We start from the raw sequence: 45,653 nt of genomic DNA on the forward strand, positions 1-45,653 counted from the left end.
CGGAATACCTGTTCACCTGGATCAGGTATATTCCGATTCATACTGTATGCACATTGATTCTGATGTTTGCATTTAAACTGTACCGGAGCATGTGGCGGTTCGCAAGCTTTGATGAACTGTCGAGGACCACAATTGTATGCGCGATTTCCATGGCACTTCATATTGTGGGGACTACCGTGATTTTTCAGAGAATGCCGATTTCGTATTATGTAATGGGGGGAATTCTTCAGTATTTTCTGATTACAGGCATCCGTTTCTCTTACCGGATTTACCGGATGTTTGTCACAAGGACTTCAGCAGCGGCTGTAGAAGCCAGAGATGTGAAAAATACGATGATCATCGGTGCCGGAGAGGCCGGCAGGGCAATCATCAGTGAATTTAATAAAAGCGGAGACAAGATGCACACAAGAATCCGCTGTATTATTGACGATAACAAAAACAAAAAGAACCGTTATATCGACGGAATTCCGATTGTCGGAACAAGAGAAGATATTCCTGAGATGGTAAAAAAATATCAGATTCAGAAAATTATCTTTGCAATTCCTGCGATTTCGGCTTCTGAAAAGAAAAATATTCTCGAGATCTGCAAGGAGACGGGATGTGAAATGCAGATCGTTCCGGCTGTCTATCAGCTGGTTAACGGCGAAGTAAAAGTAAGTTCGATCCGTCCGGTAGAGATCGAAGAGCTTCTCGGACGGGAAAGCATCCGGATGGACCTTGCAGAGATTTCCGGATATGTAAAAGACAAAGTCGTACTTGTCACAGGAGGCGGCGGTTCCATCGGAAGCGAGCTCTGCCGGCAGATTGCGGCATACGGTGCAAAACAGCTGATTATATTTGACATTTACGAAAATAATGCCTATGATATTGAACAGGAGCTGAGAAGGAAATATCCGTCATTAAATCTGGTCGCATTGATCGGATCTGTGCGGGATACCGGATGTCTGGAAAAGGTATTCTCCACGTATCATCCACAGCTCGTTTTCCATGCGGCAGCACACAAACATGTACCGCTGATGGAGACAAGCCCGAATGAGGCAATCAAAAATAATGTATTCGGAACCTACAATACTGCAAAACTCGCCAACGAGTACGGTGTAGAAAGATTTGTCCTGATTTCGACGGACAAGGCGGTCAATCCGACCAATATCATGGGTGCCAGCAAGAGAATGTGCGAGATGGTCATTCAGATGATGTCACGCCATTCCAAAGGAACCACCTTTGCGGCAGTACGTTTCGGAAACGTACTGGGAAGCAACGGAAGCGTAATTCCGCTGTTTAAAAAGCAGATCGCAGAGGGCGGACCGGTTACCGTCACACATCCGGATATCATCCGGTACTTCATGACGATTCCGGAGGCAGTATCCCTTGTGCTGACTGCAGGTTCCTACGCAGAAGGCGGCGAGATCTTCGTTCTCGATATGGGAGAACCGGTCAAGATCCTCGACCTTGCCACCAACCTGATTAAACTTTCCGGACTGAAACCGGGAGTGGATATCGAAATTAAATTTACTGGCCTCCGACCTGGAGAAAAGCTTTACGAAGAGCTTTTAATGGCAGAGGAAGGTCTGCACAAAACAGATAACAATCTGATTTTCATTGGAGAACCGATCGATATGGATGATGATAAATTCCTGATGGAGCTTGCAGAACTGAAAGATGCATGCTACAAGGAAGTATCGGATGTCAAAGAACGGGTATCCAGAATCGTACCTACTTATCAGTATAAGAAAAAAGAAAAATAACAAAGTCGTTTTGGACTTGAAAATATCTTAACCAAATCAAATCGTCGCTTTGTCGCGTTTGAATGGGAAAGTGGTCATTATGGAATATCGTGATTCACCCGGAAAAGCGTCCGGGTGAAATGGCGAAGCATACCCTTTTTACTTTCATGATTTGGAAGTGAAAAGAGTATGCTTTTTTCATGCAGAATATTTCAAAAAAGCGACTTCCCTCACAATTTAATGAAATGAAATACGACAAGGCCTCATTTGAAGAAAGAGGACTTCTATGTGGTATGTAGTACAGGTACGCACAGGTACCGAGGAAGAGATCATCACACAATGTGAAAAAACGATCGATCACGGGATTTTAAAGCGCTGCTTTATCCCTTACTATGAATCAATGAAGAAGTACAAAGGAGAATGGCATCTGGAGCAGAAAATTCTGTTTCCAGGATACGTTTTCATGATTACAGACGAAATGGAACAACTGTATCTTGGCCTGAAAAATGTGATCGGCCTTACAAAGCTGATCGGGACAGGACGGGAAATCATTCCGCTAAAACAGGAGGAAGTAGACTTCCTGACCGAATTTGGAAAAGAAAAACAGGTTGTTGAGATGTCAACCGGGATCATTGAAAACGGCCGGATCCGGATCACCGATGGCCCATTGAAAGGACGCGAAGCCATGATCCGCAAAATCGACCGGCATAAGCGAAAAGCAAGCCTTGAGATCCCGATGTTCGGGAGAATCCTGGAGACCCAGGCAGGTCTGGAAATTATAGAAAAAATTGAAAAATAAAGGAAAAACAGTCTGGAAAAACTTCCGGGCTTTTTTTAGTGGAAAAAAAGAGGAGTGAGGGAAGATGAGTAAGAAGATGGAACCATTTTCATCAAAGGTATGGCTTTCCAGTCCGACCATGCACGGCCCGGAACTGGAGTATGTAAAAGAAGCATATGAAACCAACTGGATGTCAACCGTTGGGGAAAATATTAATGAGACAGAACGGCTTGCCTGTGAAAAAGTCGGCTGTAAGTATGCGGTGGCATTATCAGCCGGAACAGCAGCACTTCATATGGCGGTGAAGCTGGCAGGAGTAAAGCCGGGAGATAAGGTGTTATGCTCAGATATGACATTTGATGCCACGGTGAATCCGGTTGTTTATGAAGGCGGTGTTCCGGTATTTATCGATACAGAGTACGACACCTGGAATATGGATCCGGTGTCCTTGGAAAAAGCGTTTGAACTCTATCCGGAAGTAAAAGTTGTTGTTGTAGCACATCTTTATGGAACACCGGGAAAAATCGATGAAATCCGGGAAATTTGTGACCGACATGGCGCAGTTATTATTGAAGATGCCGCAGAATCTCTCGGAGCAACCTATAAAGGTGTCCAGACTGGAACTTTTGGAACGTATAACTGCATTTCCTTTAATGGAAACAAGATTATCACAGGATCATCCGGAGGAATGCTTCTGACAGATGATGAAGAAGCAGCAAAGAAAGTGCGGAAATGGTCTACTCAGTCCAGAGAAAACGCACCGTGGTACCAGCATGAGGAACTGGGATACAACTACCGGATGAGTAACGTGATTGCAGGAGTGGTCAGAGGACAGTTCCCATACCTGGAGGAACATATCGCACAGAAGAAAGCAATTTATGAGAGATATAAAGAAGGCTTCAAAGACCTTCCAGTGAAAATGAATCCATATGATGAAGAAAACAGTGAGCCGAACTTCTGGCTGAGCTGTATAGTAATCGATCCGGAAGCTATGTGCAAGCAGGTACGGGGAGAACAGGAAGCACTGTATATCAGTGAGCCGGGAAAGAGCTGTCCGACAGAGATCCTGGAAACACTGGCATCCTATAACGCAGAAGGACGTCCGGTATGGAAACCGATGCACATGCAGCCGATTTACAGGATGAACGGATTTGTCACAAGAGAAGGAAATGGACGGGCAAAGACCAATGCCTATATTGCAGGGGGAACCGTAGGACAGGATGGAAGACCGCTGGATGTGGGAATGGATATCTTTCAGAGGGGACTGTGTCTGCCGAGTGATAATAAAATGACGGTGGAAGAGCAGGAGAAAGTGATCGAGATTGTGAAGGGATGTTTTGAGTAGGTGTCTGATATGAGAAGAAGAAAAGGATTTTATGAGGCGTGCATAAAAAGACCACTGGATTTTGTATGTGCGTTAGGTGGAATTATTGTATTAAGTCCGGTGTTGTTGATCACAGCAGGACTTGTAAAAATCAAGCTTGGAAGTCCGGTGATTTTCAAGCAGGAACGGCCTGGAAAAGGAGAAAAAATTTTTGAACTTTACAAGTTTCGCACCATGACAGATGAAAGAGATATAAATGGCGATTTACTTTCCAATGAAGAAAGAATGACAGTATTTGGAGAGAAATTAAGGCGTACAAGTTTAGATGAACTTCCGGAGTTGTTTAATATATTGAAAGGTGATATGAGTATTATCGGGCCGCGTCCATTACTTACAAAATATTTGCCCTTATATAATAGTGAACAAAGGAAACGTCATTTAGTTAGACCTGGTTTAACAGGTCTTGCCCAAGTAAATGGCAGAAATCATTTGTCCTGGGAAGAAAAATTTAAATTAGATACATTATATGTAAAAAAGTTATCTTTTAGAATGGATGTTCAAATTTTTCTAAAAACAATTGCAACTGTTTTAAAAAGAGAAGGAATTACTAGTGAAACGTCTGTGACAATGGAACCATTTGAAGGAAACAACAATCAGTAGTTAATGTGATCCTTTGGATGGCATTTACTATATATTTTCACAAAAAGGAAAGGAAGTAAAGAAATGAGTAATTTAGAAAAGTATCAGAAAATTTTTATGGATTTATTTCAGGTAGAAAAAGAGGAATTAAATGAGTCCTTTTCATTTGCAGGAGAGGAAAGATGGGATTCAGTGACACACTTATCATTAATTGCAGAATTAGAAGATACATTTGGAATTATGTTTGAGACAGATGACATTCTGAATTATGGGTCGTATTTAAATGGAATCAATATCTTAAAAAAATATGGAGTTGAGTTTTAAGGAGAAAATAAATGAAAACATTATTAGAAGGAAAAGTGGGAATTGTTACTGGATCAGCAAGAGGTATCGGGGCGATGATTTCCCAATTTTTTGTTGAATGTGGAGCAACTGTTTATGCAAATGATCGAAATATCGAAAAAATGCATGAGTGGATCGAAACATTAGATAAAGATCTTCAGAAAAATGTAAAACCGATTGAATTTGATATTACAAATTCAGATGAGGTACGGAAAGAAATAATGAAGATAAAACAAGAAAGTGGGAAAATAGACTTCTTGGTTAATAACGCAGGGATTGAGTTTAATGAATTAATAGGAATGATTTCAAAATCAAATATGGAAAAAATGTTTCAAGTTAATGTATTTGGAACAATAGAAATGTTGCAGACCGTAAGCAGAATTATGGGACGTCAGGAAAATGGTGGTAGCATTGTAAATATTTCTTCTATGGTTGGGCTTAGAGGGAATAAAGGTCAACTGGTATATTCTGCTACCAAGGGAGCAGTTATTGCCTTGACTAAATCAGCAGCGAAAGAATTGGCACCTAAAAAAATCCGTGTAAATTCTATTGCTCCAGGTTTAACCAAGACTGACATGATGGATGCTGCGGATTTGGAAAAACTGCAAAATAGAATTAATAATATTTGTATGGGAAGAATTGCAGTTCCAAAAGATATTGCAAAAGCCTGTGCTTTTTTTGTTTCCGATTTGTCAGAATATGTATCGGGTCAGGTATTGGCAGTCGATGGCTGTACAATTATGTAGGAGGGAAATAAGATGTTTTTAGATATTGATAAAAAAGATCCGAAAAGAATTGCAGCAGTAGAAGATACAGGGAAGCAAATTACATATGGAGAGCTATGTGATTTAAGTAATGAAATAGTCGAAGCCATTCCGGAACGAAGTATTATATTCTGTTTATGTGAAAACACAATTGGAGCTTTGTCAGGATATATTGGTTGTTTGTCTCATAAAATTGTTCCTCTTTTACTTGCAGCAAATACAGATCAAGAATTACTTGTTAAATTAATCGAGACATATGAACCCCAGTTTTTTTGGTGCCCAGAAGAGAAAGAATTACCATTACAAACTGAGATGATAATTCAGAAAGCGGGATATAAGCTTGTAAAAACAGAATATAAACAGTATGAAATTAATGAAAAACTTTCTCTTCTATTAACGACTTCTGGATCTACAGGAAGTCCAAAGTTGGTTCGATATAAATATGGAAATCTGGAAGCAAATGCAAAAAATGTTGCGAAAGTATTTGGATGGACAGAAATGGAAAGACCAGTCATCGATCTTCCTATGCAGTATACGATGGGGCTTAATGTTATCAATACCCATTTATATGTTGGAGCCACATTGATTATGACAACTCAGAATTTGGTTAGTAGAGATTTTTGGAACTATATTGAAGAGCAGAAAGCAACAAATTTTACAGGTGTACCTTTTAGCTATGAAGTATTTTTCAAGTTGAGATTTAATAAGAAGGAATTTCCAACCTTAACTACGTTAGCAGAAGGGGGAGGAAAGCTTACAGATACTATGTTTATGGATCTGGTTGAATATTCCCAAAAATATAACAAGAGATTTTGTGCGACATTCGGAACTACAGAAACATCAGCGCGACTTGCTTATCTTGATCCAGATAGAGCAAAAGAAAAATGTGGAAGTATTGGTAAAGCCATTCCGGAAGGTGAACTTTTTCTAATAGATAAGAACGGACAGGAAATCCAAGAGATGGAAGCGGAAGGAGAAATGGGATATCGAGGACCTAACGTAACAATGGGGTATGGTATTTGTAAAGAAGATCTAAAGTTAGGAGATGTTTGGAAAGGGGAGTATAGAACAGGAGATATTGCAAGAAGAGACTCTGAAGGATTTTATTACATTATAGGAAGAATTTCTAGATTTTTAAAAATTTATGGTCATAGAATTAGTCTTGACCAGTGTGAAAAATTGATCAAGACGAAATTTGCAATTGACTGTGCATGTACAGGTAATGATAAATGCTTGAAAATTTTTATTACAGAAGAGCAGTATTCTAAAGATATATTAAAATATTTAAGTGAAAAACTTCATCTCATGCAGAATGTAATGAAGATATCTGTAATAGAAGCAATTCCTAGAAATGAGTCTGGAAAGATTAAATACGCGGTTTTGAACAAAATGGAGTTATAATGGCAAATCAAGATACAACAAAGAAAAAGGTGATTTCCTCTTTAATATGGAAATTTTTTGAAAGAATAGGATATCAGGGAGTTAATTTTATTGTTCAAATTGTTCTGGCTAGGCTTCTTTTGCCGGAAGACTATGGCATTATTTCGTTACTGATTGTTTTTGTAAATATTGCAAATGCAATGATACAAAATGGATTTAATACAGCACTGATTCAAAAAAAAGAAGTAGATGAGATCGACATTTCATCTGCTTTTTTTGTAACATTAGTTTTATCTATTTTTTTGTATGTTGTACTGTATTTATCAGCACCAGCTATTAGTGATTTTTATAGAATGCCTAAGATGATTCCGGTGTTAAGAGTATTGGCTTTGTTACTTCCGCTTGGAGCAGTAAACTCGATTCAGATTGCTATTTTGTCTAGAAATCTTCAGTTTTATAAACTTTTGATCAGCAATATGAGTGCAGTTATTTGTTCAGGAACGAGTGGAATCATTTTAGCCTATATGGGGGCAGGCGTCTGGGCATTAGTTGTACAGCAGCTCTTTTTCAATCTAATCAGTTGTATTGTACTCTGGTTTGTTGTCAAATGGAGACCAAGTTTACGATTTTCTATCCAGAGTATTAAAACTTTATTTTCATTTGGATGGAAAATGTTAGTATCAAGATTAATTAATTTGATCTACGGAGATATATACAGTCTGGTAATTGGAAGAGTATTTAGTGCGAATGCGCTTGGATATTATAACCGTGGCAAACAGTTCTCATACACAATTATTATGAGTATTGATGGTGCCATTCAATCGGTAATGCTTCCTGCTTATTCCAGGGAACAAGAGAATAAAAAAATTTTAAAAAGTATGACCAGAAGATCTATTGTAACAAGTTCGTATGTTGTATTTCCGGTAATGATGGGACTTGGTGTAGTTGCAGGACCACTTGTATCGTTGCTTTTGACGGATAAATGGTTAGGATGTGTTCCGTTTTTGCAGATTAACTGTTTTATTTATGCATTATACCCTATTCATTCGGCAAATTTGCAGGTGATCTGTGCTATGGGGAAAAGCGAAGTTTATTTAAAACTGGAAGTTATAAAAAAGATACTTGGGGTTGCAATTATGATTTGTACACTTCCTTTTGGAATATATTGGTTTACTTTTGGTGGTGTGATTACTGGGCTTCTTTCAACAGTTATCAATGCGTTCCCTAATATAGAATATTTAGATTATTCTATAGCAGAACAATGGAAAGATATATTTCCATCCTTCATTCTTTCAATTGTAATGGGAGCGATTGTATATCCGATTCAATTTCTTCCTATTAATAATCTATTTATTTTATTTATCCAGATTATAGTAGGGGTCATTATTTATGTAGGAGCATCAGCCGTATTTCGATTTGAATGTTTTTATTATTTAAAAAATACAATATTAGACATGATAAGAGGTAAAAAGAAAATATGAAAGATATTATAATAGTTGGAGCCGGAAGTGCTGCAAGAGATGTGCTTCAGGTTTTAAAAGAGATTAATAAAGTAGAAAAAAAATGGAATATCAAGGGATTTATAGCGGATTACGGAGTAGATATAAAAGCACTGACCAGTGATGAATACGAGATTATCGGAACAATAGAAGATTGGCAGCCGAATGAAAATGAAGAATTTGTATGTGCAGTAGCGGATCCTGATATTAAAAGAAAATTGATAGGAAAGTTAGAAACGAAGGGAGCCAAGTTTGCCCAAGTTATTCATCCGAATGTAGAGATAAATGATTACTGCAAAATAGGAAAAGGGGTGATTTTATATCACGATGCTATTTTAGGACCTAACTGTGAGGTCGGAGACTATGTACATACGAACTCTAAAATAGGGCATGACTGCAAGATTGGAGATTATAGTACTGTAAGTATTATGTGTGCGGTTATGGGACATGTCACTATGGGACAGGGAGTTTTTGTAGGAGGAGGCGCGACGATTATTCCTGGCGTAACAATAGGGGATCATGTTTACGTAGGTGCAGGAAGCGTAGTTATCAAAGATATTGAGGAAAACAAAAGAGTTTTTGGAAATCCAGCAAGAGAAATGAGATAGTGAGGTAAAGGAAAATGATTAATGTTACAAGATCTTCAATGCCTGAATTTGAAGAATATACGGAAGAAATTAAGAAATTATGGGATACTAAATGGTTAACAAACAGAGGAGCGATTCACAGAGAATTAGAAGAAAAGTTAAAAAATTATCTTGGTGTTGAAAATATTTCTTTGTTTACCAATGGCCACTTGGCTTTAGAGACAATTTTAGATGGTTTAGATTTGAAAGGAGAGGTGATTACCACTCCTTTTACTTTTGCATCAACAACGCAGGCTATTGTACGCTGTGGATTAACACCAGTGTTCTGTGACATCAATGAAGACGATTTTACAATAGATATTAATAAAATTGAGTCATTGATTACAGATAAAACCTGTGCAATACTTCCTGTTCATGTGTATGGAAATATCTGTAATATTGAGGAGATTCAAAAAATTGCAGATAAATATGGTTTAAAAGTAGTATATGATGCAGCACATGCATTTGGAATAAAATATCGTGGAAAAGGTATTGGGAATTTTGGAGAGGCATCTATGTTCAGCTTTCATGCGACAAAAGTTTTCAATACAATTGAAGGCGGCGCAGTATGCTATCACGATAAGAATTTGGGAATAAAAATGGAAAGATTAAAAAATTTCGGAATTGTTGATGAAGATCATATTGACGAAATTGGTGGCAATGCAAAAATGAATGAATTTCAGGCAGCAATGGGTGTGTGTAATTTGCGACATGTGGATAATGAGATTGAGAAGAGGAAGCATGTCGTACAAAGATATAGAGAACGTCTGGAGAACCAAAAAGGAATTAAATTATCTCCAGTACAGGCGGATGTGATTCCAAATTATTCATATTTCCCAGTATTATTTGATGAAGAAGTTTTGGGATATACTAGGGATAATATCAGAGATGCTTTAAAAGAACAGGGAATTAATGCAAGAAAGTATTTTTATCCATTAACAAATGAAATTCCAAATTATAGCGAACATTTTAAAATTCAAGATACTCCTATTGCTTATAAAATTTCACGTCAGGTATTAACATTACCACTATATGCGGATCTTTCATTGAAAGATGTTGATAGAATATGTGATATTATTCTTTCCTATCACAATTAAGGGAGTGAAAAATTGGGAAAAAAATTAAAAATAAAAAAGCAGAATATAAGAAATTACTGTTTGATTTTATTTCTATGTATTGATGTAGTTTACTGGGTGATTCAGAAAATACTTAGTGTTCTTCAACTTCAAGATTTTTATTGGATCATTACAATAGCAGTAATTTATATTCCGTTGATTATTTATTTTTGTATAACTTCAGTCAAAGAGTTTCCGGTGGATTTTCTAATAATTGTTTTAGGAATTATCTTACTTTATGCAGTAACAGCTTTTTTTCATCCTGAATATCAGGAATGGTTTCATCATCCAGTTTATGGAGTATGGAAAAGAATCCTGCGTCCGGATAGAGGTCTTTTTTTATATCTTTTTTTGAGAATTCAAGATGATCCGGATGAAATCCTGAATTGTATGAAGATAGCTGGATATATTATGTTTTTTTATTGCGCCAGAACTTTTGTAATCTCTACAATTCGAGGTTACTGGTTAGTTTATTCTGCACAAACGCTGACGAATGTAGAAGCGTCCTATAGTATGGACTTTGGTTATGACCTTCTGCTTACAATTATGATCTTTAGTTATCTGGCGTTGTATGAAAAGAAGATTCGGTATTATCTTGTAGCAGGTATTAGTTTTGCTATGTGCCTGATAGCAGGATCCAGAGGACCGCTTCTTTGCATTGGTATTTTTGGAATTTTGATTTTGATTGAGTTTATGAGAAACAATATAAAGCGACTGATGATAGTTTTAGGAAGTATCAGTATAGCATTTGCTTTGATTTGGTTTAATTTTTCACGAATTATAGAAATAATTCAGTCAGTACTTTCCTCGTTTGGTATATCTTCCAGAAGTATCCAAATGATCTTAGAAGGGAATGTTACTGATAATAATGGAAGAACACAAATATATGAGATGGCATGGAGTTTGATTCAAGAAAATCCGATAACTGGATGGGGATTATATGGGGATAGATATGTAATTGGAAGAAGGTTTGCATGGGGATATTCTCATAATATTTTTCTGGAACTTATGGTCACTTTTGGAGTTGTTATTGCGGTAATATTATCGTTGATTTTCTTCATAAATGCCACTAGACTGATTATTTTTTCCAAAAACAGGAGTGTCAGAATACTATTTATTATTTGTTTGTCTATTTCTGCAAAATTATTAATTTCTATGTCATTTTGGTATGAACCATATTTCTGGGGAGCAATTGCGATTTTTGTGAACTGGGAAAAAAGGAAAGGGAAATTTCGTGTGAATCGCGGAGGACTTATTGGAAAGAGAGTAGGTAAATAAAATGATTGTTCATATTATGAATGCATCTCCAATTGTCAATGAATATGTGACATTAGTGAATAAATATTGTAATAAAAAAGAGCATGTTTTTGTGATAGGACCAAATGGGAAAACTTGTAAAAAAGTAATAGAAGCAGAAAATATTATAAGAGTCAGAAAATGGTATAGTGTTAAAGGCATTGTGGATATGATCCGCTATATGAATAAAGCGGATCATATTATTGCACATGGACTGTTTTCAGGGAAAACAGTTGCATTTTTCTATTTTCAGCCATGGCTTTTAAGAAAAACGAACTGGCTGATCTGGGGAGGAGACGTCTATGGAAGAAGAGATAAAAAACAGACATTCTATACTAGATTAGTTGATTCCATGAAAAAAGCAATTGCATCACAGTTTCCATTTATTACAACACTGGTAGATGGAGACTATGAGATGGCTAAAAAGGCCTACAATATTAGGGGGCAACATTTAAGAGTAGTATATCCTTCTCCGCTTCTTATGAGAGCACCGAAGAATATAGAAAATGATGCTGTAGAGTCTTTACATGGTACAATTAAGATCTTGCTTGGAAATTCTGCTACAGAATCAAATCAGCATAAAGAAGCATTTAAATTGTTGGAAAAGTATAAAGACAAAAATATAAAAATATATGTACCTTTATCATATGGGCCAGAGAAATATGCGGACGAAATCGAGCAGATGGGAGCGCATATTTTTGGAAAAAAATTCATACCTATGCGGTCATTTATGAATAAAGATCAATATACAGAATTCTTAAAAACGATTCATGTAGGAATTTTTAATAATAATCGACAACAGGCAATGGGAAACATTAATCAATTGCTATTATTAATGAAAAAGGTGTATATAAGAGATGATACTACCATGTGGGAGTATTATGTCAAAGACCTAAAATGCAAGATGCATAGAGTGAATGAAATTTGTCAAGAGTCCTTTGAAACCTTTATCACGGTTAATAAGGAAGAAGCACTTTGGAACAAGAAGTGCATTAAAGAGAGTCGTGATGAAGATCATGTTTTAGAATTGTGGAAAGAAGTGTTTTACCAGATGACAAAAGGAGATAATAAATGAGAAGGGCAGTAAAGCCAGTCTTGGCGTTTTTGTTTTTAAATTGTCTTGTGACTGGAATTCATGCGAATGCTTTGGCAAATGATACTAAAATAGATTCAACTATTCAGGCAGAGATTACCCAAGGATTCATTAATAAAAATGGAAATGTTTATTACCAGTATGAAGACGGCACGTTCGCAAAGGGGCTAAAGGAAATAAGTGGTCATACATACTATTTTAATTCTGCTGGAGTAATGCAAACGGGAATCACTATTATTGATGGAAAGCGTTACTATTTTAATTTAGATAATGGACAGCAGGAATGGGGATTGATCGACGCAGATAATGGTTATACATATTATTTTTTGCAGGATGGAGATGTGCTAAAAGGGCTAGTTCGACTTCAGGGAGAAATTTACTTTTTTAATGAGACAAGTGGAGCAGCTTATTCAGGATGGAAAATTATTGATAATCAAAAATATTTTTTTGATTCAGTGACAAAGAAAGCGTACATTGGACGACATGAGGTTGACGGAAAATGGTATTACTTTAATCAGGATGGAATTGCTCAAAAAAATACATTTATTGAAATCGATGGGAAAAAGTATTACTATCAATCGGACGGTAGTGAAGCAAGAGGACTAAAAATTCTTGATAATAAAAGATATTATTTTGACCCAGAATCGGGAGAAATGAAATCCGGTTTAATTAATCCGGGAAATGGATACATATACTATTTTCTTCCAGAAGGAGATGTCTTAAAGGGATTGCAAAAAATTGAGGGAGAAGTATATTTTTTCAATACGGATACTGGATCAGCTATGTCTGATTGGAGAGTAGTAGATGGAAAGAAGTACTATTTTGATCCTGTTACAAAAAGAGCTCTCACGGGGAAAAGCGAAGTAGACGGAGACATTTACTTGTTTGATCACGAAGGTGTTCTGCAATCGTATACGTTTTATGATGAGAACGGCAGTAGTTATTATTTTGGATGGGATGGAAAACTTGTAAAGGGATTAAAAACTATCTCTGGTAAAAAATATTATTTTAATTTAGAAACGGGAGCTGCAGAAACAGGATTAATTAGTCCAGGTAACAGAGAAACCTACTACTTTGAAGGAAAAGATGGGGCATATAGTGGATGGAAAATCATTAATGATAAAGAATACTATTTTTACCCAGAAAGTTCAGAAATGGCAAGAGGTCTGACAAATATTTCAGGAAAAAGATATTATTTTTCCATGGACACGGGAGAAAAGATTAATGGATTAATACAACTTGGATCAGGGTACTACATTTATATCTTGGAAAATGGCGGATTTAAAACTGGACTTCAGAGGATAAATGAAGAAGTATATTTTTTTAACGCACTGACTGGTGTGTCGATGACTGGATGGCAAGAGATAAATGGACAAAAATACTATTTTTCTCCAGAAACAAAAAAAGCCGTGACGGGAGAACAACAAATTAATAATAAGTTGTATTTTTTTAATTCATTAGGGATTATGCAGACAGGCCTTCAAGATATAGAAGGAAAGAAAAAAGCGTTTGATCAGGATGGAAGTATGGTCACTGGATTTTGGAGTGATTCGGAAAACACCTATTATTTCGAGGATAATACAGGAGAAGCATATGTTGGATTTTTAGAAAAGAATGGTAATAAGTATTATTTTGATCAAGACGGAAAAATGGTGGTAGGGTTGCAAGAAATAGAAGGGAATCTTTATTTGTTTGATAGTAAAGGAATTATGAAAACAGGAATATATAAACAAGGAGATACAACTTACTATTTTGATACTGCAACTGGAGAAGCAATTACGGGATTTGTGACATCAGAATTTGGATTTACGTATTATTTTGATGGAACGGATGGAGCAAGAAAAGGGTACCAGATAATTGACGACAAATTGTATTATTTTAATACAAACGGAGTTATGTTTACTGGATTTAAACGAGATAATCCAAATCGGGCTTACTATTTTGATCCGGTTGATGGGGCAGCAGTTACTGGATTTGTACCGATTAATAATTTGACATACTACTTTTATGGAAAAGATGGGACAAAATCAGGTTTGCAGACAATCGAAGGAGATAAATATTATTTGAGTAGCAGTGGTACATTGATGTCGGGATTTAAAAGAGTAAACAATATTGCTTACTATTTTGATGAAAAAAACAAAAAAGCATCGGTTGGTTTCATCTCGCCAGGAAATGGATATACATACTATTTTGATGGGAATAATGGTGCTTTAAAAGGACTGCAAAAAATAGGGGAAAATTGGTATGCATTTGATGAAACATCAGGTACTTTACAAAAAGGTGTTTGGAGACAAATATCCAGTGGTAAATTGTATTATCTTGATCCCGATTCTGGAATTGCGGTCAGAAACTTTGTTGATTATAAAGGATTTCGATTTTTCTTTGATGGTGAAAACGGAGCTTTGTCAGGATGGCAAGAAATTGGAGGGAAAAAATATAATTTCCGAGAAACAGGTTCAATGAGACTTGGTTTTTATCCAGAAGGAACGAAAAGATTTTATTTAGATCCTATTACGGGAGAAGTACTTGAAGGAATATATTCATCTGGAGAATATGAATACTATTTTAAGTTAGATGGTAATGTGCTAAAGGGCTTAAGAACAGTAAATGGAACAACATATTATTTCCATGAGAAATCTGGAACAATCCAATATGGTTATGCAATTATCAATGGAAAAAGATATTATTTTGATAAATCCACCGGAGAAATGGTTAAAGGCTTAAAAGACATTAATGGAAATAAATTTTATTTCCTTCCTAAAGGAGGTACAGCAGAAAATAGAGCCGAACTGGAGAAGGCCTTGGAAGAGGCACTCACTTCTCAAAATGGATTTTTTCGTTTAGAAGGGTGCACATATTATATCAAAAACAACGCTTTATTAAAAGGAATTCAAAAAATAGGAGAAAGTTACTATTATTTTGACTTTGATAATGGAGTTATGCTGACTGGATTAAGAAAAGTAGGGGATCATCTGTACTATTTTGATAAGTCAAGTGGAAAGAGACTTTACGGTAAACTGGAAATTGAAGATCAAAGATGGTATTTTAATCCTCAAACAGGAATAAATGAATATGGCTTGATTCAGAAACTAGAAGGTATCTATTATTATGAGCCAAATGGTGGAAATCATAAGGGATGGCTTTTTGAAAATGGATCCGTTTACTATTTTGATCAGAATGGTCGAGCTTTAACTGGAATACAAATGATAGATGGTAGTAATTATGTATTTGATGTATCTGGAAAGCTTTGTAAGGGATTTGTTTCTATAAATGGAGTAAATCATGGCTTTAATATGCAGACTGGAAAAGAGATGAAAGGACTTCAATATATTAATGGAGAACTTTTTTATTTTGATCCAGAATCTGGGATTATGCAGACCGGATTAAAAGAGATTGGAGATAAATTATATTTCTTTAATCTAGAGACAGGAGCTGCATATAATGGATTTTTAAATATAAATGGGAATATTTATTATTTTGGAGAAACAAAAATAGCAATAGGTGGCTTTACGATTATTGATAATAAGTCTTATTATTTTGATGAACAAAGTATGGTTATGAAACAAGGCTTTTTTTCTGTCAACGGAAAAACTTATTTTGGTGATCTGAAAGGAGTGCGAAAAGGCTTACAGAAAATAGGGACAGAGTACTATTTGTTTGATGAAAAGACTGGCATAATGTTAAAAGGTATTCGGCAGATAGATGGAAAAGAGTACTTTTTTAATGAAGCTTCAGGAAAACGTGAAACTGGTTTTCAGACTATCGATGGGAAACTGTACTATTTTAGTCCTCAGACTGGAGAACGATTAGAGGGACTTCAGGATATTGAGGGAAAAACCTACTATTTCCAGGCATCTACAGGTGCCGCATATAAAGGGTTTATTGAAATCGGAGATCGTGAGTATTATTTCGATCCTGAAAATTTTGAAAGAAGACTGGGATTTGTAGACACAGAGTTATATACGTACTATCTCACTGAGTGGGGAAGAGCCGAAGGATTACAAGAAATTAATGGTAAAAAATATTATTTTTATCCATCTAATGGGATTATGCATAAGGGTTATATTTCCATTGATAATAATAAATTTTATTTCGATGATTCTTCTGGAGAGAATATGATAGGGGTATTTCAGGTACAAACAGGACAAACTTTCTTTTTTAATGGAGATGGAGATATTCTATATGGATTACAAAAATATAATGGGAAACAGCTATATTTTGATGAAACTACAGGAAATTTGTATAGAGGTTTAAGATCCTTTGGAAAGAAATTGTATTACTTTGATGGCATAGAAGGAATGGTTGTTAATGGAACTAGATTAATTGAAGGTGTGCAGTATACTTTTGATGAAACTGGAGAAGGAAAAGTTGTAGTAAAAAGTGATAACCTAACTTCTGTCATGATTAATGAAGCAATGAAATATTTGGGAGAACCTTACGCATATGATCCAACACAGGGAATGGATTGCAGTCAATTAATTTCCAACATACTCAATTCTGTAGGAATAGAATTGGAGGCATGGGCGGAAAAGCAAGCTGAATACTTTAGACAAACGGGAGAATTTCCTGTTTATACAGATATTTCCAATCTTCAAGCAGGCGATCTTTTATATTATACGCAACCATTATGTGGTGATGACAACTGTGAGTTTACAAATGAAATACATCACGTTGCTTTTTATATGGGGGATGGAATTGTTGTAGAAGCATCCATAAAAGAAGGAATTGTTGTACATCAAATGGAATTATCCGATATGAAAATTATTAATATGGTCGTACGAATTGCTGATTCTTTTGAGTGATTAACTAGAAATAGAGAGCAAGGCTTCTAAATAGGAGATTCCAAAAGTTTGACCTGAAAATATAGATCCCGTAACATTTCACATATCCTGCAATACGTGAAATGTACGGGATCATTTTTTGGGCATCTTTCTGCCACTCCAAAACTTCTTGGCAATATGGTGATAGTGTCAAGATTGCCACCAATTCCACATCATTTTTCTTTATACTCATCCACAAGTTCTTCTGCCAGATACTCATCACTCATACAGTGCAGGTCAGATACTCCTTCGCTGATTAATCGGTAAATCTTTGAGTGGTAAAACAAGCATAGGGCATCATCTAAAGAAAGTTTTTCTTTTTCATCAAAACACTCGATAATTCTTGTGTATTTTTTTTGTAGTAAAACAGGATTTGCCGTCAAATTTGTTCACTCCCTTCAAAGCGCAAATAAGATTCCAAGGCTTTCTGGGTCCGGAAACAAAGCTGCAAGTTAGGTTTTTCGAAACGTAATCTTCGTATCGCTTCTTCTTTATCAATCAGACGATCGAAGTAAAGCTCAATGGTATTGAAGTTTGAATTTCTCACACCATTTTACGGCCTGTTCGTAAATAGGAGTCAGATAAAAACCGCATCCAAAATCAACATTCTTTCTGGAATGCTCTAAATCCGGAGATTTAATTTCCAGATAGGAACCGTGATATAAAATCATACTTTAATACCCCTTTCCCGCATTAAGCTGATAATATCATCAACAATGTAGTCTTTGCTCTGTGTATGCAGTATTTCATATTCTGGTATGATGTAGCTGGACAGGATATTGCTTTCTTCGGTTAGCATTTTATATATTTCTTCAGCGTTTTTTCAAGCCTGATTGCAATGTTTTCAATACAAAATACAGCAAATTCCAGCTGGTTTGTATTCGTGATTTTCGCCTCTTCTAACATGGTGCTGCCCCTCCATTATTCATATTAAAAATGGGAACTGTCATCGTCTGATCCCGATGTCTATCTTCCCTTCAAAAATTTCTCGACAAATTCATCCACCGATTCCACCTTGGCTGCACCTTTATTCCAGATTTTCAGGGTGTCCAGATTCTTTTCAGATAGAATCTGTTCCCTAATCTCAGAAGAGACCGGGCCCAGATCTTCCAGCACATCTAAAATGGACTCCGATCTTCCGGCCAGTAATCCAGCCGCCCGCCCTTCGGCCAATCCAGTAGCACGTCCCTCAGCATGTCCTTCAGCACGTCCTTCAGCCCGTCCTTCGGCTAATCCAGTAGCCCGTCCTTCAGCAAGGCCTTCCGCCATTCCGAGCTCACGTGCTTTCTTTCGTTCAGCCTGTACGTCATATGCTTCAAAATTTTCAAACAACATCGTAAAATCCCTCCGCTCAATCTGATCCGTGAACTCGCCAATTTCATCCTGCGGAACATTCAGGCGATGTAGAAACGCCGCAATAATTTTGGAAATCAGCTTTAAGAGTGATTCTGGAGAATTCTGGCTTATGTTGTCCAGATATTCTTCAGGAATTTCTTTCAGCTTATGAAATTCGGCAGAGCTGCGCAGTTTATCAATCAGCATGATCAAAGACAGTTCGTCCTGCTTGTCAATGAGCTCCTGATTTGAGAACTCGGAAAGAGGAACAACAATGTACTGAAAGCTTGGAATATGCATTCCAAGGAGATCGGAGAGAGCGGTCCGATCCTTAAAATCAAGAGAAGCCGTCCAGCGTTCAGTTCCATCATAAAATACAATGGGCAGTACAGGCGGATATCGGAACGCTTTGGTGGATGTGATGCCCTCATGGATCTTTTCCATTTCAGACGCATAATCCGTCAAAATGTAGACGATATAGCGCAGAATGCGAAAAGACATATCAAAATCTACTTTCGTTTGATGTTCAATCAGGGCAATCACATACAGCGTATCGATATCGGAATTGCCTTTCAGATGAATTTTTTTGACGGAATCAGAGTCCCGCGCCTCCTGCAGGAGGGGAAGGAACTGCTCTGTGATATCTTCAATATCTTCCGGCTGTACATCTTTCAGCAATTCAATATCCGTGTAACCTCGTAGAAACTGAGCGCAGAGGACAGGATCTCTGAATATCAGTTTTGCTCCGCTGTCCTTGATCTTGGTGTTTTTTACTGCGTCACGTGAAGTCGTATTTTTAGTAGTCTCTGTTCTGTCTGTTTTTTGCATAAAAGCACTCCTTTCGACTGGAAGGAGACCTGAAAAACAGACAGGAATCTTAAGAATATTGTAGCAATGAGCTGGGAGAAATTCAACATTTTCCGAACAGTTCTTCAGAATCTCCTGTGAAAAATAAACAATGAAAACGGTTGGCCGAACGGCCGGATTATTCCATCTAGGCAGAAGAGAAAACTTCCGCGAATAAATGTGAGGATAGTATAGGACATTTGAGTGTAAAATGCAAGAGAGGGAGGACAGTTTATCTAAAATCCCTTGAAAAATTCTCTGTTGTTTATAAAAAATGCTTTTGACGAATCGTTGTAATGTGTTAGACTTACATAAAACAGATGTCTTGCATATGGATATCAGATAACCAAAGAAACGAGGCGATTTTACAGATGGAAGAAATAGAATATGACTTGGAAGAATATGAAAAACAATACGAAAGAATCAGGAAAGACAATGAAGAACTTCTGGCTGTCTTTCGAGAGGATTTATCGAATTTAAAACCAGCAACCATTCGACGGCATCTTAGCAACGTGGACTTTTATATTAATGAATATCTGTTATACGAAGAACCGTTGTCATTTGATGAGGGAATTTATAGAATAGATGATTTTCTTGGCTGGTTCTTTATCCGCAAATGCATGTGGTCTACACCTGCGTCAATCAAAAGTACAGCTGCAAGTATTAAGAAATTTTACAAGAGTATGAAAGATCATGGGAAAATCGCTTCAGAAGCCTACGACTTTCTGTGCGATGAAATCAAAAATCATATGCCGGAATGGCAGGCGCTCTGTGAACAGTATAATGATTCGGAAGCAGAGAATCCGTTTTTCCTTTTTTAATCAAAAGAATGTACGGTAGGAGAAGAAATATGAATTGGAAAGAATTGTTCAGCTCCCGGATTTTGGACAGGGGCTTTGATTACTATCTGTGTAATGCGGTAAGTCATCTGGAGGTTTCAGAGGACTGTGTGACTGCCAAGGTGGCAGGCACAGAAAATTATCAGGTGGAAATCTATTTTGACTATGATGAGATCGTAGATATGTATTGTTCCTGTCCATATGCGGAAGATGGAAATTACTGTAAACATATGGCGGCCGTTTTGTACGAGTGGACGGAAGGGGAGAATCAGGGGTTATATCCGGACCACACAAAGCAGGCTGGAAAGAAATCCGAAGAAAAGGAAGCGGTCCGGACATTGATCCGGGAAACAGATCCGGAGATCGTAACGGATTTTCTGGCAGATATTCTGATGAAGGACGAACATCTGCTTCTAAGTTTTCGGCGGACTGCAGGAGAGAACATATCGGAAACGGATATGCAGAGGTATTTGAGACAGGTTGATGAGATTGCGTACCGCTATTCGGGAAGAGGAGGCTTCATCAGCTACTATGATGCGGACGGATTTATTTCAGAGCTGGAGCGGATGCTTGCGGATGATGTCAATGACATGCTGGATCAGAACAATTATATGTGTGCGTTCCGTCTGATGAACCATATTTTCGAAACCCTTGGTGAAGTTGATATGGACGATTCCGCCGGTGGAACGGCCATGCTGGCAGAAGAGATTCATGATAACTGGATGAGACTTTTGGACCATGTCAGCAAACAGGAAAAGAAAGAGATGTTTGACTGGTTTGCTGCTCACTTAAACGGCTCTATGATCGACTATCTGGAAGAGTATATTTATCAGATCTTCGTGAATGAATTTAAAGAGAAGGAATATCAGCATCTGAAAATTGAGTTTATGGAACAGAAAATTCAAAAAGCTTCTTCTCAGGAGAAATCATGGGACAGAGATTATGAATTGGGACGCTGGGTGATTCCTTATCTGAATCTGCTAAAGAATCAAAAAGGTGGAAAAGAGAAGAGAGAATCCTTCTTCCGGCAATATTGGGACAATTCTTCGGTGAGACGTTATTATATTGATCAGTGCATGAGAAAAAGAAAGTATGAAGAGGCACTTAAGGCGCTGGATGACAGTATTCGTTTAGATCAGAATTATCGGGGGCTGGTCAGCGATTACGAATATATGAAGAAAAATATTTATCGTATTCAGGGGAGGAAGCAGGAGTATGAAGCGCAGCTTTGGAAACTGGCGACAGAGATTTCGCCGGGGAATCTGGAACTGTTTAAAGAGGTAAAAAAGCTGTATTCGGAAGAAGAATGGATTTCAAAACGGGAAGAATTATTCAAAAAACTTCCTTCTTACGCACACATAGAACGGCTCTACAAGGAAGAAAAGCTCTACGACAGGCTTTTGAATTATGTGAAGAAGAGTGAGGGAATGTATGCGCTGCAGGAATATGGCAGAATTCTTCAGAAAGAATATCCCGAAGAGATTTTGCAAAAGTATCGTACAGAAGTAGAGAAAATGGCAGTACGGACGAGTGACAGGAAAACATATCAATATCTTGTAAGTCTGCTCCGTTCGATGAAAAAAATAAAAGGCGGTTCGAAGATGGTGGAAGAGATCGTTGATGACTGGCGCAGACGTTACGGAAAAAGGCCGGCGATGATGGACGAGTTGCGGAAGCTTTGAAATAGAAAACGATACTAGATGGCGGGAGTCAGCTCTAGGCAAACAACCTCCAACGGTCAAAAGCAGTCTGCTTTCTGGCCATTGGAGGCTGTCTTTTTAATTCATCATATCATTTCCGTACTCTTAATTACTTCAGCGTCATTGTGCGGTCTTTTGTTTCCGCTGTGACCGGAACAATTGCATTGACAGAAGTATTATCGATTTCAATCGAATATGTCTTGTGGATCAGGCAGTTGACCGGATCTTCGGTTGCGATGACAAGGGCAAGGCTGTGTCCCGGCTGTATGGTATATCTTGTTGCGCAAAGATATACATGATAGTCGTGATATTCGCCTTTTTTCAGCTCAATGCTGTTGGCAGCGGTTTCCGGTTCATAACCTGCTTCCGGATTGCAAAGATCTGCGAAGGCACGTGTGATGACACGGTATTTCTTATGTACAGTCGAGAATTCGGCTTCGTTAAATGCCGGAAGATCGCCGCCGTTGATAATTCCGCCTTCTTTTACAGTTTCTACCGGGATAATGTTTCTTTCCGGATCTACAGTCTGAATACTGTCGAATTCTTCATCGCAGACATCACAGAGAAGAACGGCAATTTCCACGTCATCCATTCTGCCGGAAACTTTGGAAGAACCAAGTTTCATCGTAAGTGTATCGGCGTCGTTTGGATTTTCCGGATGGAAGTCTGCATCGGCGTCTCCGTCTTTTAAAGAAGCGCGCAGATTCAGGCGGACCGTGCCCTGGATCGTGACAGCCTCCTCGAACGGATCTGTCACATAGCGCTGACCCATATTGGTGGATTTTACTCCCATCACATCGTCGAAGTTTTCAGCGCTGATTCCTGCAGCTTTCCAGTCTGTATCGATGACAGATGTGCCGGTTCCGGCGCTTTCCAGTTTCATGCTGTAATCGGTATCCCAGGAATCGGATGTTTCCCATTTTTTCTGATCGTAGTTTGTCTGTACGAGAACTTCCGGCCTTGACTCGGCGCCGTTTTCCACGCCGTACAGATAATGGGAAATCCATTCATTTACAATGTCATCATAGAATTTTCCGTCAATCAGGATTCCGTAGTTTTTGTTCGGCATGGTAGGTGTGATGTGAGGACCCTGATGAAGGATTGTCTTAAAGGTCTGTCCGGATTTCTGGAAGGCTTTTACCATCATGTCAAATTGTTTGGTGGAGACGTTTTCATCGTTTAATCCCTGGACAATCAGTGCGCTGCACTTGATCCTGTCAGCATGCAGACGGTAGTTTCCGCTTCCCCAGAATTCCTCATCATAATCAAATCCGCACTTCAGCTGCTGCAGACTCAGCTCATGGTGGAATGCTGCAATGTCATCTTTTTGTTTTTCAGACAGTGTTTCATCATGATAACGGCTTGAGCAGTAGTAGGCAAGGAAGCTGTTTAACATCTCTTTTGGCCAGTAACGCTGTGCGCCCTGCATGTTCTGCTGGCTGTACCAGTCGGAAATTCCGGCAACAGGAACGATGGTTTTCAGTCCTTCTACGCCTGTTGTAGCCACTGCGAACGGCATGGTTCCGGCGTAGGATCTTCCTGTCATGGCAACGTTTCCGTTGGACCAGTCGGCTTTTGTAATGATAGTGCCGGTGCGGTCTGCGTAGGCAACACGGTCGCCGTGCAGCCATTCTACCACGGCTTTAAATGCGTCCCGTTCGTAATCAGATCCTACATAGTTAAATCCATCGGAGCCAAGCGCTCCGAGTCCCGCACTTGTGATCACCGCAAAGCCGCGGACAAGATAATAATTGAAGTTGTCAAGGTTTTCGTAAACCATACTGTCTGTGCTTCCCTTGTCCTTGTAATACCAGTCGGAGGGGTCTGATTTCAATGCAAGATCCATGGCGCTGATTTCACCTGTAGGAACACGCGGAGCAACTTCCTTTTTCAGATCGTTGAAATCGAATTTGCGGTATTCTTTTTCTGCAACCTCTTTCATATGATCGTAACCGTCTTCCTGAACACCGGCACAGTACGGGCGTGCCTCAAACAAAGAAGCGGCTTTGTAATTGCCTTCTACTGCACTGCGCGGAACCTGCACGAGAGTTTTAATCAGATCCCGCTTTCCATCTCCATCCATATCAAAATCAGATTCTACATACACACAATATCTGACAATATCGGATGTGGCAGGATCATAGTTTTCTCCTGTTTTTCCATCTGTAAACGGGAAAACAGGCTGTGCCAGTCCGTTTTCAAATACCGGCACTTTACTGTAAGAATTGTCTTTCATGATTGTCCTCCTCTTTTGCAGCAACATACCAAACGATGTTGTTATTTTTTCTCTACTAAATAGTATAATTTTTCTGTGAAACTTAGTCAATATTATGTTATGTGATAAATGCGAAAGAAGGGGCAACATTTCCTTCACAAACATTTAAGGAAATTTTCTTTCTTTTGTCCTTGATTCCTTTGGGGGATCGGTATATCATTAGTAAATATCATATGGCGCTGATTTTATATTGAGAAGACAGTGCCGGAGAAAGAGGGGATAAAAGTGTGGGAACTGTTTCAGAGTTTGTTTGAAAAAGCGGTATGGTTTTTAAAGCTGTACGTGATCGAGTACCGCTATCTGGTTGCATTTCTGGCATGCTTTGTATTTTTATATATTTTATTTATGCACTGGCTGAATATCCGGTTTTTCCGGATCCTGCGGGAGCCGGTAGCCATCATCTGTCTGGTGGTGGAGATCGTTGCGATTGCGTATTTTACGATTTTCTTCCGGGAACAGGGAGAGTCGCATACATATGAGCTGGAGCTGTTCTGGTCGTATAAGAAGTGGATTCTCGAAGGAAGTGTGGCCTTCGGCCTTGAGATTTTAAATAATATCGTGCTGTTTTTCCCGTTTGGATTCATTTTGACGGATGCGCTGCGGAGATGTCCGTTCTGGGCGGTTCTGCTGTCCTCCCTGGCGGTGAGCGGCTGTATTGAGATGAGCCAGCTTGTTTTCAGGCTTGGACTCTTTGAGTTTGACGATATTTTCAACAACGTGCTGGGAGCCGTGGCAGGATGGTGTGTATTTCACATCCTGCGGAGCTTCAAGAGGAGAAGAAGGCCGGAAAGCTCTTCGGTTTACTCCGGATAACGACAGCTTTGCTGTCTGATGCCTAGTGATCCCAGCGGAATAGACTGTTCTGATAGCGGGAGAGTGCGCGGTAGAGGATCATGCCAAGAACGCCGCAGCTGACGATTTCTCCTGCCGCGATGGAGATCATTAAAACCGGGATCGGCAGATGGACGCCATATCCATAATATAGAATCAGCGGCACGATCACGGTATTGGACAGGACCGGCGCAATTGGAAGGAGCAGAGGATTACAGTTACGCATCCGGTAGACGAGGACTGCTCCGATCAGCGTGGCGAGGCTTCCGAAAATAATATCCGGCAGGATCGCGCCTGAGAGAATATTTCCGATCAGGCATCCGATAAAAAGGCCCGGCACCGCAGCCGGTGTGAAGGCCGGCAGGATAGTAAGTGCTTCCGAGATGCGGATCTGGACTTCGCCGAATCCGAAAGGGGCAAAGAGCCAGGTCAGTATGACATAAATCGCGGCGATCATGGCCGCGTGGGCAATCAGTCGTGTTTTCTTGTGTCTCATAAGATTCCTCCAGTATTGTGTTGCAGTATCAAATCTGTAGTATAGCATGACCGGTCTGAAAAGACAAGAAAAACCAGGTACACTATCGCAGGAGAGCAGTCCGCTCCCGGTCTGCGGCAGGTGCCTGGTTTTCTAAAAAGCTTCAAATGGACTTAGAACTGGAATGCGTCTTTGATGCCCGGCCAGTTCTGGTCTCTTTCATTAATATTCAGCGGTGTACCATCGGAGAGAGTATATCCCGCGCAGGCTCCGCTTCCCGGATAAGTTCCGGTCACTTCCGGCCATTCAATGCCGATTTCCGGATCGTTCCATGCCAGTCCGCCGTCATCGCCCGGATGATAGAAATCTGTACATTTGTAGCAGAATTCGGCACTGTCGGACAGGACAAGATATCCGTGTGCAAAGCCTTCCGGTACATAAAACTGTTTCTTGTTTTCTTCGGTCAATTCGACTCCGTACCATTTTCCGTATGTTTGGGAGTCTTTTCTTAAATCCACAGCCACATCAAAGACGGAGCCTTTGATGACGCGGACAAGTTTTCCCTGAGGGAACTGTTTCTGGAAGTGCAGGCCGCGCAGAACGCCTTTTGTGGAGCTGGACTGGTTGTCCTGTACAAAATTCAGATGCAGGCCGGCTTCTTCCATATCATTCTGATTATAGGTTTCCATAAAATATCCGCGGTTATCGCCATGTACGGCCGGTGTGATGACACAGAGACCTTCGATTCCGCCGACATTTTTTTCTACTGTGATCTGTCCCATTTCAATCGATCTCCTTTCGCAACGTTTCTGTTATTAAAATTCCAGTTCGGTCAGATAGCGGTGAAGAGCATCTTTCCAGTCCGGCAGCGGTGTAAATCCGTTCTGAACCAGCTTGGATTTATCCAGGCGGCTGTTAAACGGTCTGCTTGCTTTGGATACGCCGTATTCCTCCGTGGTAACAGGAAGTACGGTGAGATGCTCTGCATCGTATTCCGGATGACCAAGTTCAGCTGCCTGGCGGAAGATTTCCACAGCAAAATCATACCAGCTGATATATCCGCCCTCGTTGGTTGCATGATAATAGCCATATTTGTCTGTTTCGATCATGTCTGCCAGAAGTTTCGCAAGATCGTAAGTGTAGGTCGGTGTTCCGATCTGATCGTTGACTACTGTAAGTTTGTCGTGTGATTTGCCGACATTGAGCATTGTCTTGATAAAGTTCTTTCCGTTTTGTCCGAATACCCATGCAATGCGGACAATGAAATATTTTTCCAGCTGTCCGGATACTGCAAGTTCTCCTTCGAGCTTGGTCTTTCCGTAGATATTAAGCGGAGCATAATCTTTACAGTCCGCCTCCCACGGGGTTGTCCCCTGTCCGTCAAAGACATAGTCCGTGGACAGATAAACCATCTTACAGCCTTCCGGTCTGGAGGCATCGAGTTTCTTTACCGCTTTGACAATATTTTCCGTTCCGACGGTATTGACCTGACGCACTTTTTCTTCCATATCTTCCGCAAGGTCCACGGCAGTCCATGCCGCGCAGTGCACGACCACATCCGGAGATTCCTGAAGAAGGACGCGTTCTACCGCCGCTTCATCGGTGATATCCAAAGAGACATACGGTGCTTTTGTGACAGCGGTACCGTCCTGAGCTCCGCTGTACTCCGGGGCAAGGTCAGAACCGGTGCAGGTGTAATTTCCTGCCTGGTTACTGGTACGTTCTGTCAGTTCGTTGATGACATCATGGCCGAGCTGGCCGGCCACACCGGTTACAAATACTTTCATGATGACTGACTCCTTCCTGATGTTTCTGACGGCAGCCTAACGGTTTCCGTACATTTCCTCATAGTAGTTCTGGTATTCACCGGAAACAATCGTTTCCCACCAGTCCTGGTTGTCCAGATACCACTGGATTGTCTTCTGGATTCCATCCTCGAATTTTGTTTCCGGAAGCCATCCAAGCTCTTCGTGAATCTTTGTCGGATCGATCGCGTAGCGCATATCATGGCCCTTGCGGTCTGTCACATGTGTGATCAGGCTTTCCGGTTTGCCAAGTGCTTTACAGATGATTTTTACAATATCGATGTTTTTCATTTCATTGTGTCCGCCGACATTGTAAACTTCTCCGACACGTCCTTTGTGGATGATGAGATCAATGGCTTTGCAGTGATCCTCCACATAGAGCCAGTCGCGGACATTGATTCCTTCTCCGTAAACCGGAAGCGGCTTGTCATGCAGCGCGTTGATAATCATCAGCGGGATAAGCTTCTCCGGGAAATGGTACGGCCCGTAGTTGTTGGAGCAGCGGCTGATCGTCACCGGAAGTCCGTAAGTGCGGTAGTATGCAAGCACGAGAAGGTCGGCAGCTGCCTTGGAGGAGCTGTACGGGCTGCTTGTGTGAATCGGAGTCTCTTCGGTGAAGAACAGATCCGGTCTGTCAAGCGGAAGGTCGCCGTAAACTTCGTCTGTGGATACCTGGTGATATCTCTGAATACCGTATTTGCGGCAGGCGTCCATCAGGACGGAAGTACCGATGATGTTTGTCTCAAGGAAAACCTGCGGATTTTCGATGGAACGGTCTACATGGCTTTCAGCAGCGAAGTTGACCACGATATCCGGGTGCTCTTCCTCGAAGAGACGGTACACTGCTTCACGGTCTGTGATGCTTTCCTTGACGAAGCGGAAATTCGGATTGTCCATGACCGGGGCAAGAGTGGAAAGATTACCCGCATAGGTCAGGCAGTCCAGGCAGATGATCCGGTAGTCCGGGTATTTGTTTAACATGTGAAAAATAAAGTTGGAACCGATGAAACCGGCTCCTCCGGTTACGATAATATTCATTTTCTTTTCCTCCTGAAATCCATTCTAACGCAGTGCGTCCAGATATTTTCCATCCAGTACGTCTTTTAAATACTGGCCGTACTGATTTTTCTTTAATACTTCGTAGACTTTCAGCACATCCTCTTTGGAAATCCAGTTGTTCAGATATGCAATCTCCTCGAGGCAGGCAATTTTACGGTGCTGGTGTGTTTCCATGGTTTTCACAAAGTTGGTAGCATCTACGAGACTTTCGTGGGTTCCGGTATCCAGCCAGGTGAATCCCTGTCCCAGAAGCTCTACATTCAGAGCACCTTTTTCCAGATAGATCCGGTTCAGATCTGTGATTTCCAGCTCTCCTCTGGCACTCGGCTTTAAGTTCTTCGCGTATTCGACAACATGATTGTCGTAGAAGTAAAGTCCTGTCACGCAGTAGTTGCTCTTCGGATGTTCCGGCTTTTCTTCAATAGAAACAGCCTTGCCCTCAGAGTCGAATTCAACGATACCGAAGCGCTCCGGATCATCTACATAGTAACCGAAAACAGTAGCGCCGTTTCCGGATTCTGCATTTTCTACGGCAGCTTTCAGACGTTTCTTCAGTCCGTGTCCTGCGAAAATATTGTCTCCGAGCACCATGGCAACGGAATCGTCACCGATGAAATCCGCTCCGATGATAAATGCCTGGGCAAGTCCGTCCGGGCTTGGCTGTACTGCGTAGGACAGCTGGATTCCGAACTGGCTTCCGTCCTTTAAAAGCTCCTCAAACCGCGGTGTGTCCTGCGGTGTGGAGATGATCAGGATATCCCGGATTCCTGCATTCATCAGAACAGACAACGGATAGTAGATCATCGGCTTGTCGTAAATCGGAAGCAGCTGTTTGGATGTGACCATGGTCAGTGGGTAGAGGCGGGTTCCGGAGCCGCCTGCAAGAATGATTCCTTTCATATGAACCTCCTTTGATCGTTACATGATTTTATCTTTTTTCAGTCTTATTCTTTCCTGTTGTTCCTATCATAACAGGTGCCCCTGGGGCACCTGCAAGCCTTTTTTGAAAAAAACTGAAATTTATTTGACACACAGGAAGCAGCCGGCATCTTTCGTGACATGAAAAGAAGGGTCTGTCTGCTTTTTGACAAAGGCTGAAAATTCCTTATAACGTTCCAGAATGTACTGGTTCTGGTTGCCGTGGCAGGACAGAATATAGGAGATCAAAGGCTCCGGGTCCGGCACGGTCAGAAAGTCCTCGTATTGTTTCCATGTGATCCGGGAAAAATAAGGGGAAAGAATGTCTCTTCCATTTTCTTTTCCGAACCGGTCGTACAGTTTGGTGGAAGAAAGGACGATCCGGTCGTCAAAGGAGGAAACAAGCTGAGAGATTTCCTTCATATGTTCCTGACCATAGGTACTGCACAAAAAGGTGCCGCCGGGTTTCAGCACCCTTGCAATTTCCGCGCATGCGGCGGAGATGTCATCGCAGTAAAAAAGAACATGGTTTGCGATGACCAGATCAAAACTTTCGTCCCCATAGGGAATTGTCTCACAGTCAAAGGTCCGGAAAGAAAAGCGGGAGGAGTCAGCTCCCAGTGTACGCCTTGCGTCACGAAGCATCCCGTTTGAGATATCGGATAAGACGACAACCAGATTATCCGGAAGGGTGTCCAGATTTTCTTTCCAGAATGTGCCGTCCCCGCATCCGACTTCCAGTACCCGGATACCGGCAGAAAACGGTGCCGTCTCACGGATCCAGGAGAACCAGCTCTGTCGGTTGTGCGCGTAACGTGTATGGAGGTGAATCCGGGCGGAAATATTGGAGGCATTCTGGTACTGATTTTTCATGCTGGTTTCCATACCGAGATCATGGATCAGACTCAGCATGTTGCTCCAGTTGACCGTTTTATGGTCTGAGATCAGCTGGGTTGTTTCCTGAATGGTGCGGGCTACGATCTGCAGCTGTTCGATGCGGTCCTCCACAAGCTTTTTCTGCAGATTCAAAGAATCCATCATAAAGTGTGTATCGGAAGCGTTGATCGTCATTTCCATAATATCAGACAGAGAAAATCCCAGAGCCTTTAAAAGCAGAATCTGCTGCAGGCGTGCCAGATCGTCGTCCGTATAGAATCTGGTTCTGGTAGCAGGATCGACATAGGATGGTTTCAATATATTATGTTCATCGTAATACCGGATGGTTTTTTTCGTAATGTGTGCAAGCTTCATCAGCTCACCGGTCGAGTAATAACCTTCTTTTTTCATGAGACGGGCTCCTTTCGTACCTTCATTATAAGGAAAAATGCAGGGCAGAGCAATCGTGAATTTCCAGAACGTTACTGCGGCAGAAAGAAGGAGGAGGAAGAAGGCTTTCTTCCGGAGGAAAGATGTGTTACACTATAAAAGACTAAATGGAAAAGGACGAAAAAAGATGGATATTCAAAAACTTTCAGAAGAGACAGGATGTAATTTACAGGCAGCACTTGGACGGCTGAATGGAATGGAGGCACTGTACGGGCGGCTCCTGAAAAAATTCATAGACGATCCTACCTTTCAGGAACTCAAAGAGGCGGTAAAGGCAGAGGATCTGAAAGCAATCGAGACAAAAGCGCACACACTCAAAGGAACCGCGGCCAATCTGGGACTGGATATTTTAAGTGAAAAGAGCCATGAGATAGTCTGTGCCGTGCGGGAAGGCCGGCCGGAAGAAACGGAAGCACTGTTTGCAGAGTGTGAAGCCAGATATGAGCGGATACTTGCGGCATTGCGCAGAATGGAATAGCGGATCAGAAATGAGAAGAGAGGACTGGTGAGGATATGAACATGCGGGAAGACGGGTTTGACGAGGAAAAGTCAGCGGTGCTCATTGTAGATGATAATGAGATCAACCGCATGATTTTGTGTGAGACATTCAAAGGACGGGATGAAATACTGGAGGCAGAAAACGGAGAAGAAGCGCTTGCGCTGATCCGACGGAATCCCGGAAGTATCTCGGCGGTTCTTCTGGATATTGTCATGCCGAAGATGGATGGACTGGCCCTGCTTGAAATTCTGAACCGCGAAGGACTGACGGAGACGATTCCGGTTTTTCTGATTACAGCGGACACTTCGGAGCAGAACATGCAGCGGGGATATCAGCTGGGAGCAATGGACATTATTGAAAAGCCGATTGTTCCGTACTTTGTAAAAAAGCGCGTGGAAAGCGTTGTGGAACTGTTTCGCGCAAGAAAGCGTCTGAGCAATACGGTTGATCTCCAGCATCAGCAGCTTCTCGCTCAGGAACTTGAGATTTACGAACTGAATAACGCGATCATCGAGACTCTTTCTACGGCTATCGAGTTCAGAAGTGGTGAATCCGGCGCCCACGTAAAGCGGATCAAGGAACTGACGGGTCTCTTTTTACGGGAGTTGTGCCGGATGAATCCGGAAAAATATCAGTTTGAAGAAGAAGAGATTGAAATGATTTCCGCTGCAGCGATCATGCATGATGTCGGGAAGATTGCGATCCCGGATCAGATTTTGAACAAGCCGGGAAAACTGACAAAGGAAGAGTTTGAGGTAATGAAACAGCATACACTCAAAGGCTGTGAAATCTTACAGCAGATTCCAAAATATCATGCGAATCCGCTTTACCGGTACGCTTATGACATCTGCCGGCATCATCATGAGAGATGGGACGGCAGGGGATACCCGGATGGACTGAAAGGAGAAGAGACAGCTGTCTGGTCTCAGGTAGTGGCGATTGCGGATGTCTTTGACGCTTTAACCAACAAACGGGTATACAAGCCGGCATTCTCAGTGGAAAAGGCGTTTTCCATGATAGAAAACGGCGAGTGTGGAGCGTTTAATCCGGATCTGACAGCGTGCCTGAAAGAGATCGTCCGGGATATGGGAGAACTCCCTTCAGGAGGAACGTCATGAAAAAGAAAAAGAAAATATACTGGTCGCTGATTTTATGTATTATCATAGCGGCTGTAGTGTTTCCGTTCAGTGTTACGCAGATGAGGGATACGCTTTTGAAGAGTGGACAGTCGATGGGGGCAGAGGTCGCGTCCAAATACGGGGCGAAAGAGGAAATGTATACAGAGCAGTATGAATATCTGCTGAATCTGCTGGAGTACCAGCTAAGGCCCGGCAATACCATTGTGGATACAGAACAGTTTATGAAAAACTTCCTTAATATGGCAGATGAGACCATGAACCTGACAGGACTTGAAATCTACAGTTACATTGACGGAGAGATTGCAGCGGCAACACCATGGGAAGACGACGTATCCTACCATGTGGAAGAGACGGACTGGTATCAGGGAGCGCTCCGGACAGACGGGATTTATTATACCGATGTGTACGAGGATGTCAGACTCAAGACAGAGGTTGTGACACTTGCAAAACGGATTGAAGGAACAGAAAATGTTGTGGCGGCGGACTTGTATCCGGAGAACATGGCCGACAGTATTCTGGAAGATCTTCCGGATCAGAGCCATTATTTTCTTTCAGACGGGGAAGGAACACTGCTGAACTGGCATGTAACGAGAAAAGATCTTTCTAAGGAAGAAATTCAGAATCGATATCTTGGATTTTTCCATGATATCAAGGCCGGCAAGCATGCCTCCTATGATTCTCCGATTGAAGGGATGGATGGAAAGCAACGGGGAGTTTACTATTTTGAGCTGGACAATGGCTGGTATTCCGTCATTACCATCCCCTTTGATCAGCTCCTGGAGCCGCTGAAGGAATCCTGGGGAATGTTTCTTCTTGTAATGATGTTTTTTATCATTCTTCTCATTGCGTTCCTTCTGCTGGAATACCGGGCGAATAAAAAAGCCAGACTTTACAATGATATTGTACGGGTGCTGGGGAATTCCTATTATGCGCTTTACATGATTGATCTGAACCAAAACCAGTACTTTATGTTGAAAGGGTCGGATTATGTCAGAGAGCGTCTGCCCCAGAAGGGCAGCTATGATGCACTGCTGGATATTCTCAAAGAGATTGTGGAAGATGATACGTACCAGCAGTTCAGGGAGGCGTTTGCACGGGACAATATGTTTGAGCTCACCCGGCAAAGAGTCAGGGATTTCGGCGGAGACTTTAAAAGAATGTTCAATCAGGAGTACCGCTGGGTTCATGTGCAGATGCTGTATGATGAATCGCTGCAGCAGGATTCGGTTGTACTTTGCTTTAAGGATATCGATAATACGAAGAAGCAGGAGCTTTCCCGCATGGAATTCATGCAGGAATCTCTGGATTCGGTGGATCAGATGGCAAAGTCCAAAAACATTTTTTTCTCCAATATGTCCCATGACATGAGAACGCCGCTGAACGGTATCATTGGTCTGACCAATCTTGCCATGTCAAATCTGGAGGATCCGGAACGGACCAAAGATACATTCCGCAAGATTCAGGGACTCAGTAACCAGCTGCTGACATTGATCAACGATATTCTTGAACTGTCGAAGATGGAGCAGGGGAAACTGGAAATCCGCAATCAGAATTTTAATATCCGGGAAAATATGGAAGAGCTTGTTTTTGTCTATCAGACACAGATTACGGACAAACAGAAGCAGTTCGATGTTCTGATTCATGTGGATGACGAATGGGTCAACAGTGACTGGAGCAGGATTCAGCAGATTCTGGACAATCTGCTTTCCAATGCGTTCAAGTTTACGGAGGAAAATGGAAAGATCCGGCTTCAGGTGACAGAGCAGAAAGACTCCAACAGTAAATTTGGAAAATACCAGATTATTGTGGAAGATGACGGCGCAGGCATGAGCCGGGATTTCCTGAAAAAGATTTTCATCCCTTTTGAGCGGGAAACCAAATTCGGGGCAGCAAAGGTTGCGGGAACCGGACTTGGGATGCCGATCGTGCATGACCTGGTCATCAAAATGCAGGGAACGATTGAGGTGACGAGCAGTCTGGGAAACGGAACGACATTTACAGTGATGCTCCCGCTGGAAATCTGTAACACAGATGCATCCGGCAACACGGAACAAAGCGGGGAGGACACAACAGACAGCGTGGAGGAACTGGACGGAAACGGAAGGAAGGTGCTGATTGCCGAGGACAATGAGATCAATATGGAAATCGGTGTTGAGATTCTCCGGATGTTCGGCTTCGAAGTGGAGCAGGCATGGAACGGAAAGGAAGCACTGGATCTGTTCCGGGAGAGCGAAGAAAACGAGTATGCTCTGATCGTTATGGATATGAAGATGCCTGTGATGGACGGATGTGAGGCTGCCAGACAGATCCGGCGTCTGAATCGTCCGGACGCAAAGACGATCCCGATCATCGCTGCGACAGCCAACGCTTTTACGGAAGATATTGCACTGACGCAGAAAGCGGGCATGAACGCGCACATTTCCAAGCCGATCGACTTTGATGTGCTGAAAAAGACCATTGCAAAATTACTGAAATAAGGCAAAAATATAGGGGCGGAAGAGATGATCTTCCGTCCCTTTTTTTTGAACAGGCTTACAGTTTACGTTTTAACATTTCCGGATTGGATGCGTGGGAAAGTGCTTCGGTCTCCGATATCTTCCCGGATTTGTAAAGTGCCAGAATGCTGTTATCCATGGAAAGCATATCTTTTCCGGCGGAAGAGTAGATCAGACCGTCAATCTGATGGATCTTGTTCTCCCGGATCATATTACGGATGGCAGGAGTGGTAGTCATCAGCTCAAAAGCAGGAACCAGTGTCTCGTCCTTTGCCGGAATGAGCTGCTGCGATACAACTGCCTGAAGCACCGAGGAAAGCTGCACCGAGATCTGACGCTGCTGGTTTGGCGGGAAGACATCGATGATCCGGTCGATGGTGTTGGCCGCACCCAGAGTATGCAGGGTGGAAAGGACAAGATGTCCGGTTTCGGCTGCTGTCATGGCAACGGAAATCGTCTCAAAGTCCCGCATTTCTCCAAGCAGGATGACGTCCGGGCTCTGCCGCAGGGAGGCCCGAAGAGCGGTAAGATAGCTTTCCGTATCGGAGCTGATCTCACGCTGACTTACGATGCTTTTCTTATGCCGGTGGAGAAATTCCAGCGGATCCTCCAGAGTGATGATATGCTTTTCCTGCGTCCGGTTGATTTCATCGATGATACAGGCAAGGGTGGTGGATTTTCCGCTTCCTGCCGGTCCGGTCACAAGCACCAGTCCTTTTTTCATATCGGACAGGCGGATGATGGACTCCGGAATTCCGAGAGCATCCGGGTTCGGAAGTTCAAAAGTGATGACCCGGATTACAGCGGACAGAGAACCACGCTGACGGTATGTACTGACACGATACCGGGACAGGCCCTGCACCGCAAAGGAAAAATCATCATCCCCACAGGCGAGAAAACGGGAAATATCCCTGTGTCCGGCGAGATCATAAATTTCCCTCACAAAGGCTTCGCACTGATCAGGCATCATCCGTTCTTCATCCGCCTGAATCAGCTTGCCGTTCTTTTTATAGGAAAGCGGGCGCCCGGCCACGATAAAGAGGTCGGACGCTCCTTCCTGTGTCGTTTTTGTTAAAAATTCAAGTGCATTCATACGCTATTCCTCCGAAAACAACTCATCCATTGTATCACTGTTCAGAACCGGTACTGACGTATCGTTGTTCCATTCGTGTGTATTTTCCACTTTCCATGCTTCAATCTGGTAATAGTCCCCGTTTTCCTGCGGCTCGGCAGACAGTGTCAAAGAGACGAAAAGCTGCTGGTTTTCATTGATGGGAACATGATAGGAGAGGGCATTCTCCTCAGAAAATGTGATCCCGCTATTCCCCTCCAGATCGGACCGGACTTCGGAAAGAAAATCCGGGGAGCCTGCGTGGGAAGCAAGCGAATTTCTGACAGTAAGCAGAATATCATTAGCCTCATTTTCCGCCTCATAGTATTCGGTCGTCCTGTCCGCGCTTTTGGTGCTGAGATTCAGATACGCTCTGGCGCTGACAACAGAAAGCACCGAAAAGGTCAGAAGACACAGCAGGACGAAGATCAGTACAATCGAGGTCGTCCCTGTACTCAAAAAATTCTTTCTTCTAGGATTCATCTTCCGGTGCCTCCTTTCCGTCCGACTGTGGAACGAAGCGGAGCTCCAGTTCGTAGAGCGGATCCGCTCCTGCGCGCTCCATGTAGATATGCGCATGAATCATGCCGGATTCTTCGGACGTTTCTGCATGCAGCGTAAAGACCGCATCCTTCTCTGGGCAGGAAGTTCCCTCTTCATCGTAGAAGACAAGGAAATCATCGCCGCTTTTTGCTGCGTCAGGGAAGTGTTCGCGGATCGAAGCATAAGATCTGTCAGTATATTTCAGTACAGAAGCCATGCTGGAAACCTGGGCAGACGCAAAGCTCAAGTCCTTTGCTTCCGTGCTGAGGGAATGGGCTTTCACAAACGCCCGCACACAGACGGCGCTTCCAATCGAAAAAAACAAGATCGCGATAATCAGCTCGATCAAAAACAGGCTGGATTTGCTGCTGTTTCGTGTACTCATGGAACTCTCCCTTCTTTATTATGATTCGATGCTGGAAGCGGAGCCGCTTCTCAGATGCAAAAGGCAGGACACCGGTGCAGAGCCGGAATCCGCCGCGGTCACCCGGATAAATCCGTCTTCTTCCTCCACGGAGAACGTATCCACTTCCAGAATCTGTTCTCCCTGCTCTTTGGAAAATCCGGTTCCTTCTTTCACGACCAGTTCGCAAAGCCAGCCGTCATAGGGGTAAATATAGGTCAGATAAGTTTCCCCGCCTGCATTGTCGCTCAGAACAAGGATGGTATTTCCGTCGTCATCATCTGTCAGATAGACGCCTCCGGCCGAATCATGCTGGCGGATTTTCTCGGCGGTGTAGGAAAGCGCGGTCCGCGTTGCATAATTTTCCTCCATATTTGCTGCGGTTTTGCGATAAACGTCAGAGCCGATGATCACTACAATCAGGGCCGAGGCGGCAAACAGACAGAATAAAGACAGCGTAAAAAACAGATCGACAATGTGGCCCTGGTTTTTTCGCTTATTCCTCATTGAAATCCACCTCCGTTTCATTCAGCGCAAAGACATCGATGGACGGCATCAGGTTGGAGGCGGTCACCTCATAGGAAACCACATATTTATCATCGTCATAAGTAAGTCCATAATGATCTTCCAGATATTCCAGACTTTCCGGATAAAATCCCTCCAGCGCATAACATTGGACAGAACTTCGGATGACAGCCTGCTTCAGACTCTCCAGCTCCTGTTCGGACGTTGTCTTTGAAATGGAAGAAAGTCCTCCAAGAAACCAGAAGAGAATCACGCAGAAGATCCCGATGGAAATCAGATATTTGACCCCCGTCATGCGCCGGGGCTGTTTCGTGAATCGATTCATAAATTCCTCCCAAGAACGATTAGCCGATATTGGACATGATTCCCATCAGAGGGAGCATGACCGACAACAGAATCAGACCGACAATAATGGAAAGAATGGCTACAAGAGTCGGCTCCAGCTTTGCCACCAGATCACTCATCCGGGAGTCAATCTCTTCGTCATACTGTGCGGAAATCTGTTTCATTACATCATCCATGGCGCCGGTCTTGTATCCGATGGAAACCATGCGCGCATAGATGCCGGAAAACATATTGGTCTGTGACACTGCATCCGCAAAGGAAGTCCCCTCCAGAATCAGTGCCTGGATATTCCGGATCTTTTCCTGAATCACAGGGTGGTCCACAAGCCGGGAAACCATTTCCAGACTCTGATCCGTATCAAGCCCGCTTGAAAGGGAAAGATACATGCCGCTTGCAAAGCGGGAGCAGGCGATCTTTTCCATCAGTTTCCGGGTCGGAAGAAAGGATCTTGCAAAGACACGGATCTGACGGCGCCCCTTTGCGGTAAAGGCAAAATAGAGAAAAAGCCCGGCGATCACTGCAGCAACAAGGACAAATACGAGCGCATAGCGGCTGACTGTGTTTCCAAGAGAAAGAATTGTCCCGGAAATACCGCCAAGGCCGGTGCCGAGCTGCTGGAATACTTCATTAAATACAGGCAGTACCTTTACAATCAGGACAAAGATGACGACAATCATCATGCCCAGCATGACAAGAGGATAGGAGACTGCGCTTTTGATGTTTTTGGCCATCTCGTCCTCTCTGCGGTAATGCTCCGAAAGAGAAGCCATGACGTCATCGAGACGTCCGGACTGTTCCCCGATCTCCACCATGCTGCAAAGATACGGCGGAAACACTTCCGATGCGGTAAGAGCTTCGTAAAGACTTCCGGTTTCCTCCATTGTCCGGATCATCCCGGAAAGGAGCTCCTGTCCTTCTCCTTTCGGGCTATCTTCCTGCATGATCGAAAGCCCCTCAAGCGACGAGATCCCGGAACGCAGGATCAGGGCAAACTGACTGCAGAACGTTGTTAATTCGGTATTGGATAAAGTTTTCATAATACTCCTTTCTGAACTGCGGCTGCAACTAATGCAGGTACTGAAGGTTATAATTGGAACCATCGCCGATATATTTCAGAATCTTTTCATTATTTTCATTGCTGGAGGCGAAGGTCGGATCCATCCTCGTCCACGCATCTCCCGTAAATTCGATTAGTTTATCGATCCACCCGATGTCTTCGATGTAGACGCTGATCCATGCATGATAGATTTTTCCGGAATATCCGATCTCAAGACGGGTCGGGATATTCTGGGAACGGAGCATGGCCGTGGTCAGCGCGGCATAGTCAAAACAGATCCCCTTTCCGGTGGAAAGCGTCTCGTCCACATCCGGCAGATAACCGGCAGGAACTGTCTCGGCCTTTTCCGTGTCGTAAGACACATGCTCGATGACGAAATGGTACACATCCGCCACGGCGTCCAGATCGGAGGAAGCGCTCTTTACCACTTCGGAGGCCTTCTGAACCGCCCGGGACTCCGAAGAGAAATTCACATACTGGTTCGGGTACAGATACGGCAGCAGCTCGTCCGCCAGTGTGACCTCAATCGTTTCCTTATATAAAGATGCATATTGATTGTCTACGATATTCTCATATCCGGCAATCGTATAAGTGCCGCTCCCGGATGTGAGCGGCAACGTCACATACTCTCCGGGAGTTGTGATGAAATATTTATAGGTGATTCCATCCGGGCCGGTGATCTGAATGTTTGCCTTCGATGCGGAACCGTCATAAAGAGCCATCAGATAGCCCTGGTCCGTGTGAGAGATATCCAGAGTCAGAGGCGGTCCGCCAAGAAGACCCGTCCCGGATGCTTCCGGTACATAAACGTGCGGCGTCGAGTCACGTGTCCCGGCCTTGCCATCCCCGGATCCACCGCCGGAAGAAGATTTCCCCCCGGAAGAGCATCCGGAAACAAGAAGGACGAGACAGAAAAGAAGCCCGCACAGAATCACAAGTCTGCGTTTCAGATTCATCAAAAAACTCCTATCTTAGTTTTGAAATGATTTCAGCCTTTCGGCCAGATGCCGTTTGGAAGCGCGCAGGTGCCGCTTGGCAGTACTGAGAGAACAGTCAAGAAACACGGCAATCTCTTCCAGCTTCAGGTCATGCTCGTACCGCAGGAGAAATGCCTGACGCTCTGCAAAAGGGAGCTCATCCAGAGCTTCCCGGTAATGAGCTAAAAACTCCCGGTCAGAGATGTCACGGAAGCAGTCCTCCTCGGAAGCGATACTAAGCACCCTCGGATCACTGGTAAAATCAGTCTGCTCGTTCTGACTGCTGCCTGCTTTCCGGGGAAAATCACAGCAGATATGATAAATAATCTGATTCATCCAGGAGTGGAACAGAGAATCCTCTTTCAAGGCATCTATATTTTTGTAAATGGAAGTGTAGATTTCCTGCACTGCATCCTGAGCCAGATAAGGGTCTTTCAGAAATGCGAAAGCATATTTGTAAACCCTCTGGTATGTATAGTTGTATAATTCTGCGAAAGCCTTCCCATCATGTTTCCGGATAAAACCGGAAAGATAAGAAAGATATTTCGTGTCAAATGATTCATGTGACATCGTTAAACCTCTTGTCGTTTATAAATTAAACCGGACTGTTTTTCTGTTATGTCTTTTAAGTATACCATTTGCGAAACAGGAAAACAAGGCAGGAGAAAGGAATCGATCCTTTTCCTGGCCTTGTTCTGAAAATAGAAATTTATCGACTTTCTTCAGTGCCGGATTCATCAGCCGGCTGCAGGAGGGAAACAAGACGGTTTCCGTTTTTGTCCGGTATCGTGATATACATATCCTCGGATGGATACGGAAAAACGACCAGCCCGTCTGCAGCGTCAAAGGATTCCGGCTTTATCATGCCGGAAGAAGTCGTGGCATAGATACCGTCATAGTCAACGCCGGAATCACCAATATCCCGGACATGAATTTCAATAAGGCTGCCCGTGTGCATATGTGACACGATGACAGGCGCCTGATCGTCAATCGAATCAATTGACAGGCCCTGCTCTGACCGGATACCGGAAATGGAAACCACTTCCAGAAGAAGGTATCCGTTTTCACTGACCTCAATGGAATAGCCGTTGTTTCCAAGAGTGTCTACATTGATCGTTTTCTCGTTCAAAGAAGCGCTGACATCACGGACTGGAAAAAGTGCATCTACCTGAAATGTTACAGTAGCACTTGCCGCATTGGAAGACGGAGCTGCCTTCACACGGGAAATCGCAGGTTTCTGAAGAAACCCGGTTCCGCAAAAAGCAAACAGGCAGGCCGCCGCCAGTACGCAGGTGCCCCGCAAAACATAACGGCCGATAAAACGACGGTGATATGCACAGCCTGAATGACGGGTTAAAGATGGGTTTAATTCAAGCTCTGAAACGATATTCTGAAAAAGCTGGTCTGCGGCTTTTTTGTCGTGAAGAAAATCAGATGTTTCAGAATGCCTGTTAGTACGGTTGTTCTCTTCATGTTTCATGATTCCACAAGTCCTTTCTGCAATAAATGTTAGTAACCGGTTTGTGACAATATAAATGTGAATCTAATTATCTATGGCGAAAACAGAGCCGGTTTCGCCTACAACGGAAGTTTAATGATAAACCGACGTGCTTTGCCAGGTCCTTTGACCAGAACAAAAAGAAGATCGTCCGGATAACTTCCGCAATTAACCTTTCTATATATTTTAGACGGTGAAAAAGTGCAAAACGGTTCACAAAATCGAAAAAAAACTTGAAAAAATTAAAAAAAGCAGCGGAAAAATAAAAAAAATGGAAATGTTTTCCATTTTTTTTAGACCGTAGTACGAAAAACACCGTCAGGACCTGAGAAAAATGAAACGCAAAAATGGCGAAAAAACAGGCTGTTTTCCATGTGCCGTCCATTCAGAAGAAAAAATTTGAAAAATATGAAAAAAAAATGAAGAAAATGTGACCCTTTTTTGAAGTTTGTTCCGTCTTTATATAGTGTAGGGGTAAATTTTTCCCCTATATGTATGAACCATGATGCCGTGAGGCATGGAGGGAATACAAAAATTTTAAAAGGAAAGGAGGGGAAAAGAGATGAGACGAGCAAAAAGGATTACAGCATTGGCAGTAGCGGCTGCAATGGTGTTTTCTAATGTCGCATATGCGGCACCGGGAACAGACACAACTACTACACAGGCAGGTGCCGAAAGTGCCGAATCTCTTAATTCCCAAAGCGATGCATCGGGAGGCATAGAGGGGCAGGCATCTGATCAGACGGGAAATGGCACAGATTCTTCAGCGCAGGCTGAACAGCAGACTGAAACGAAGAAAACTGACACGCAGAATACCACGACAGATGCAGGCAGTCAGACTGAGGCTCAGACGACACAGGAAGAGACAGCAAAAGAAGAAACGACAAAAGACGAAACTTCTTCCCAAACTCCGAGCACGGATACACAGACCCAGGAGACTCCATCTACGGATGCGGAAGCTCAGAAAGCTGAAGAAAAGCAGGAAGATTCCAAGACCGGAGAAGAGAAGGTCCTCTACGATATCACCTTCGAGACGCCGGAAAAACACGGTAAAGTTACCGATATGGACGGCAACGAAGTGGCCGACGGCAAAACTTTAAAGACGGACGAAAATGGAAAAGTCCAGTTTAAGGTAAAAGCCGACGACGGATATCAGGTATCCGCAGTGTACCAGATGCCTGACGAGAAGACACCGCTCAGGCTGGTGAAAGACAGCTACTACGAACTCCAGGTAGATGAGAATACTACTGTCAAAGTCGTATATCAGAAGATACCTGAAGCAAACGAAGATGGCGAGGACGCGGATAGTAAAGCGGAGGAGCCGAAGGAGGATGCCGGGGCTAAGACGGAAGATCAGCAGACGACAGGTGAAGCTGAAAATCAGAAACAGAATTCTGTAGAGAATGATAACTCTTCTGAAAAGAATACAGATTCCCAAGTACCGACAGGCAAGATTAGAGCAATCAACTTATTAGTAGCAGGAACTGTTGAGGTAGATGTCTATAATAGTAATGATGAACGACTTGAAACTATCGATATTCCGCAAGGAAATATTACGGAATCTACATATGCAAAATCAGGATATCAGTTTTTGTATGCTCAAACTTCAGGCGGAACAAGATTAGACTATGTTGGAACTTATAATAACAACATATATTATGCAACTGTTTCAGGGAATGAAGGGTATTATCAACCAGCAACAATTTTAGGAGAAAATGAACGAATACAGTTGATCTATGACGAAATTGGTTATCCGATCGAGCTGGAAATATCTGGAAACGGAGCAGATGTTAAAGGGAATACAGTAAACTGCCCAAACAATTCAACATTAAACAAAGGGTTTAATATTGAAGTCACAACAGCAAGAGGATATGAAACTTCGGTTTTTGTGAATGATGAAGAAATCTCTTCAGATAATACAGTGTATAACATTCCTGCAGAAAAAGCTGTGCCAGGGCGCGATGGTAAAATCAAGGTTGAAGTTAACTTTGAGAAAGTAGAACAATATCATGCCTGGGTAGAAGAAATTGAGCTGGAAAACTATCATGGTGCTACTTGGACAAACATTGGCCGGAGTGAAAACTCGAAAGTTGCCTTCAATGCGGGCGGAGAATATACATTCCAGGTTTCAATAGCATATGGATCAAACGATTGGCGATTTAATTCTTTGCAGATCAATGGAGAATATGTAAATGTTCCGACCAGTTATGCAAAAGGTGCTGTCTCAGAAGATGTATTGTCAACAGGAACTAATGTCAAAATAGAATTAGTTGAAATACCAACTGAGAAACCGTGGTGGGCGGGAGGTGGAAAAACAGGACAATACAGATATAAAGTTACTTTGTCCAATGTTTATGAAGATATTGTCATCACCGGAGGAAATTTCCGTGCGAACTCTTGGAAAGAAATTATGCCAAATAAAATAGAAGGCGTAGATCTTGAGGTTTTTGACAATGATAATGGTGTTCAGAATTGGAAAGCAGCTGAAGAAGCTGTTCCGTTGGGATATGACAGCCAGGGAGATGGAGATAGCATTCGGTTTCGGTATAAGATAAAACCTGGGTATGGTAATATTAATGTTGATGTGGATGCCGGCACATTAGGTCGAATAACATCAAGCAATGGATATTACTATTTTACCATTCAAGAAAGTTCTGAAGGATGTACGGTCTTGAATATTACGGCAAAAGTTTTAATTTATACGGTTCAATATACTGGCGGTTCAGGTAATGATGTGCAGAATCTTCCGACAAATTCTAATAGTTACAGTATTTCTGGAGCATCTGGGACATATTCGGATATCTTTGTAGGGAACGAAACACCAATTTCCTCTGGAAAACAATTTAATGGGTGGAAAATCAAAAACTGCGATCAGACATATTGGCCAGGAGATACAATCCCATTAGAGGATGTTGCGGAGTATGCTACAGAAGACAATAAAATTATTTTCGAGGCCCAGTGGGTTGCAGAAGGAGCAAATCCGGAAAGATATGCTTATAATATTGAAGTGTACAAGCAAAGCCAGACTAATCCGGAATCATATGACGAGGTAGAGTCAGAAGGTGAAACAAAAACAGCTCAGTATGGTCAAAGTATCACGATTATAAATAGACCGCATGAAAAAGAAGGTGTAGGAGATACATATAAAGGATATCACCTTAATGATGAAAAATCCCATCTTACAATAACCGGAGTAAATGGTGACACCACAGTTAAATTCTATTATGACTTAGACACCTATACAATCAGCTATGATAAAGGAGAGGTGGCGAGTGCTTCTGAAGTTCCTGCTACAACAAGTGTACCATGGGGAACCAGTCAGACTGTAAGTGATGCGAAACCTACTTCGTCTGGCTATGTGTTTACTGGATGGAAAATTCAGAATTCTGGCGTAGATGTTGAAGATAATAGATTCACGATGCCGCAAGAGAATGTAAGATTTGTTGCTCAGTGGAAAGAAATTGAAACCAGTGACATCATAGGTGATTATGCCAATGCAGAAGATATTGGAAATAATCAAGAAGTGTATCGTCAAGGTGAGATTTATTTAAATGTTTATGTTGACGGTAAACGGGTACAGGATCAAGATGCTGCTGTAAGATCTGGAGTATTAAAATTTGGCTATTACCAATATGATTGCGTTGACATGAAAATCACTTTACACGGAGATTATATTCTTAACAGCGTATATGCAAAGCAAGTCCAGGGAGAAACAGATCCAAAAGATATTACCCAGAATGGTAAAGAAGTTACTGTTGATAATGTGGCGGATGGAAGTACGGTGTATGTATATCTGACAACAAAATATAACGTTGAATATTCAACAAATCCAGCCGGACTTGTAGAAAATCCTGTTGATAATAATATATATACTATTATCAAAAAAGGAACATGCCCAGACGGATTTAAAGCCTATTTGCCGAAAATCAGTGCTCTTGATAAGATTGAGGTGAAGAATTTACCGGAGAAACAAGGATATACAGCGACTGGATGGACAACTGAAAGTAATGCAACGCAGTCTGCAAGACCATGGAGTGTACAAGATGCTATTGAAGACGGAGCAGCTGGCGAGGACACGATTATTACTTTAAAAGCTGTGTACACAGCACAGGCAAGAAGCCTGAAAGTGAACTATGTAATGGATGATGAAAAGGGAACAGCCCTTAAGGCACCATACACAGAAGCTACCAGCTACGATGCAGCATACGACCTGACAGAGCAGATCCCGGCTGAGATTGTCTATGACGAAGAC

Annotated in this window: 41 protein-coding genes (1 of these 41 cut by a window edge); 20 read left to right on the forward strand and 21 right to left on the reverse strand. The window is 42.1% G+C overall.

The window, feature by feature from the left end; all coding sequences use genetic code 11:
* From H6A32_RS00845 to H6A32_RS00905, 13 genes are all read left to right on the forward strand, one after another.
* Positions 1-1,745 carry the 3' portion of a polysaccharide biosynthesis protein gene (locus tag H6A32_RS00845; protein ID WP_204863527.1) on the forward strand. It extends 148 nt beyond the left edge of the window, so 1,745 of the gene's 1,893 nt are visible here — the last part of the coding sequence; the start codon falls outside the window, past its left edge; the stop codon is at positions 1,743-1,745.
* Between the two features lie 265 nt (positions 1,746-2,010).
* A complete protein-coding gene (loaP, locus tag H6A32_RS00850) occupies positions 2,011-2,523 on the forward strand; it encodes an antiterminator LoaP (RefSeq protein ID WP_204863528.1) in 513 nt (170 codons plus the stop codon).
* 76 nt (positions 2,524-2,599) lie between these two features.
* A complete protein-coding gene (locus H6A32_RS00855) occupies positions 2,600-3,847 on the forward strand; it encodes an aminotransferase class V-fold PLP-dependent enzyme (RefSeq protein ID WP_204863557.1) in 1,248 nt (415 codons plus the stop codon).
* Between the two features lie 9 nt (positions 3,848-3,856).
* Positions 3,857-4,486, forward strand: coding sequence for a sugar transferase (locus H6A32_RS00860; protein WP_204863529.1), 630 nt, complete (start codon positions 3,857-3,859; stop codon positions 4,484-4,486).
* 63 nt (positions 4,487-4,549) lie between these two features.
* The gene (locus H6A32_RS00865) at positions 4,550-4,789 is read left to right on the forward strand and encodes an acyl carrier protein (protein WP_204863530.1); all 240 of its coding nucleotides are present in this window, start codon (positions 4,550-4,552) and stop codon (positions 4,787-4,789) included.
* Between the two features lie 11 nt (positions 4,790-4,800).
* On the forward strand, positions 4,801-5,553 hold the full coding sequence (locus H6A32_RS00870) for an SDR family NAD(P)-dependent oxidoreductase (RefSeq protein WP_204863531.1): 753 nt from the start codon (positions 4,801-4,803) through the stop codon (positions 5,551-5,553).
* A gap of 12 nt (positions 5,554-5,565) precedes the next feature.
* A complete protein-coding gene (locus H6A32_RS00875; protein WP_204863532.1) occupies positions 5,566-6,972 on the forward strand; it encodes an AMP-binding protein in 1,407 nt (468 codons plus the stop codon).
* On the forward strand, positions 6,972-8,432 hold the full coding sequence (locus tag H6A32_RS00880) for a lipopolysaccharide biosynthesis protein (RefSeq protein WP_204863533.1): 1,461 nt from the start codon (positions 6,972-6,974) through the stop codon (positions 8,430-8,432). Before H6A32_RS00875 ends, H6A32_RS00880 begins: the two co-directional genes overlap by 1 nt.
* On the forward strand, positions 8,429-9,058 hold the full coding sequence (locus H6A32_RS00885) for an acetyltransferase (RefSeq protein WP_204863534.1): 630 nt from the start codon (positions 8,429-8,431) through the stop codon (positions 9,056-9,058). Before H6A32_RS00880 ends, H6A32_RS00885 begins: the two co-directional genes overlap by 4 nt.
* Before the next feature lie 14 nt (positions 9,059-9,072).
* A complete protein-coding gene (locus H6A32_RS00890) occupies positions 9,073-10,173 on the forward strand; it encodes a DegT/DnrJ/EryC1/StrS family aminotransferase (RefSeq protein WP_204863535.1) in 1,101 nt (366 codons plus the stop codon).
* Positions 10,174-10,185: 12 nt separating this feature from the next.
* Complete coding sequence (locus tag H6A32_RS00895; protein ID WP_204863536.1) at positions 10,186-11,469, forward strand: O-antigen ligase family protein; 1,284 nt, start codon at positions 10,186-10,188, stop codon at positions 11,467-11,469.
* Position 11,470: 1 nt separating this feature from the next.
* A complete protein-coding gene (locus tag H6A32_RS00900) occupies positions 11,471-12,562 on the forward strand; it encodes a TDP-N-acetylfucosamine:lipid II N-acetylfucosaminyltransferase (protein WP_204863537.1) in 1,092 nt (363 codons plus the stop codon).
* Positions 12,559-17,382: an NlpC/P60 family protein gene (locus H6A32_RS00905; protein WP_204863538.1), complete on the forward strand. Its 4,824-nt coding sequence runs from the start codon at positions 12,559-12,561 to the stop codon at positions 17,380-17,382. Before H6A32_RS00900 ends, H6A32_RS00905 begins: the two co-directional genes overlap by 4 nt.
* Positions 17,383-17,573: 191 nt before the next feature.
* Here H6A32_RS00905 and H6A32_RS00910 read toward each other — a convergent pair whose 3' ends face one another.
* From H6A32_RS00910 to H6A32_RS00925, 5 genes are all read right to left on the reverse strand, one after another.
* Positions 17,574-17,783, reverse strand: coding sequence for a DUF3791 domain-containing protein (locus H6A32_RS00910; protein ID WP_204863539.1), 210 nt, complete (start codon positions 17,781-17,783; stop codon positions 17,574-17,576).
* Positions 17,780-17,947, reverse strand: a complete 168-nt coding sequence (locus H6A32_RS16770) for a DUF3990 domain-containing protein (protein WP_346342215.1) — start codon at positions 17,945-17,947, stop codon at positions 17,780-17,782. The genes H6A32_RS00910 and H6A32_RS16770 overlap by 4 nt, the downstream gene beginning before the upstream one ends.
* A complete protein-coding gene (locus H6A32_RS16775; protein WP_334304901.1) occupies positions 17,919-18,071 on the reverse strand; it encodes a DUF3990 domain-containing protein in 153 nt (50 codons plus the stop codon). The genes H6A32_RS16770 and H6A32_RS16775 overlap by 29 nt, the downstream gene beginning before the upstream one ends.
* Positions 18,068-18,199, reverse strand: coding sequence for a DUF3791 domain-containing protein (locus tag H6A32_RS16780; RefSeq protein WP_334304900.1), 132 nt, complete (start codon positions 18,197-18,199; stop codon positions 18,068-18,070). The genes H6A32_RS16775 and H6A32_RS16780 overlap by 4 nt, the downstream gene beginning before the upstream one ends.
* Before the next feature lie 167 nt (positions 18,200-18,366).
* Entirely contained in the window at positions 18,367-19,563 is a 1,197-nt protein-coding gene (locus tag H6A32_RS00925) for an Rpn family recombination-promoting nuclease/putative transposase (RefSeq protein ID WP_204863540.1), read from the reverse strand.
* A 389-nt stretch (positions 19,564-19,952) separates the two neighbouring features.
* Here H6A32_RS00925 and H6A32_RS00930 point away from each other — a divergent pair, with 389 nt between their 5' ends.
* Positions 19,953-20,402 (forward strand): hypothetical protein, encoded by a 450-nt coding sequence (locus H6A32_RS00930; protein WP_204863541.1) that lies wholly within the window; start codon positions 19,953-19,955, stop codon positions 20,400-20,402.
* A 29-nt stretch (positions 20,403-20,431) separates the two neighbouring features.
* On the forward strand, positions 20,432-22,102 hold the full coding sequence (locus H6A32_RS00935; protein WP_204863542.1) for an SWIM zinc finger family protein: 1,671 nt from the start codon (positions 20,432-20,434) through the stop codon (positions 22,100-22,102).
* Positions 22,103-22,229: 127 nt separating this feature from the next.
* Here H6A32_RS00935 and H6A32_RS00940 read toward each other — a convergent pair whose 3' ends face one another.
* A complete protein-coding gene (locus H6A32_RS00940) occupies positions 22,230-24,356 on the reverse strand; it encodes a CocE/NonD family hydrolase (protein ID WP_204863543.1) in 2,127 nt (708 codons plus the stop codon).
* Between the two features lie 264 nt (positions 24,357-24,620).
* Here H6A32_RS00940 and H6A32_RS00945 point away from each other — a divergent pair, with 264 nt between their 5' ends.
* Positions 24,621-25,208: a VanZ family protein gene (locus H6A32_RS00945; protein ID WP_191426521.1), complete on the forward strand. Its 588-nt coding sequence runs from the start codon at positions 24,621-24,623 to the stop codon at positions 25,206-25,208.
* Between the two features lie 22 nt (positions 25,209-25,230).
* Here H6A32_RS00945 and H6A32_RS00950 read toward each other — a convergent pair whose 3' ends face one another.
* From H6A32_RS00950 to H6A32_RS00975, 6 genes are all read right to left on the reverse strand, one after another.
* Complete coding sequence (locus H6A32_RS00950) at positions 25,231-25,722, reverse strand: QueT transporter family protein (protein WP_087254784.1); 492 nt, start codon at positions 25,720-25,722, stop codon at positions 25,231-25,233.
* 152 nt (positions 25,723-25,874) lie between these two features.
* Complete coding sequence (gene rfbC, locus H6A32_RS00955; RefSeq protein WP_087169548.1) at positions 25,875-26,483, reverse strand: dTDP-4-dehydrorhamnose 3,5-epimerase; 609 nt, start codon at positions 26,481-26,483, stop codon at positions 25,875-25,877.
* Positions 26,484-26,516: 33 nt separating this feature from the next.
* Positions 26,517-27,488 carry a dTDP-4-dehydrorhamnose reductase gene (gene rfbD / locus H6A32_RS00960; protein WP_191426524.1) on the reverse strand — a complete coding sequence of 324 codons (972 nt, stop codon included), beginning with the start codon at positions 27,486-27,488 and terminating at the stop codon, positions 26,517-26,519.
* 36 nt (positions 27,489-27,524) lie between these two features.
* A complete protein-coding gene (gene rfbB / locus H6A32_RS00965) occupies positions 27,525-28,544 on the reverse strand; it encodes a dTDP-glucose 4,6-dehydratase (RefSeq protein ID WP_087254781.1) in 1,020 nt (339 codons plus the stop codon).
* A 24-nt stretch (positions 28,545-28,568) separates the two neighbouring features.
* Entirely contained in the window at positions 28,569-29,465 is an 897-nt protein-coding gene (gene rfbA / locus H6A32_RS00970; protein WP_087254778.1) for a glucose-1-phosphate thymidylyltransferase RfbA, read from the reverse strand.
* Between the two features lie 120 nt (positions 29,466-29,585).
* Entirely contained in the window at positions 29,586-30,770 is a 1,185-nt protein-coding gene (locus H6A32_RS00975; protein WP_087254775.1) for a MerR family transcriptional regulator, read from the reverse strand.
* Positions 30,771-30,936: 166 nt separating this feature from the next.
* On the opposite strand from H6A32_RS00975, the gene H6A32_RS00980 reads away from it, so the two are divergent.
* Genes H6A32_RS00980 through H6A32_RS00990 form a run of 3 tightly spaced genes read left to right on the forward strand, consistent with a single transcriptional unit; the run spans position 30,937 to position 34,924 of the window.
* Entirely contained in the window at positions 30,937-31,287 is a 351-nt protein-coding gene (locus tag H6A32_RS00980; protein ID WP_191426525.1) for an Hpt domain-containing protein, read from the forward strand.
* Between the two features lie 35 nt (positions 31,288-31,322).
* Positions 31,323-32,426, forward strand: coding sequence for an HD-GYP domain-containing protein (locus H6A32_RS00985; RefSeq protein ID WP_191426526.1), 1,104 nt, complete (start codon positions 31,323-31,325; stop codon positions 32,424-32,426).
* Positions 32,423-34,924 (forward strand): hybrid sensor histidine kinase/response regulator, encoded by a 2,502-nt coding sequence (locus H6A32_RS00990; RefSeq protein WP_204863544.1) that lies wholly within the window; start codon positions 32,423-32,425, stop codon positions 34,922-34,924. Before H6A32_RS00985 ends, H6A32_RS00990 begins: the two co-directional genes overlap by 4 nt.
* A gap of 55 nt (positions 34,925-34,979) precedes the next feature.
* Here H6A32_RS00990 and H6A32_RS00995 read toward each other — a convergent pair whose 3' ends face one another.
* The 9 genes from H6A32_RS00995 to H6A32_RS01035 form a co-directional block, all read right to left on the reverse strand.
* Complete coding sequence (locus tag H6A32_RS00995; RefSeq protein ID WP_118635644.1) at positions 34,980-36,035, reverse strand: type IV pilus twitching motility protein PilT; 1,056 nt, start codon at positions 36,033-36,035, stop codon at positions 34,980-34,982.
* 3 nt (positions 36,036-36,038) lie between these two features.
* Positions 36,039-36,536 (reverse strand): hypothetical protein, encoded by a 498-nt coding sequence (locus H6A32_RS01000; RefSeq protein WP_204863545.1) that lies wholly within the window; start codon positions 36,534-36,536, stop codon positions 36,039-36,041.
* The gene (locus tag H6A32_RS01005) at positions 36,526-36,981 is read right to left on the reverse strand and encodes a type IV pilus modification PilV family protein (protein WP_087254757.1); all 456 of its coding nucleotides are present in this window, start codon (positions 36,979-36,981) and stop codon (positions 36,526-36,528) included. The genes H6A32_RS01000 and H6A32_RS01005 overlap by 11 nt, the downstream gene beginning before the upstream one ends.
* Positions 36,982-36,999: 18 nt before the next feature.
* The gene (locus H6A32_RS01010) at positions 37,000-37,506 is read right to left on the reverse strand and encodes a DUF4860 domain-containing protein (RefSeq protein ID WP_204863546.1); all 507 of its coding nucleotides are present in this window, start codon (positions 37,504-37,506) and stop codon (positions 37,000-37,002) included.
* The gene (locus H6A32_RS01015; protein ID WP_118635642.1) at positions 37,496-37,849 is read right to left on the reverse strand and encodes a hypothetical protein; all 354 of its coding nucleotides are present in this window, start codon (positions 37,847-37,849) and stop codon (positions 37,496-37,498) included. The genes H6A32_RS01010 and H6A32_RS01015 overlap by 11 nt, the downstream gene beginning before the upstream one ends.
* 19 nt (positions 37,850-37,868) lie before the next feature.
* Entirely contained in the window at positions 37,869-38,906 is a 1,038-nt protein-coding gene (locus H6A32_RS01020; protein WP_204863547.1) for a type II secretion system F family protein, read from the reverse strand.
* 28 nt (positions 38,907-38,934) lie between these two features.
* Positions 38,935-39,882, reverse strand: coding sequence for a transglutaminase-like domain-containing protein (locus H6A32_RS01025; protein ID WP_204863548.1), 948 nt, complete (start codon positions 39,880-39,882; stop codon positions 38,935-38,937).
* Positions 39,883-39,897: 15 nt separating this feature from the next.
* The gene (locus H6A32_RS01030) at positions 39,898-40,473 is read right to left on the reverse strand and encodes an RNA polymerase sigma factor (RefSeq protein WP_204863549.1); all 576 of its coding nucleotides are present in this window, start codon (positions 40,471-40,473) and stop codon (positions 39,898-39,900) included.
* A gap of 139 nt (positions 40,474-40,612) precedes the next feature.
* Positions 40,613-41,383 (reverse strand): hypothetical protein, encoded by a 771-nt coding sequence (locus H6A32_RS01035; RefSeq protein WP_118635639.1) that lies wholly within the window; start codon positions 41,381-41,383, stop codon positions 40,613-40,615.
* A 580-nt stretch (positions 41,384-41,963) separates the two neighbouring features.
* On the opposite strand from H6A32_RS01035, the gene H6A32_RS01040 reads away from it, so the two are divergent.
* A partial coding sequence (locus H6A32_RS01040) for an InlB B-repeat-containing protein (protein WP_204863550.1) occupies positions 41,964-45,653 on the forward strand: 3,690 nt, incomplete at its 3' end.

This window comes from Drancourtella massiliensis (assembly GCF_016900655.1).
Lineage (GTDB): Bacteria > Bacillota > Clostridia > Lachnospirales > Lachnospiraceae > Sellimonas > Sellimonas catena.

Bases quoted from the DNA above. Each gene is read 5' to 3' on its own strand.
- H6A32_RS01025 (WP_204863548.1), bottom strand. From the start codon at position 39,882: ATGAATCTGAAACGCAGACTTGTGATTCTGTGCGGGCTTCTTTTCTGT.
- H6A32_RS00860 (WP_204863529.1), top strand. From the start codon at position 3,857: ATGAGAAGAAGAAAAGGATTTTATGAGGCGTGCATAAAAAGACCACTG.
- rfbC (WP_087169548.1), bottom strand. From the start codon at position 26,483: ATGGGACAGATCACAGTAGAAAAAAATGTCGGCGGAATCGAAGGTCTC.
- H6A32_RS01005 (WP_087254757.1), bottom strand. From the start codon at position 36,981: ATGAGTACACGAAACAGCAGCAAATCCAGCCTGTTTTTGATCGAGCTG.
- H6A32_RS00980 (WP_191426525.1), top strand. From the start codon at position 30,937: ATGGATATTCAAAAACTTTCAGAAGAGACAGGATGTAATTTACAGGCA.
- H6A32_RS00975 (WP_087254775.1), bottom strand. From the start codon at position 30,770: ATGAAAAAAGAAGGTTATTACTCGACCGGTGAGCTGATGAAGCTTGCA.
- H6A32_RS00875 (WP_204863532.1), top strand. From the start codon at position 5,566: ATGTTTTTAGATATTGATAAAAAAGATCCGAAAAGAATTGCAGCAGTA.
- H6A32_RS01030 (WP_204863549.1), bottom strand. From the start codon at position 40,473: ATGTCACATGAATCATTTGACACGAAATATCTTTCTTATCTTTCCGGT.
- H6A32_RS01000 (WP_204863545.1), bottom strand. From the start codon at position 36,536: ATGAATCCTAGAAGAAAGAATTTTTTGAGTACAGGGACGACCTCGATT.
- loaP (WP_204863528.1), top strand. From the start codon at position 2,011: ATGTGGTATGTAGTACAGGTACGCACAGGTACCGAGGAAGAGATCATC.
- H6A32_RS01015 (WP_118635642.1), bottom strand. From the start codon at position 37,849: ATGAATCGATTCACGAAACAGCCCCGGCGCATGACGGGGGTCAAATAT.
- H6A32_RS00870 (WP_204863531.1), top strand. From the start codon at position 4,801: ATGAAAACATTATTAGAAGGAAAAGTGGGAATTGTTACTGGATCAGCA.
- H6A32_RS01035 (WP_118635639.1), bottom strand. From the start codon at position 41,383: ATGAAACATGAAGAGAACAACCGTACTAACAGGCATTCTGAAACATCT.
- H6A32_RS00935 (WP_204863542.1), top strand. From the start codon at position 20,432: ATGAATTGGAAAGAATTGTTCAGCTCCCGGATTTTGGACAGGGGCTTT.
- H6A32_RS01020 (WP_204863547.1), bottom strand. From the start codon at position 38,906: ATGAAAACTTTATCCAATACCGAATTAACAACGTTCTGCAGTCAGTTT.
- H6A32_RS00865 (WP_204863530.1), top strand. From the start codon at position 4,550: ATGAGTAATTTAGAAAAGTATCAGAAAATTTTTATGGATTTATTTCAG.
- H6A32_RS00985 (WP_191426526.1), top strand. From the start codon at position 31,323: ATGAACATGCGGGAAGACGGGTTTGACGAGGAAAAGTCAGCGGTGCTC.
- H6A32_RS00950 (WP_087254784.1), bottom strand. From the start codon at position 25,722: ATGAGACACAAGAAAACACGACTGATTGCCCACGCGGCCATGATCGCC.
- H6A32_RS16775 (WP_334304901.1), bottom strand. From the start codon at position 18,071: ATGATTTTATATCACGGTTCCTATCTGGAAATTAAATCTCCGGATTTA.
- rfbA (WP_087254778.1), bottom strand. From the start codon at position 29,465: ATGAAAGGAATCATTCTTGCAGGCGGCTCCGGAACCCGCCTCTACCCA.
- H6A32_RS00925 (WP_204863540.1), bottom strand. From the start codon at position 19,563: ATGCAAAAAACAGACAGAACAGAGACTACTAAAAATACGACTTCACGT.
- H6A32_RS00900 (WP_204863537.1), top strand. From the start codon at position 11,471: ATGATTGTTCATATTATGAATGCATCTCCAATTGTCAATGAATATGTG.
- H6A32_RS00940 (WP_204863543.1), bottom strand. From the start codon at position 24,356: ATGAAAGACAATTCTTACAGTAAAGTGCCGGTATTTGAAAACGGACTG.
- H6A32_RS16780 (WP_334304900.1), bottom strand. From the start codon at position 18,199: ATGCTAACCGAAGAAAGCAATATCCTGTCCAGCTACATCATACCAGAA.
- H6A32_RS00990 (WP_204863544.1), top strand. From the start codon at position 32,423: ATGAAAAAGAAAAAGAAAATATACTGGTCGCTGATTTTATGTATTATC.
- rfbD (WP_191426524.1), bottom strand. From the start codon at position 27,488: ATGAAAGTATTTGTAACCGGTGTGGCCGGCCAGCTCGGCCATGATGTC.
- H6A32_RS01010 (WP_204863546.1), bottom strand. From the start codon at position 37,506: ATGAGGAATAAGCGAAAAAACCAGGGCCACATTGTCGATCTGTTTTTT.
- H6A32_RS00890 (WP_204863535.1), top strand. From the start codon at position 9,073: ATGATTAATGTTACAAGATCTTCAATGCCTGAATTTGAAGAATATACG.
- H6A32_RS00995 (WP_118635644.1), bottom strand. From the start codon at position 36,035: ATGAATGCACTTGAATTTTTAACAAAAACGACACAGGAAGGAGCGTCC.
- H6A32_RS00905 (WP_204863538.1), top strand. From the start codon at position 12,559: ATGAGAAGGGCAGTAAAGCCAGTCTTGGCGTTTTTGTTTTTAAATTGT.
- H6A32_RS00855 (WP_204863557.1), top strand. From the start codon at position 2,600: ATGGAACCATTTTCATCAAAGGTATGGCTTTCCAGTCCGACCATGCAC.
- H6A32_RS00880 (WP_204863533.1), top strand. From the start codon at position 6,972: ATGGCAAATCAAGATACAACAAAGAAAAAGGTGATTTCCTCTTTAATA.
- H6A32_RS00930 (WP_204863541.1), top strand. From the start codon at position 19,953: ATGGAAGAAATAGAATATGACTTGGAAGAATATGAAAAACAATACGAA.
- rfbB (WP_087254781.1), bottom strand. From the start codon at position 28,544: ATGAATATTATCGTAACCGGAGGAGCCGGTTTCATCGGTTCCAACTTT.
- H6A32_RS00885 (WP_204863534.1), top strand. From the start codon at position 8,429: ATGAAAGATATTATAATAGTTGGAGCCGGAAGTGCTGCAAGAGATGTG.